This window comes from Cryobacterium sp. 10C3 (genome assembly GCF_034314285.1).
Taxonomy (GTDB): Bacteria; Actinomycetota; Actinomycetes; order Actinomycetales; family Microbacteriaceae; genus Cryobacterium; species Cryobacterium glucosi.
On record NZ_JAVIWF010000002.1, the window covers coordinates 2636722 to 2693753 of the forward strand.

General features: G+C 65.0%; 54 protein-coding genes, 2 tRNA genes and 5 pseudogenes (2 of these 61 only partly in view). 17 read left to right on the top strand and 44 right to left on the bottom strand.

Annotation, left to right across the window (positions count from 1 at the left end; genetic code table 11):
* Together RGU41_RS13430 and RGU41_RS13435 are read left to right on the top strand one after the other, a co-directional pair.
* Positions 1-182, top strand: partial view of a LysR family transcriptional regulator gene (locus RGU41_RS13430; RefSeq protein ID WP_322136499.1) — the 3' end only. 724 nt of this gene lie to the left of the window's left edge; the window shows 182 of its 906 coding nt (coding positions 725-906); the start codon falls outside the window, past its left edge; the stop codon is at positions 180-182.
* A 15-nt stretch (positions 183-197) separates the two neighbouring features.
* The gene (locus RGU41_RS13435) at positions 198-698 is read left to right on the top strand and encodes a 2'-5' RNA ligase family protein (RefSeq protein WP_322136500.1); all 501 of its coding nucleotides are present in this window, start codon (positions 198-200) and stop codon (positions 696-698) included.
* A gap of 120 nt (positions 699-818) precedes the next feature.
* Here RGU41_RS13435 and RGU41_RS13440 read toward each other — a convergent pair whose 3' ends face one another.
* The 4 genes from RGU41_RS13440 to RGU41_RS13455 all read right to left on the bottom strand — a co-directional run bounded on the left by RGU41_RS13440 (position 819) and on the right by RGU41_RS13455 (position 2965).
* Positions 819-1607, bottom strand: coding sequence for an alpha/beta fold hydrolase (locus RGU41_RS13440; protein ID WP_322136501.1), 789 nt, complete (start codon positions 1605-1607; stop codon positions 819-821).
* A gap of 69 nt (positions 1608-1676) precedes the next feature.
* Positions 1677-1898: a hypothetical protein gene (locus RGU41_RS13445; protein ID WP_322136502.1), complete on the bottom strand. Its 222-nt coding sequence runs from the start codon at positions 1896-1898 to the stop codon at positions 1677-1679.
* 71 nt (positions 1899-1969) lie between these two features.
* Positions 1970-2230: a hypothetical protein gene (locus tag RGU41_RS13450; protein WP_134447036.1), complete on the bottom strand. Its 261-nt coding sequence runs from the start codon at positions 2228-2230 to the stop codon at positions 1970-1972.
* 177 nt (positions 2231-2407) lie between these two features.
* Positions 2408-2965: a hypothetical protein gene (locus tag RGU41_RS13455; protein ID WP_322136503.1), complete on the bottom strand. Its 558-nt coding sequence runs from the start codon at positions 2963-2965 to the stop codon at positions 2408-2410.
* Between the two features lie 448 nt (positions 2966-3413).
* Here RGU41_RS13455 and RGU41_RS13460 point away from each other — a divergent pair, with 448 nt between their 5' ends.
* Positions 3414-3986: a hypothetical protein gene (locus RGU41_RS13460; protein WP_322136504.1), complete on the top strand. Its 573-nt coding sequence runs from the start codon at positions 3414-3416 to the stop codon at positions 3984-3986.
* 51 nt (positions 3987-4037) lie between these two features.
* On the opposite strand, the gene RGU41_RS13465 is transcribed toward RGU41_RS13460, so the two are convergent.
* The 6 genes from RGU41_RS13465 to topA form a co-directional block, all read right to left on the bottom strand.
* Positions 4038-4110 (bottom strand) — tRNA-Thr (locus RGU41_RS13465).
* A 52-nt stretch (positions 4111-4162) separates the two neighbouring features.
* Positions 4163-4801, bottom strand: coding sequence for a TetR/AcrR family transcriptional regulator (locus RGU41_RS13470; protein WP_322136505.1), 639 nt, complete (start codon positions 4799-4801; stop codon positions 4163-4165).
* A 75-nt stretch (positions 4802-4876) separates the two neighbouring features.
* Positions 4877-6472 (bottom strand): alpha/beta hydrolase, encoded by a 1596-nt coding sequence (locus RGU41_RS13475; RefSeq protein WP_322136506.1) that lies wholly within the window; start codon positions 6470-6472, stop codon positions 4877-4879.
* A gap of 99 nt (positions 6473-6571) precedes the next feature.
* On the bottom strand, positions 6572-7792 hold the full coding sequence (locus RGU41_RS13480) for a DNA polymerase III subunit delta' (RefSeq protein ID WP_322136507.1): 1221 nt from the start codon (positions 7790-7792) through the stop codon (positions 6572-6574).
* 4 nt (positions 7793-7796) lie between these two features.
* Positions 7797-8504 carry a dTMP kinase gene (tmk, locus tag RGU41_RS13485; RefSeq protein ID WP_322136508.1) on the bottom strand — a complete coding sequence of 236 codons (708 nt, stop codon included), beginning with the start codon at positions 8502-8504 and terminating at the stop codon, positions 7797-7799.
* Positions 8501-11509 (bottom strand): type I DNA topoisomerase, encoded by a 3009-nt coding sequence (gene topA / locus RGU41_RS13490; RefSeq protein WP_322136509.1) that lies wholly within the window; start codon positions 11507-11509, stop codon positions 8501-8503. The genes tmk and topA overlap by 4 nt, the downstream gene beginning before the upstream one ends.
* 141 nt (positions 11510-11650) lie before the next feature.
* Between topA and RGU41_RS13495 the strand changes: the two genes are divergently transcribed.
* Positions 11651-11893, top strand: coding sequence for a hypothetical protein (locus RGU41_RS13495; protein WP_134535327.1), 243 nt, complete (start codon positions 11651-11653; stop codon positions 11891-11893).
* A gap of 126 nt (positions 11894-12019) precedes the next feature.
* Here the strand turns inward: RGU41_RS13495 and RGU41_RS20950 are convergent.
* The 5 genes and pseudogenes from RGU41_RS20950 to RGU41_RS20960 all read right to left on the bottom strand — a co-directional run.
* A pseudogene (locus RGU41_RS20950) lies at positions 12020-12688 on the bottom strand (Rv3654c family TadE-like protein); the annotation flags it as partial.
* The gene (locus tag RGU41_RS13505) at positions 12669-12875 is read right to left on the bottom strand and encodes a DUF4244 domain-containing protein (protein ID WP_322136511.1); all 207 of its coding nucleotides are present in this window, start codon (positions 12873-12875) and stop codon (positions 12669-12671) included. The gene RGU41_RS13505 and the pseudogene RGU41_RS20950, both read right to left, overlap by 20 nt.
* A 567-nt stretch (positions 12876-13442) precedes the next feature.
* A complete protein-coding gene (locus tag RGU41_RS13510; protein WP_322136512.1) occupies positions 13443-14225 on the bottom strand; it encodes a pilus assembly protein TadB in 783 nt (260 codons plus the stop codon).
* A 358-nt stretch (positions 14226-14583) separates the two neighbouring features.
* A complete protein-coding gene (locus RGU41_RS20955) occupies positions 14584-14985 on the bottom strand; it encodes an ATPase, T2SS/T4P/T4SS family (protein WP_416173152.1) in 402 nt (133 codons plus the stop codon).
* A gap of 122 nt (positions 14986-15107) precedes the next feature.
* Positions 15108-15659 (bottom strand): annotated as a pseudogene (locus RGU41_RS20960) (ATPase, T2SS/T4P/T4SS family); the annotation flags it as partial.
* Between the two features lie 464 nt (positions 15660-16123).
* Between RGU41_RS20960 and acs the strand changes: the two are divergent.
* Positions 16124-18078, top strand: a pseudogene (acs, locus tag RGU41_RS13520) (acetate--CoA ligase).
* Between the two features lie 62 nt (positions 18079-18140).
* Positions 18141-19412, top strand: coding sequence for an acyltransferase (locus tag RGU41_RS13525; RefSeq protein ID WP_322136513.1), 1272 nt, complete (start codon positions 18141-18143; stop codon positions 19410-19412).
* Here RGU41_RS13525 and RGU41_RS13530 read toward each other — a convergent pair.
* The gene (locus tag RGU41_RS13530) at positions 19409-19879 is read right to left on the bottom strand and encodes a RidA family protein (RefSeq protein ID WP_322136514.1); all 471 of its coding nucleotides are present in this window, start codon (positions 19877-19879) and stop codon (positions 19409-19411) included. The two genes, RGU41_RS13525 and RGU41_RS13530, sit on opposite strands and share 4 nt — an antisense overlap.
* Positions 19880-19881: 2 nt before the next feature.
* On the bottom strand, positions 19882-20043 hold the full coding sequence (locus tag RGU41_RS13535; RefSeq protein WP_166787392.1) for a DUF4177 domain-containing protein: 162 nt from the start codon (positions 20041-20043) through the stop codon (positions 19882-19884).
* Between the two features lie 110 nt (positions 20044-20153).
* Here RGU41_RS13535 and RGU41_RS13540 point away from each other — a divergent pair, with 110 nt between their 5' ends.
* The 6 genes from RGU41_RS13540 (at position 20154) to RGU41_RS13565 (ending at position 26014) form a co-directional block, all read left to right on the top strand.
* Positions 20154-22667: a transglycosylase domain-containing protein gene (locus RGU41_RS13540; protein WP_322136515.1), complete on the top strand. Its 2514-nt coding sequence runs from the start codon at positions 20154-20156 to the stop codon at positions 22665-22667.
* The gene (locus tag RGU41_RS13545; RefSeq protein WP_322136516.1) at positions 22664-23650 is read left to right on the top strand and encodes a metallophosphoesterase; all 987 of its coding nucleotides are present in this window, start codon (positions 22664-22666) and stop codon (positions 23648-23650) included. Before RGU41_RS13540 ends, RGU41_RS13545 begins: the two co-directional genes overlap by 4 nt.
* 81 nt (positions 23651-23731) lie before the next feature.
* A tRNA-Pro gene (locus RGU41_RS13550) sits at positions 23732-23805 on the top strand.
* Positions 23806-23940: 135 nt separating this feature from the next.
* Positions 23941-24294 carry a PadR family transcriptional regulator gene (locus RGU41_RS13555; RefSeq protein WP_322136517.1) on the top strand — a complete coding sequence of 118 codons (354 nt, stop codon included), beginning with the start codon at positions 23941-23943 and terminating at the stop codon, positions 24292-24294.
* Positions 24294-24503 carry a hypothetical protein gene (locus RGU41_RS13560; protein WP_322136518.1) on the top strand — a complete coding sequence of 70 codons (210 nt, stop codon included), beginning with the start codon at positions 24294-24296 and terminating at the stop codon, positions 24501-24503. The genes RGU41_RS13555 and RGU41_RS13560 overlap by 1 nt, the downstream gene beginning before the upstream one ends.
* Positions 24504-24505: 2 nt before the next feature.
* Entirely contained in the window at positions 24506-26014 is a 1509-nt protein-coding gene (locus RGU41_RS13565; RefSeq protein ID WP_322136519.1) for an MFS transporter, read from the top strand.
* Positions 26015-26287: 273 nt separating this feature from the next.
* Here the strand turns inward: RGU41_RS13565 and RGU41_RS13570 are convergent, their stop codons facing one another.
* The 5 genes from RGU41_RS13570 to RGU41_RS13590 all read right to left on the bottom strand — a co-directional run bounded on the left by RGU41_RS13570 (position 26288) and on the right by RGU41_RS13590 (position 32093).
* Positions 26288-27193, bottom strand: a complete 906-nt coding sequence (locus tag RGU41_RS13570; protein ID WP_322136520.1) for a DUF559 domain-containing protein — start codon at positions 27191-27193, stop codon at positions 26288-26290.
* Positions 27194-27575: 382 nt separating this feature from the next.
* Positions 27576-28583 carry a hypothetical protein gene (locus tag RGU41_RS13575; protein ID WP_322136521.1) on the bottom strand — a complete coding sequence of 336 codons (1008 nt, stop codon included), beginning with the start codon at positions 28581-28583 and terminating at the stop codon, positions 27576-27578.
* Positions 28584-28738: 155 nt separating this feature from the next.
* The gene (locus tag RGU41_RS13580; RefSeq protein ID WP_322136522.1) at positions 28739-30313 is read right to left on the bottom strand and encodes a hypothetical protein; all 1575 of its coding nucleotides are present in this window, start codon (positions 30311-30313) and stop codon (positions 28739-28741) included.
* Positions 30314-30322: 9 nt separating this feature from the next.
* On the bottom strand, positions 30323-30955 hold the full coding sequence (locus RGU41_RS13585; protein ID WP_322137357.1) for an IS607 family transposase: 633 nt from the start codon (positions 30953-30955) through the stop codon (positions 30323-30325).
* 109 nt (positions 30956-31064) lie between these two features.
* Positions 31065-32093, bottom strand: a complete 1029-nt coding sequence (locus RGU41_RS13590) for an LLM class flavin-dependent oxidoreductase (protein WP_322136523.1) — start codon at positions 32091-32093, stop codon at positions 31065-31067.
* Between the two features lie 225 nt (positions 32094-32318).
* Between RGU41_RS13590 and RGU41_RS13595 the strand changes: the two genes are divergently transcribed.
* From RGU41_RS13595 to RGU41_RS13605, 3 genes are all read left to right on the top strand, one after another.
* The gene (locus RGU41_RS13595; protein ID WP_322136524.1) at positions 32319-33338 is read left to right on the top strand and encodes an ATP-binding cassette domain-containing protein; all 1020 of its coding nucleotides are present in this window, start codon (positions 32319-32321) and stop codon (positions 33336-33338) included.
* A 250-nt stretch (positions 33339-33588) separates the two neighbouring features.
* Complete coding sequence (locus RGU41_RS13600) at positions 33589-34095, top strand: VanZ family protein (RefSeq protein ID WP_322136525.1); 507 nt, start codon at positions 33589-33591, stop codon at positions 34093-34095.
* Between the two features lie 158 nt (positions 34096-34253).
* Positions 34254-34616: a hypothetical protein gene (locus RGU41_RS13605; RefSeq protein WP_322136526.1), complete on the top strand. Its 363-nt coding sequence runs from the start codon at positions 34254-34256 to the stop codon at positions 34614-34616.
* A 36-nt stretch (positions 34617-34652) separates the two neighbouring features.
* Here RGU41_RS13605 and RGU41_RS13610 read toward each other — a convergent pair whose 3' ends face one another.
* Both RGU41_RS13610 and RGU41_RS13615 read right to left on the bottom strand, forming a co-directional pair.
* On the bottom strand, positions 34653-35411 hold the full coding sequence (locus tag RGU41_RS13610; protein ID WP_322136527.1) for a GntR family transcriptional regulator: 759 nt from the start codon (positions 35409-35411) through the stop codon (positions 34653-34655).
* 425 nt (positions 35412-35836) lie between these two features.
* Positions 35837-36865, bottom strand: coding sequence for an LCP family protein (locus RGU41_RS13615; protein WP_322136528.1), 1029 nt, complete (start codon positions 36863-36865; stop codon positions 35837-35839).
* A gap of 200 nt (positions 36866-37065) precedes the next feature.
* Between RGU41_RS13615 and galU the strand changes: the two genes are divergently transcribed.
* On the top strand, positions 37066-37959 hold the full coding sequence (gene galU, locus RGU41_RS13620) for a UTP--glucose-1-phosphate uridylyltransferase GalU (RefSeq protein WP_322136529.1): 894 nt from the start codon (positions 37066-37068) through the stop codon (positions 37957-37959).
* A gap of 207 nt (positions 37960-38166) precedes the next feature.
* Positions 38167-38475 carry a hypothetical protein gene (locus RGU41_RS13625; protein ID WP_322136530.1) on the top strand — a complete coding sequence of 103 codons (309 nt, stop codon included), beginning with the start codon at positions 38167-38169 and terminating at the stop codon, positions 38473-38475.
* Positions 38476-38482: 7 nt separating this feature from the next.
* Here the strand turns inward: RGU41_RS13625 and RGU41_RS13630 are convergent, their stop codons facing one another.
* From RGU41_RS13630 to RGU41_RS13715, 20 genes and pseudogenes are all read right to left on the bottom strand, one after another.
* Entirely contained in the window at positions 38483-39253 is a 771-nt protein-coding gene (locus RGU41_RS13630) for an HAD-IIB family hydrolase (RefSeq protein WP_322137358.1), read from the bottom strand.
* 54 nt (positions 39254-39307) lie between these two features.
* Positions 39308-40623: pseudogene (locus RGU41_RS13635) on the bottom strand (UDP-glucose dehydrogenase family protein).
* Between the two features lie 193 nt (positions 40624-40816).
* On the bottom strand, positions 40817-41353 hold the full coding sequence (locus tag RGU41_RS13640; protein WP_322136531.1) for a sortase: 537 nt from the start codon (positions 41351-41353) through the stop codon (positions 40817-40819).
* A 208-nt stretch (positions 41354-41561) separates the two neighbouring features.
* Complete coding sequence (locus RGU41_RS13645) at positions 41562-42545, bottom strand: GDP-L-fucose synthase (RefSeq protein WP_322136532.1); 984 nt, start codon at positions 42543-42545, stop codon at positions 41562-41564.
* Positions 42546-42547: 2 nt separating this feature from the next.
* A complete protein-coding gene (gene gmd, locus RGU41_RS13650) occupies positions 42548-43579 on the bottom strand; it encodes a GDP-mannose 4,6-dehydratase (RefSeq protein WP_322136533.1) in 1032 nt (343 codons plus the stop codon).
* 220 nt (positions 43580-43799) lie between these two features.
* Entirely contained in the window at positions 43800-44867 is a 1068-nt protein-coding gene (locus RGU41_RS13655) for a glycosyltransferase (RefSeq protein WP_322136534.1), read from the bottom strand.
* Between the two features lie 1107 nt (positions 44868-45974).
* Positions 45975-46142 (bottom strand): annotated as a pseudogene (locus tag RGU41_RS20965) (DapH/DapD/GlmU-related protein); the annotation flags it as partial.
* Positions 46143-46489: 347 nt separating this feature from the next.
* The gene (locus tag RGU41_RS13665; protein WP_322136536.1) at positions 46490-47041 is read right to left on the bottom strand and encodes a glycosyltransferase; all 552 of its coding nucleotides are present in this window, start codon (positions 47039-47041) and stop codon (positions 46490-46492) included.
* A gap of 624 nt (positions 47042-47665) precedes the next feature.
* Entirely contained in the window at positions 47666-48520 is an 855-nt protein-coding gene (locus RGU41_RS13670; RefSeq protein WP_322136537.1) for a hypothetical protein, read from the bottom strand.
* A gap of 59 nt (positions 48521-48579) precedes the next feature.
* Positions 48580-49440: an O-antigen ligase family protein gene (locus RGU41_RS13675; protein WP_416173153.1), complete on the bottom strand. Its 861-nt coding sequence runs from the start codon at positions 49438-49440 to the stop codon at positions 48580-48582.
* Positions 49440-49976, bottom strand: a complete 537-nt coding sequence (locus RGU41_RS13680) for a hypothetical protein (protein WP_322136539.1) — start codon at positions 49974-49976, stop codon at positions 49440-49442. The genes RGU41_RS13675 and RGU41_RS13680 overlap by 1 nt, the downstream gene beginning before the upstream one ends.
* 4 nt (positions 49977-49980) lie before the next feature.
* Complete coding sequence (locus RGU41_RS20970; RefSeq protein WP_369125141.1) at positions 49981-50526, bottom strand: serine O-acetyltransferase; 546 nt, start codon at positions 50524-50526, stop codon at positions 49981-49983.
* Positions 50477-51352: a glycosyltransferase gene (locus tag RGU41_RS20975; RefSeq protein ID WP_416173154.1), complete on the bottom strand. Its 876-nt coding sequence runs from the start codon at positions 51350-51352 to the stop codon at positions 50477-50479. Before RGU41_RS20975 ends, RGU41_RS20970 begins: the two co-directional genes overlap by 50 nt.
* The gene (locus RGU41_RS13685; protein WP_322136540.1) at positions 51331-52119 is read right to left on the bottom strand and encodes a hypothetical protein; all 789 of its coding nucleotides are present in this window, start codon (positions 52117-52119) and stop codon (positions 51331-51333) included. The genes RGU41_RS20975 and RGU41_RS13685 overlap by 22 nt, the downstream gene beginning before the upstream one ends.
* Positions 52120-52172: 53 nt before the next feature.
* The gene (locus RGU41_RS13690) at positions 52173-52598 is read right to left on the bottom strand and encodes a hypothetical protein (RefSeq protein WP_322136541.1); all 426 of its coding nucleotides are present in this window, start codon (positions 52596-52598) and stop codon (positions 52173-52175) included.
* A gap of 727 nt (positions 52599-53325) precedes the next feature.
* Positions 53326-53496, bottom strand: coding sequence for a sugar transferase (locus RGU41_RS13695; protein ID WP_322136542.1), 171 nt, complete (start codon positions 53494-53496; stop codon positions 53326-53328).
* 47 nt (positions 53497-53543) lie between these two features.
* Positions 53544-54815, bottom strand: coding sequence for a sugar transferase (locus tag RGU41_RS13700; RefSeq protein WP_322136543.1), 1272 nt, complete (start codon positions 54813-54815; stop codon positions 53544-53546).
* A 131-nt stretch (positions 54816-54946) separates the two neighbouring features.
* Positions 54947-55510, bottom strand: coding sequence for a CpsD/CapB family tyrosine-protein kinase (locus RGU41_RS13705; protein ID WP_322137359.1), 564 nt, complete (start codon positions 55508-55510; stop codon positions 54947-54949).
* Positions 55402-56370, bottom strand: coding sequence for a YveK family protein (locus RGU41_RS13710; RefSeq protein WP_322136544.1), 969 nt, complete (start codon positions 56368-56370; stop codon positions 55402-55404). The genes RGU41_RS13705 and RGU41_RS13710 overlap by 109 nt, the downstream gene beginning before the upstream one ends.
* A 425-nt stretch (positions 56371-56795) precedes the next feature.
* Positions 56796-57032: the final stretch of a DUF4012 domain-containing protein gene (locus RGU41_RS13715; RefSeq protein ID WP_322136545.1), read on the bottom strand. The gene runs 1188 nt beyond the window's last position; only the last 237 of its 1425 coding nucleotides appear in the window; its start codon lies off the right edge, out of view — the gene reads right to left on this strand; it ends in the stop codon at positions 56796-56798.

Below are 57032 nucleotides of genomic sequence, written 5' to 3' on the forward strand. Positions count from 1 at the left end.
GCGTCGCCCTGCTGCCCGAATTCGCCGCCCGGGACGCCCGCAACGTGCGACGCCTCCCCGTCGCGGGCATGCCCGACTTCACCGTCTACCTCGCGGCGTCGCGCACCCGGCGGCTCTCGGCGGCGGTGCGGGCCTTCATCGACCTTGCCCTCGCCGACGACGAGACCGGCGCGATCCGGTGATGCGGTGATGCGCTGATGCCCCGGCTCGTCGTGGTCCTCCCGCTCACGCCGCTCGCTGTCGGCGCCACCTTCCTGGTGCGCGACTGGCCCCTGCACGTGACGGTGCTGGCGCCGTTCCTGACGGATGCCGCGCCCGGCGCGATCAGGGAGGCTCTCGCGGCCTCGGCATCCGCCGCGCCCGCGCTGAGCGTGGTCGCCGGCGGCGCGGAACGCTTCGGGCGCCGCCACGACATTCCCGTGACCGTGCTTGAACCCCACCCCGGGCTGACCGCGCTGCACGACCTCGTGGTCGCGGCCGTGCGGCCGTTCGCGGCTGCGCCAGGGGAGGCGGCGTTCACCGGAACCGAGTTCCGGGCGCACGTCACCGACAAGCACCACGCGCGGGTGAATACCGGCGACATCCTCGAACTCGGCCAGATTGCTCTCGTCGACATGGCGCCCCGGGCCGACCCGGCCGGTCGCGCCGTGCTCGCGACGATCCCGCTGCGCCCGCGCTCGCACTCGGCCCGCCCCTAGCTTCGGCGGCCGGCACGCGTCACGTGTCGCAACGCAGCGCAGGCGCGCCCGTTGCGCCGCTTCGCGCCCGGCATGCCTGGCGCGAAGCGGCGCAGGGGGTGCGCGAGGAGAAAAGCTGCGTCAGGCGGCGAGCGGATGCGCCGCGAAGAACCTGAGGACGGCATCCGTCGCCCACGCGCTCTCGAGGAAGTAGCCGTGCCGGAGCCCGGGCAGCTCCCCGAATGCGGCATTCGGAATATGTTCGGCGAGGCGTTCGCCGTTCCCGGGAGGAGTGACCTCGTCGGCGTCGCCGTGCAGCACGAGCGTCGGCGCGGTGATCCCGGGGAGGTGGTCCCAGGCGTCGTGCGCGGTGCTCGCGCCGAACAGGAGGCGCCGGGTGTGGACCGAGGTCGGTCGTACGAACATGGCCGCGACGAGCTCCGGGTGGGACGCGATGAAGGCATCCGTGAAGAACAGCGGACCCATGGAGAGCGCGTCGCCACGGGCCATGCGCTGGGCGACGTCAGCCGTGCGGGTCAGGCCGCGGTCATCGCCGCCGCTCGTCGCGCCGAGCACGAGGGCGCCCAGGCGATCGAGGCGGTTGATCGCGAACCACTGCGCGACCCGGCCGCCCATCGAGTGCCCGTACACGTGCGCCCTGTCGATCCCCGCGGCGTCCAGAACGGCGACGATGTCCTCGGCGAGCGCCGCCGTCGTGAAGCGCGCGTCGGCGCCGGGCTCGCTGTCGCCGACCCCGCGCGTGTCGAATGTGATCACCCGGTGCCGGGCACCGAGCGTCGGCAGCAGCGGAGACCAGGACCGGCTCGAGACGCCCTGTCCCGCGACCAGGACGACGGGGTCACCTGTCGCGTTACCGCCGGTCGACGACCAGGCGATGCGGGCGCGGTCGGGCGCGAGGGCGTACTCCATGGATGCCTTCCGAGCGGGGCCTGGGACTCCCCCATCGTAACGAGCGCACCGGGGAGGGCGCCGCAGGCCTCAGCCGATGAAGGTGCTCGCCGTCACCTCGAATTCCTCGACGTCGACGATCGTCAGGTGCTGTTCGGCGCTCGAGTCGGCGCGAATCGACTCTGCGGGCTCCCTGCTCCCCGCGAGGGAGTCCTCCGAGTCCCAGAGCGTGATGGCCAGGGCCGTGTCGGTCTCCGTGCCTTTCAGGAAGTACATGCCGCGGCAGCCGGGGTTCGCGAGCACCCGCAGCATGGTCGCATTCTCATTCGCGTGGGGGTCGGTGTCTGGGCCGGTCCTGAAGGTGCTGATTCGGGCATACATCGTCAGCCCTCGACCATCATCACGACGGTTTCCGGGCGGACGCCGTCGAACTGCATCGCCTCAGCCGCGACTTCGGACGCCATCACCCGCTGGAAGACGTCCATGTCGGGCACGTCGGCGATCAGGCCGACCCTGTGGTCGTCGGTCGGGTCGATGAAGGTCTGGATGCTGATGCCGAGCGGCCCGAACACCTCGTCCCGCCGGGGTGAGTTGAGCCAGTGCTCGACGTCATCGACCTCGTGGAATATCAACACCGTTGTCATGATTGCCTCTCTCGGTTCCGACGCTGGGACAGGAGGGTGAGCGGTTCGTTCGCGCGCGAACCGGCCATCGCGCAGACCGTACCGCCGCTTCCCCCGAGCGATAGGGACGGTCGACGAAGCGCCGGGACCTCTGCTCGACGGTCCCTGAGATGTCGGCGGCCAGTGCGTCCGGAGAGATCACGGCAACAGCAACGCTCGGAGCGTCAGATTCTGGCGAAGGCGGCCGCGGAAGCACTGAGGGACACAGCGACGCAGTACGCCGTCGCCGGGCCGAGCAGGATGAAGACCGCAGGGACGGAGATTGTCGAAGCGATGATCGGCGAAGAGGATGACCAGGGGCAGGATCGTGCCGATGACAGCCACCAGGCCGGTCCGGCGCGGGTTGATCAGCGCAGGCACGATCAGGATCACGCAGATCACCCCGAACACGATCAGCGGCAGGCCGGATTCCCGGGGCCAGACCCCGTCGGGCCACACGACCGCCGCGAGCCAGGCAAGCGGAATGCCCCAGACGAACGCGATCGAGCCCCAGATTCGGGCCGCCTGCCACCCGCGGGTTTCGGTCCAGGCGGACATCACAACGACGAAGACGAGCCCGACCACCACGGAGAGACACTGCAGCACGACGGTGACGATGACGCCCGTGCGGCCCATGGGCCCGAGCAAATTCCGGTCTGGCTGGCCCAGCCAGACGATGAACGGCAACCACGGCAGTGCGGCTCCGATCGCGATCACACCGATCCGCGTCGCCTGCACGGATGCCCGCGCCCACCACACCTGTCGTGTTGCGAGCCCCGCATCCACCCGTGAACCCCCTCGTGGGGCGCTCGCCCCCTCTCGCAATCTAGGAAGGCCCGATGGCTGGCCAATGAACCACCGGCGTCCCAGACATGAAGACTCGGGCTCGGTGCCGGCTCCTCCGAGGGCCGGGGTGAAGGTGTTCCATCCCTAAGGATCTGCACACGGGAGTATGGGATGCGCGGAATCGCGGCAACATGCGGGTTGATATCGGTGCTGGTGGCTCTTACGGGCTGCTCGAGCGGCGGGGCCATCGGCACGCCAGCCCCAACGCCGTCTGCATTCGCGGATTCACCGAGCAACACAACCTGGCGTTCCGGGGACGCTCCCGACCGGGACCATCGGAACGGGCACGCTGACGTCCGACAACGGTACTACCGGCAATGTGAGCTTCGATTTCCACGGAACCGAGCTCACGCTCCACATCGATGACCTCGTCATTCCGGCAGCGGCAACGGTCGACGCGGTGACCGCGACCCAGCCCATACCGGCGAACCAAACCTGCTACGACAGCGGCTTCCGCATGGACTTCGGGCCGTTCACGAGCGGAAGCGGCGCCTACGGCTGGGGTGACCTCAGCATCCTCAGCGGAGATCCCAGCGGAATCGACCAGGTCATTCTGGTCACAACCCCCGCCCAACCGGACACGACCGACCCGGACTGCCGTGAGGCCGTCGTCGCGCGCGCCGACATCCGTTGGACCTTCACGCCGCTCCGCGGCTATCTCAACCCCATGGACTCCGGTGCGACGCCCGGCGCCCGGGGCACGGTCGACGTCATCGACGGCAAGCCCGCGGGCTATACCGCCGCAACGAATGAATACCGCGCCGACGTGGCCGCCCGATTCGGCGTCACCGTCGACGACCTCACCTATTTGAACGATGCCCAGCTGATGGGCACGGACAAGCTAACCGCGCCGGCGGGAAGGCGACTCAACCTGCTCCTCGCAGACCGATAGCACGAGCACATCGGCAGCACGACGAGAGTGGGCCGGGCGATGAGGAAAGGGAGCCGCCTGTCAGAATCGAACTGACGACCTTCTCATTACGAGTGAGATGCTCTACCAACTGAGCTAAGGCGGCGTGACGCCCGAATGATTCCTTCCGGAAACGCGCGGTGACACAGCAACAAAGCTTAGCTGGTCCGGAGGGTCAATTCGTACAGCCCCGCGAACGACGCCCGCACCCGATCGGCGAGCGGCTCCGACTCGTCTCCCTCGGCCCAGCAGCGCCAGGCGTGTCGCAGGGCTGCGACCGCGACGAGCGTGAGCAGCAGGGCGCGCTGGTGCAGCGCGATCGGGTCGGCGGCGAGCACGGGATCGTCCGCCGCGAGGCGCCGGCTGATCACGTCGTCGAGGTGTCCCTCGAAGCTGCGGAGAGTGGCCATCCGCATGCCGAACAGGTAGGGGTTCTCCTTCATTACCTGACGCCGCAGCTGGTGAATCTCCCGGTCATCCTGGGAATTCTGCACGCTGGTCGAGAGCAGCACCGCGAGGTCGGCGAGGATGTCACCGGACGGGCTCCTGTGTACGAAGTCCTCGATCTCCGCCTCGGAACCGAGGGTGAGATCGTCACCGGCGAGGGCAGCGTCCTTCGACGGGAAGTAGTTGAAGAAGGTGCGCGCGGACACATCGGCGATCCGGCTGATGTCCTCGACGGTGACCTTGTCGACCCCGCGCTCGGACGCGAGCGTGAGCACAGCGAGTTGGATGGCCCGGTGGGTCGCCAGACGTTTCCGTTCACGCAGGCCGGGTTCTTCCGCAACATCCACCATGGTCACATTCTTACACGACGCGCAAATGTGCAGTCCTCGAGTCGTAACCGGATGCCGCACGGCCGCCCCCGCACATCAGCACTTCGGGTCGGTGGCCGGCACCGTCCCCTGCAGCAGGTAGGAGTCCACCGCGTTGTTCACGCAGGCATTGGACTTGTTGTACGCGGTGTGCCCCTCGCCCGCGTACGTGACGAGCTGCGCACTGTCGAGCTGCCTGGCCAGGCTCTGCGCCCACACGTACGGGGTCGCCGGGTCGTTCGTCGTGCCGACGACGAGGATCGGCGCCGCTCCCGGCGCGTGGATCTCGGCGCGGGTTCCGGTGAACTTGTCCGGCCAGTTCGCACAGCCGGTGTCGCCGTAGGCCATGTACTTGCCGATGACCGGCGCTGCTGCCTCGATGGCCGCGGCGTCGGCGCGCATCACGGCCGGGTCGTCGTTGTAGCTGTAGTCGAGGCAGTTGATCGCCAGGAAGGCCTCGGTCGAATTGTCGAGGTATGTCCCGTCGGAGTTACGGCCGTTGTAGGCATCCGCGAACTGGAAGGCGATCTTGGTGTTGCCCTGCATCACGCTCGACAGCATCTCGCTCAAGTTCGGCCACGCCGACGCCTGGTACAGCGGGTAGATGATGGCGGTCAACAGCGTGTTGGCGCCGAGCATCCGGCCATCGCTCGCGGCGATCGGGCTCCGGTCGACCGAGTCGAGCAGCGCGGAGATGGTGGTCATCGCCTGGTCGACGGTGCCGTTGAACGGGCACTTCGATCCAGCGAGGCAATCGGCGAGGTAGGAGCGTAGCGCGCTCTCGAAGCCGACGGCCTGCACCCGGGTCACCTCGGCGTTGCTCGTGGACGGGTCGAGGGCTCCATCGAGGACGAGGCGGCCGACCTTGTCCGGGAACAGGTTGGCGTAGGTGGCGCCGAGGAAGGTGCCGTAGGAATAGCCGAGGTAGTTGAGCTGGGCATCGCCGAGCACGGCACGCAGCATGTCGAGGTCGTGGGCGGCGCTCACGGTGTCGACGTGGGCGAGGAGGGCGCCGGTGTTGGTGGCGCAGGCGGCTCCGAAGTCGGTCGAGGACTTCTCGACCTCCTGGATCCAGGCATCCGTGCCGCGGGCTGCTGTCGGGATGGCGTACAGGTACTGGTCCATCTCGGCAGCCCCGTAACACTTCACCGCTGACGAGCGCCCGACGCCGCGCGGGTCGAACCCGACGATGTCGAATCCGGCCTGCAGCTTCGCATCCGTGGCGTAGTCGAGGGACCCCTTCACGAAGTCGTACCCGGAGCCGCCGGGACCGCCGGGGTTGACCAGAAGCGAGCCGACCCGGGTGCCGGTCGCGACGTGCCGCACGAGGGCGAGGTCGACGGTGTCGGTTCCGGGCGCGCTCCAGTCGAGCGGGGCCTTCGCGGTGGTGCACTGCAGGCTGTTACCGCAGTCGGTCCAGGTGAGCACCTGGTTGTAGAACGGGTCGAGGGCGCTGCTGACGCTCTCCCCGGTGGGGGACGACGTCGAGGCCGAGGGTTGCGGCAGGAACGCGGGCACGCATCCGCTGAGCCCCATCGTGACGACGACGGCGGCGGCCAGGATCGCGAAGCGGCGGGCGGCCGGGCGGCGCGTCCGGGTGCCATTCGACACCGGGCCGTTCGACACCGGGCGCTGGCGGATGCGTGTGGTCAACGGTTCCTCTTTACTGGTCTGGTCATGCAGGCGGTTCAGGCTCTCACGAGCGCCGCGCGTGGGCGGTGGCATCGTGCGGTCATCGTCGTAGTCATCGCTTCATCGCCGGATGGCGGACACCAGCATTGCCTCGAGGGCCAGGGCCGGTGCCACATTGGATTCAATTCTCTGCCGCGCGATCGCGATGGCGTCCAGTGTCGCGAGCGTCGTGACGGTCGCGCACGCCGCCGCTGCGGCGCGCACTCCGACGAGGAGCTCGCGGTTGATCACTTCATTCTCGCGGCCGAACTGTACCATGATCACATCCCGGTACAGCGAGGTCAGATCCACGAGGATCCGGTCGAGCCCGTCGCGCAGGCTCCGGGTGGCCCGCCGTTTCTGGTCGTCTTCCAGCGCCTTGATCTGGCCGCGGAGCGCGGGCGGCACCGACTTGCCGGGCTCGACGCCGAGGGAGCGGAGCACACCCTCGCGTTCGGCGGCGTCCCGCTCGAGGGTGATCGCCTTCGCGTCGTCACCGGCGATCGCGAGCAGTCGCGCCGCGGCGTTCACTGCGTGCGACACCCCACGGATGCCGAGCGCGGCCTTCAGGGTTTCCTCGCGCCGTTCGCGGGCCTCGGGGTTCGTGGCCAGCCGCCGCGCCATGCCGATGTGGCTCTGTGCTTCGCGGGCGCAGCGCTCGGCGATGACAGGGTCGACCCCCTCGCGCGCGACAAGAAGCGCGGCGACGTCGGCGACGCTCGGGACGCGCAACCTGACCGTGCGCACCCGGGACCGGATGGTCGGCAACAGGTCGGCCTCACTCGGGGCGCAGAGGATCCACACGGTACGTTCCGGCGGCTCTTCGAGGGCCTTGAGCAGCACATTGGAGGTGCGCTCGACCATGCGGTCGGCGTCTTCGACGACGATGACCCGGTATCGGCCGACCGAGGGCGAATACTGGGAGCGTTTGACGGCCTCCTTGACGGATTCCATCTTGATGATGACGCCCTCGGTGGCGAGCACGACGAGGTCGGGGTGGGTGCGGGCCTCCACGAGCCGTTCGGCGGTCGCGTCTTCGGCTGGCGTTCCCGGGCTGAGGAGGGCGGCGGCGAAGGCGAAGGCCAGGTTGGACCGGCCCGAACCGGGCGGGCCCGTGATGAGCCAGGCGTGCGTCATGGACGCGGAGGTGCTCGAAGCCGAGGAGCCGGAGGCGACGGCGCTGCCGGCGGTGCTGCCGGCGGTGCTCGCGGGGGCGTCAACCGCGCTCTGCTGCGGCGCGGCGGCGGCGCGGAAGATCGCGATCGCATCCGCCTGGCCGGTCAGGTTGTCCCACACGCTCATTCCCTCAGGGTACCGGTCGCCGCTGACATCCCGCCCAGACGCCTGCGAGGTCAGAGCAGGGGGCGACGCGGGCGCGGATCGCCGCGGCGATCTCGTCGACCGGGCGCGCGGCATCCACGACCAGGAAACGGTCGGGCTCGGCGCGGGCGAGGTCGAGGAACGCAGCACGCACCCGCCGGTGGAAGTCGCCCTTCTCGGCCTCGAGGCGGTCGAAACGCTTGTTGGCGGCGTCGAGCCGGCCGCGCGCGACGGTCTCATCGAGGTCGAGCAGGATGGTGAGCTCGGGCAGCAGGCCTTCCGCGGCCCAGAGCGACAGCTCGCGGATCTCCGCGGCGCCGAGTACCCGCCCCGCGCCCTGGTAGGCGACGGATGAGTCGAGGTAGCGGTCCTGGACCACCACGTCCCCGCGGGCGAGCGCCGGACGCACGGCAGTGGCGATGTGCTGGGCGCGATCGGCCGCGTAGAGCAGGGCCTCTGCGCGCGGAGACACCTCGCCGGTGTGGTGCAGGACGATCTCACGGATTTCGACGCCGACGACGGTGCCGCCGGGCTCCCGGGTGCGCAGCACCGTGCGGCCCTGCTCACCGAGCCACTCGGCGAGCAGCCGGGCCTGGGTGGACTTGCCCGAACCGTCGCCGCCCTCGAGGGTAATGAAGAGGCCGGTCGGGGCGGCCTCAGTGGAGGCCGCCCCGGTCACGTCTGCTGCGGTCACGACTGGGTGGTCGAACCCGCGGGAGTCTTCGTCGCTGCAGTCCTGGTCGTCGCGGTCTTGGTGGAGGTCCCTGTCTTGGTGACGGCCGGCTTGCGGACTGCGGTCTTGGTGACCGTGGTCTTCGTAGCGGTGGCCTTCTTCACGACGGGCTTCTTCACGGCGGGCTTCTTCACTGCGGGCTTCTTGGCGACCGGCTTCTTGGCGGGGGCCTTCTTCGCGGGCGCCTTCTTGACGGCCGGTCCCTTGGCGCGCTTGTCGGCGAGGAGCTGCACGGCCCGGTCGAAATCGACCTCTTCGACCGTCTCGGCCTTCGGGATCGTCGCATTCGTGACACCGTCGGTGACGTAGGCGCCGAATCGGCCGTCCTTGATCTTGATCGCCTTGCCGCTGTCCGGGTCGGGCGTCTCGAATTCCTTGAGGGCGCTCGACGCACGCCGCGCACCGTACTTGGGCTGGCTGTACAGTTCGACCGCTCCGGGCAGGTCGATCTCGAAGATCTGGTCCTCGCTCGTGAGCGAGCGGGTGTCGACGCCCTTCTTCAGGTACGGGCCGAACTTACCGTTCTGTGCGGTGATCTCGGTCTGCGTTTCCGGGTCGAGGCCGACGACGCGCGGGAGGGCGAGCAGCCGGAGCGCGGTCTCGAGGTCGATCGTCGCGAGGTCCATCGACTTGAACAGCGAGGCGGTGCGCGGCTTGTCGGCGGGGGCGATCTTCTTCGCGGCCGGCTTGCGCTTGGGCTTCGCTGCGGGAGCGCCGGCGTCGACCAGCTGGGTCACTTCACCGGTGAGCGGGTCGATGGTCTCGCCGGCGGACTCGGTCTGGGTCTCGACGAGTTCGACGACGGCGGGCTCGGCGGGTGCCGGGTCGAGCTCGGTCACGTACGGGCCGAAACGACCGTCCTTGGCGACGATGTTCTTGCCGGTCTCCGGGTTGACCCCGATGACGCGGTCGATGACGACGGGCGCGTCGATGAGCTGACGTGCTTTCGCGGGGGTCAGTTCGTCGGGTGCGAGGTCCGGCGGGATGTTCACCCGGCGCGGCGGGGCATCCGCTGCGGCAGCAGGGTCGATGACCTCGAGGTACGGGCCGTACTTGCCGATGCGGAGGGTGATGTCGTCACCGATCGGCATCGAGTTGATCGACCGGGCGTCGATCTCACCGAGGTTGTCGACGACCTGGCGGAGACCGCGGTGCTTCTCGGAGCCGAAGTAGAAGCTGTTGAGCCAGTCGACGCGGTCGGCCTTGCCGTCGGCGATGCGGTCGAGGTCGTCTTCCATCTCGGCGGTGAAGTCGTATTCGACGAGATCGGTGAAGTATTCCTCGAGCAGGCGCACCACGGAGAAGGCGATCCAGTTCGGCACGAGCGACTGGCCGCGCGGGGTGACGTAGCCGCGGTCGGTGATCGTGGAGATGATCGAGGCGTACGTCGACGGGCGGCCGATGCCGAGCTCTTCGAGCTTCTTGACGAGGCTCGCCTCGGTGTACCGGGCGGCCGGGGTGGTCTCGTGGCCCTTGGCCTCGACCTCGAGCAGGGACAGCGACTGGCCCTCTTCGAGCGGCGGCAGCTTGGACTCGGTCGGATCGGTGGGCGCGTTGCGCTCTTCGTCGCGGGATTCCTCGTAGGCGAGCATGAAGCCGCGGAAGGTGATCACCGTGCCGCTCGCGGAGAACTCGGCGAGCACGCCGGACGCCGCGGGGTGGGGCGAGACGCCGGTCGGGCCTGCCGCGATGGTGACGGACGCGGTCGAACCGGTCGCGTCGGCCATCTGCGAGGCGACCGTGCGCTTCCAGATCAGGTCGTAGAGGCGGAAGTCGTTACCGCGGATGGTGTTCGCGAGCGAGGAGGGCGTGCGGAAGGTATCGCCGGACGGGCGGATGGCCTCGTGGGCCTCCTGCGCGTTCTTGCTCTTGCCCTTGTAGAGGCGCGGCTGGGCCGGCACCGTTTCTGGGCCGTAGAGAGAGGATGCCTGGTTACGGGCCGCGGTGATCGCCTGCTGCGAGAGCGACGGCGAGTCGGTACGCATGTAGGTGATGTAGCCGTTTTCGTAGAGCGACTGGGCGACGCTCATGGTCTGCCGGGCGGTGAAGCGCAGCTTGCGGGCGGCTTCCTGCTGCAGGGTCGACGTCGTGAACGGGGCGGCCGGGCTGCGACGGTACGGCTTGGAGGCGACCTTGGTCACGGTGATCGCGACGCTCGGTTCCTTGAGCGCGTCGGCGAGAGCGAGGGCGGATGCCTCGTCGAGCGTCGTCGCCGTGACCTTGGGCTTGAGGCGGCCGAGATCGTCGAAGTCGCCGCCGGAGGCGATGCGTTCGCCGTTGAGGCGCACGAGCTTGGCCTGGAAAGCGGCATCCTCGCGCGCCGTACCGGAGGCGAGCTGGGCCGAGAGGTCCCAGTAGCCGGCGGAGACGAACGCGAGGCGTTCGCGTTCGCGGTCGACGACGAGGCGGGTCGCGGCGGACTGCACGCGGCCGGCGGAGAGGCCGGGGCCGACCTTGCGCCAGAGCACGGGGGAAATCTCGTAGCCGTAGATGCGGTCGAGGATGCGCCGGGTCTCCTGCGCGTCGACGAGGGCCGTGTCGAGGTCGCGGGTGTTGTCCTTGGCCTTGAGGATCGCTTCCTTGGTGATCTCGTGGAACACCATGCGCTTCACGGGGACCTTGGGCTGGAGGACCTGCAGGAGGTGCCAGGCGATGGCCTCGCCTTCGCGGTCCTCATCAGTTGCGAGCAGGAGTTCATCGGCCGTCTTCATCGCCCGCTTGAGTTCGGCGACGGTCTTCTTCTTCGCGTCGGAGACGACGTAATACGGCTCGAAGCCGTTGTCGACGTCGACGGAGAACTTGCCGAGGGGCCCCTTCTTCAGTTCAGGGGGCAGGTTTTTTGGCTCGATCAGGTCCCGAATGTGGCCGACCGAGGACAGGACCTCGTAGCCGTCGCCGAGATACGCGGCGATCGACTTCATTTTTGTCGGCGATTCGACAATGACCAGCTTCTTAGTGCCTGGCACCAGACTCCTCTTTATAGGTATCGGCCCGTTGAAGGGCCAAGGCACACCATACACACAGAAAGATGGTGCCCACCTAATCGGCCACACGTCACACTGGGCTTTGGGGCTTGCCAGCCTCGCCTGGGTGAGGACAATGGAGGCATGGGTACAGCAGCTACGGGCACGTACACCGCGAAGCTTACGGACGGCCCCCTCGAAGGCAAGACGATCACCACGGAGTTCCTCGAGACGGGCGATATCCGGCCTCGTCTGGAGATTCCCGCGGAGTCCGGTGGCAAGCGCTACCTCTATACCCGCGGCGCCGGCCTGGAGTTCGACTCCACGGAGTTTCCCGAGCGACCGACGGCCGTCGACTACCGCTACCTCGAGGCCATTTTCGACTGAGCCGGCCGCTCCGCCCCGATCGTTCCCGGGCGAAGCTCCGCCTCCCGGTGCACCCGCCGAACCCGGCGGACCGGCCCTGGCGCGCGCTCTCAGGTTCCAGCCGAGAAATTCCCGGGTGACCGTGACGCTCGCGATCGGGCCGGCCGTTGTGCAGCGCGCCACGGATGCCCCGTCGAGGGCCGCGATCTCGGCCGCTGCCTGGCAGGGCACCCCGGCCACGAGTCCCGACAGCGTGTCCGCTGCGGCGAGCGCCGCGGCATCCGCCGCCGCCCGCACGGCCTGGCCGACGACGAGCACCGCGACGAACGGGAGCAGGAGCGCGGTCAGCAGCACGACCGCCCCGAGGATGCCCACCGCGAGCACCGACCCGGAGCCACGATCGCGGTTGCGGGTCACGTGGCGCCTCCGAGCGCGCACGAGCCCGCCGTCACCGTGATCCCGAGTGCTGCGGGAGCGCTCAGCCGGGCGCAGACCGCGTCGCCGCGCTGGTCCACTGAGACGGCCGCGCCGCCGACGAGTTGCCGGGCCAGACTGGTCGCGTGGTCTAGCCCGTCGCCCCGGGCGAGGGACCGGGCCGCCTGGGCCGCGGCATCCGCCAGCCGGACCTGCTGACTGACCGCCGACCTGCACCCCGCCGAGGCAGAGCAGCAGCACGAGGAGCACGGCCGGAATGACGGCGGCGAATTCGGCCGTGATGCTGCCGCGCTCGGCCGGGACGCTGCTCCCGTCGGTGCCGGTCGCGTCACCGGCCGCGGCACGGGATGCGGCCCTCCGGCTACCCGACCGTGAGGGCATGGCGCACCAGCTCGGTGAGGATGCCGCTCACTTCGTCTCCCCGGAGGATGAGGATGAGCAATCCCGCGAAGCCGACGGCCGCCATCGTGGCGATCACGTACTCGGCGGTCGCGGCGCCCGAATCCTCCCGCACGCGCCTGACGGCCCGGAGTGGTCGTCGTTTCACCGTGTCTGTTGTGCTCGGCATCTGTTCTTCTCCTCTCGCGTCGATCGACGCGGTTGTCCGGCGGCACGATCGGTTCCAGATTCGCCCGCCAGACACCGAATCCCGCGGCCGATCCGGATTCGGTGGACAACGCCGCCCGACCCGGCCCCGTTGAGGACGCCCGCCCCGCGTGGGATCGCGAGAGTACACTTTTGGCCCCTAAGACCGCGGTTTAAGGGTCAAAACTGCGCTCTCGCGATCGGGCGAGGACGGCACTGAGGAGGCGATTTTTGCTCCACGACGACCAATTTCAGAAAGGGGTTACCTTTGGCGAAAGATGAGCGTAGTGTCTTCCCAACGGCACCCACAAGGGTCCGGGGAACGAGGCGCTGATGGCAGACAAATCCCCAAAGAAGAGCACCGGCAAGACTGCCGCAGCGAAGACTCTGAAGGAAAAACGCGCCGACAAGAAAGCTCGTCCGGAGCGCAAGGACTAGAGCAGCTGGACAGTTTCACCGTGACTTCGAAAGAGCCGGGCCCAAGGGCCCGGCTCTTTTTTCGTGCTCGGGTCTTTTCGTGCCCGGGTCTCTTCGTACACGGCTGCCGCGGCTAGAACTCCGAGAGCGTCGTCGACAGCACCGTCACGAGGAGCGGCACCACGCCGAGCAGCATGAAGGCCGGCAGGACACACACGCCGAGGGGAACCAGCAGGGCGATCCCGAGGGTGACCGCCCGCCGCTGGCCTGCTGTCCGGGCGTCGCGGCGCAGCTGCTCGGCTTCGCTGCGCAAGAGCTCGGCGGCGGGCACGCCGGCGCGCACGGCCAGGTCCAGCACCCGGTCCGCGGCGGAGCGGCCAGGGTCCGCTGAGTAGCCGGGGTCGGTTGAGCGGCCGCGTCTTGCGGTGCGGCCGAGGGCGGCGGAGCGGCCGGGCTTCGCGGGCTCCGACCGCCGGCCTCGTTCCGGATGCGGGTCTGGCGCGGCGGGGAGATAGCGGCCGAGCGCCTCGGTCACCCGGGCCTGGGCGCGGTCGACCGAACCGCCGCCGCTCATCGCGATCGCGGTCAGGTCCAGATCGAGGCCCGGCGTCGGCGCCCGAGCCCGGGCCCGCCGGAGCAGCCGGCGATTCCACCGGTTCCCCGCGAGTATGAGTCCGGTACCGCTGCCGAGGCACAGCCAGCCCGGTACGGTCAGGAACAGCGTCGCGACGGTGTTGAACCCGAGCAGCACGCCGAAGAGGATCCCGACGAGCGGCAGGACGGCGACCAGCCGGGCGGTCGCGGCCGGGCCGGCGAGCGCCGTCTCGAGGTCCGCATGAAGCTGGCCGAGGTCGCGCAGGCTGGCCGCGAGCTGACGCAGGCACGCGGCGAGCGGCGCCCCTGACCGGGTCGCCACCTCCCACGCGGCGGCGACCGCGCACCAGGCCTCGCCGACTGCCCGCCAACGGCCCGCGCCTCCCCCGCAATGGCCTCCGCAACGCTGTCCCCGCGACTCGCGGCGAGACCGGCGGCGCGCACGACACGGATGCCGACGGCCGGCGAATCGCCACCCGCCCGGTTCACCCGCGGTCGCCTCCGATCCGCACCCCTCTGGGCAGCACGAGAGGCGTCAGGGCCGGCGTCCTCGTCCAGGTATCCCCACGCGTTCACGGGCGACACCCCTGCCGAGAGGAGCACGGCCAGCCGCTGCACGATCCGGGCCGCATCCTCGATGTCGGCGTCCCCTCGGGCTTGCTTGACCGCTCCACGGCGCATCACGGGATGCCCACGGCCGGCACGGCCACCGGCAGCCCGCAGCCGTCGAGCTCGAACCGGCCGAGCTGCGCGAGCCTGCGCTCACCGCCGCGGTGCTCGAGGTGCAGCACGAGGCCGATCGCGCTGACGGCCTGCCGGGCGACGGCCGCCTGGCTCATCCCGGCGAGCGCCCCGAGGGCCTCGAGCCGGGCGGGCACGTCGCCCAGGGAGGTCGCGTGCAGGGTGCCCGCCCCGCCGTCATGGCCGGCGTTGAGGGCGGCGAGCAGTTCGCGCAGTTCGCCGCCGCGGCATTCGCCGAGCACCAGCCGGTCCGGGCGCATCCGCAGGGCCTCGCGGAGCAACGCGTCCAGGCCGACCCGCCCGGCGCCTTCGAGGTTCGGCTGCCGCGATTCGAGCGCCACGACGTGGGGGTGGTCAATGCGGAGTTCGGCGACGTCCTCGATGACGACGATGCGCTCCCCGGCGGCGCCTCGCCGAGAAGTGCTGCCAGCAGGGTGGTCTTGCCGCTGCCCGCCGCCCCGGTCACGAGCAGGTTCTCCCGGCCCTGCACCGCTGCACGCAGCCGGTCGCTGAGCGCGAGGCCCGCCGTCCCCGAGCCGAACAGGCCCCCAGCGGCGAGCGCGTCCAGTCGCGGCCGGTCGGGCCGCGGCAGCCGGATCGAGAGCAGGGTGCCCGTGCTCGACACCGGCGGCAGCACGGCGTGCACCCGGATGCCGTCGGCGAGCCGCACGTCGACGCACGGGCTCGCCTCGTCGATGTGCCGGCCGCCGAGCGCGATCAGCCGCACCGCGAGCGCCCGCACCTCGGCCTCGGCACACCGCCAGCCCGACTGCCGCACCGGGCCGAGGCCCGCATCGACCCAGAGGCCGGCCTCGCCGTTGACGAACAGGTCCGTCACACCTGCGGATGCCGCGTACCGCGCGAGCGGGCCCAGTCCGGCCAGGTTCCGCCCGGGCACCAACCCCGTCACCGACCCCCGCACCGGCCCCGTCACCGGCGCGCGCTCCCCCGGGTCGGCGGCCTCGGGCATCCGCTCACGGCTGAGCGACGGGGCGGCGACGAACGGTTGCACCATGACCCGAAAGTATCCGGCGATGACCTCGTGGACGGGGCCACAACACCAGGCTGGGGACGCGTCGCCCTGCACGACGACGGTGGAGGACGAGCCACCGAACCGCCGGAAAACTGCCGGAAACCCGTCGGGTCGTTAAAAAAGGGGGGCGGCACCTATTGGGGGGAACAGGTGCCGCCTCGGCATCACGCTGATTGGGGGAACCAAACGTGATGCAGGTCAAAACTTTCGTTCGGACGAGTCCAAGTGTATAAGGAAAATCAAGATGCGCAAGTCCCCCGTGTCCTCATAAATGAGGACACGGTGACGCGGCCCCCATTCAGGGGTGACCTCGGGCGATCCCGGAGAGTTCTCCGGGGAGAGAGCCGCTCCGCAATTCCCCGCAACGTGAGTTCGCGGATCGTCAGGGTATGGTGCACGAGGGGCTTGTTACGCACCCGGCCGTCATCGCAAAGGAGCGACAAGCTATGAGCGTTCAGATCGACCACCTTCTCAACGAAACCCGCAGGTTCGCACCGACTGCCGAGTTCGCGGACCAAGCCATCGGCACCGCGCAGCTCTACACGGATGCCGCGAACGATCGCCTCGGATTCTGGGCCGATCAGGCCCGCGAGCTGCTGCACTGGCACAAGCCGTTCACCACCGTGCTCGACTGGACCAACCCGCCGTTCGCGAAATGGTTCGAGGACGGGCACCTCAATGTGGCCTGGAACTGCCTCGACCGGCACGTGCTCGCGGGCAATGGCGACCGGGTCGCGCTCTACTTCGAAGGCGAGCCAGGAGACTCCCGCGCGATCACCTACGCCGAGTTGACGGCCGAGGTGAAGCGCGCTGCGAATGTGCTGACAAAGCTCGGCGTGCAGGCCGGGGACCGGGTCGCGATCTACCTGCCAATGATCCCGGAGGCCGTGATCTCGATGCTCGCCGTCGCCCGGATCGGCGCCGTGCACTCGGTCATCTTCGGCGGCTTCAGCGCTGAGAGCCTGCGGTCACGAATCGACGACGCGAACGCGGTGCTCGTGATCACCGCGGACGGCGGCTACCGCAAGGGCCGCGTCACGCCCTCAAGCCCGCGGTCGACATGGCGCTGACCGGTGTGCCGACGACCGTGCGCAACGTGCTCGTCGTCAAGCGCACCGGCAACGACGTGGAGTGGACCGACCGCGACCTGTGGTGGCACGACGAGCTCGCGAGCGTCGACGCCGAGCACGAGGCCGAGGGTTTCCCCGCCGAGAATCCGCTGTTCATTCTCTACACCTCCGGCACGACCGGTAAGCCCAAGGGCATCCTGCACACGAGCGGCGGGTACCTCACCCAGGTCGCCTTCACCCACAAGAACGTCTTCGACCTGCACCCCGAAACGGATGTCTACTGGTGCACCGCGGACGTCGGCTGGATCACGGGTCACAGCTACGTGACCTACGGCCCGCTCGCCAACGGGGCGACGCAGGTGCTCTTCGAGGGCACCCCGGACACCCCGCACCCTGGCCGCTGGTGGGAGATCGTCGAGAAGTACAAGGTCAGCATCCTCTACACGGCGCCCACCGCCATCCGCACGTTCATGAAGCTCGGCCGCCAGATTCCCCAGGGCTTCGACCTGTCGAGCCTGCGGCTGCTCGGCTCGGTCGGCGAACCGATCAACCCCGAGGCGTGGATGTGGTACCGCGAGGTGATCGGCGGCAACGTCGCCCCTGTCATGGACACCTGGTGGCAGACCGAGACCGGCGCGATCATGATTTCGGCGCTTCCCGGGGTCACCGTCGCGAAGCCGGGTGCCGCGCAGGTACCGATCCCCGGGGTGTCGATCGACGTGCTCGACGAGGCCGGCGTGCACGTGGGCCACGGTAACGGCGGGCTGCTCGTCGTCACCGAGCCCTGGCCGTCGATGCTCCGCGGCATCTGGGGCGACCCGGAGCGGTTCATCGAAACGTACTGGGAGAAGTTCGGTGAGGAGAACCCGCGCTACTTCGCCGGCGACGGCGCCCGCCTCGACGAGGACGGCGATATCTGGCTGCTCGGCCGGGTCGACGACGTGATGAATGTCTCCGGGCACCGGCTCTCCACCGCGGAGATCGAGTCCTCGCTCGTGTCGCACCCGATGACGGCCGAGGCGGCCGTGGTCGGCGCGCACGACGAGACGACCGGCCAGGCCGTCGTCGCATTCGTGATCATCAAGTACAGCCACCTCGAGGAGTCCTCGCACGAGGACATCCAGGCGGTGCTGCGTGCGCACGTGACGCAGCAGATCGGCGCGATCGCCCGGCCCCGGCAGATCTTCATCGTGAACGAGCTGCCGAAGACCCGCTCGGGCAAGATCATCCGCCGCCTGTTGCAGGACGTCGCAGAGGGCCGCGAAATCGGCGACACGACGACCCTCGCCGACACCTCCGTGATGCAGGTGATCAAGAGCACCCTGGGGTAGCCGGGCCGGCCGGACGAGGGGGCAGTGAGGGTTTTCACAAGCGGCCCCCTATCGTGGGGACAATGCCTCGTCTTCCCTCGTCCGGACGCCTGGTCGCGCTCGACGCCCTCCGCGGTGTCGCCGCGGGCATTGTGCTCGTGCACCACGTCTCGATGACCGCTCCCGGCATCGCGGCCGCCTACCAGTCGACCGTCGGCGTCGACACGGGTTCGGCGGGCTGGTGGTCGACCCTGACCCCGCTCAAGTTCCTCGTCGCCGGCCCCGAGTTCGTGCTGGTCTTCTTCGTACTCAGCGGTTTCGTGCTCGTGCGCTCCCCGCTCGCGAGCCGGGCCGCGAGCACAGCGAACGGGCTCGCCGCCCGCGGCTACGACTGGGTGGCCTATTACCCGCGCCGCATCATCCGCCTGGCGATCCCCGTCGTCGTGTCCGTCGCCCTCGCCGCCGCGTGGATCCTCCTCGTGCCGCGTGCGGGCATCGACGTCGGCGGCAGTTGGCTCAAGCGGCAGGACAATCCCGACATCGGCCTCCCCAACCTGCTCGGCGAGGCGAGCGTCATCGGCGGCTCCGGCCGGCCGGACGTCAACCCGCCGCTCTGGTCGCTGACCTGGGAGATGTGGTTCTCGCTTCTGCTGCCGATCTGCGTGCTGCTCGCCGTCGCGACCCGCCGGCTGCCCGCGCTCTGGGCCGCGGCGTTCCTCGCCGTGAGTGCGACCGGGTACGTCACCGGCATCGAACCGCTGATGTACCTGCCCGCGTTCGGCCTCGGCGCCCTGCTCGCCGCGAACTACGAGTCACTCCGCGTCTGGGCGGCCCGGGTCGCCGCACGACGCGGCGGCACCGCCATCTGGATCGGGCTCACCGCCCTCGGCCCCGCGCTGCTCGTGTCGCACTGGCTGCTGCGCCCGCAACTCAGCGGACTCTGGGGCGACCTGACCCTCGCGCTGCGGGTGCCCGGCGCCGTGCTCGTCGTCGCCGTCGTCGCGCTCTGGCCCCCGCTGCAGCGCCCGCTCTCCGCCCGGCCGCTGGTCTGGCTCGGCCGGGTGAGCTTCAGCCTGTACCTCGTGCACTTCCCGGTCGTCGTCGCCTTCGGCACGACGTTCGGCCCTGGCCGCTGGTGGCTCGGCGCGCTCGTCTCGGTGCCGCTCAGCCTCGCGCTCGCGCAACTGATGTACCTGTGGGTCGAGCTGCCCTCGCAACGCCTCGCGAACTGGACGGGCCGGTGGGCGAGCGAGACGGCCGGTGCGCTACAGAGGCGCGGCGGCAGGCGAACGGATGCCGCGGCATCCGCCGCCCCCACCTCTCCCGTGCCCGAGAACGAGCGCGCGAGCGCCTAAGCGAACGAGACGATGAGCTCCACCTCGACGGGCGAGTCGAGCGGCAGCACGGCGACGCCGACTGCCGACCGGGCGTGCACGCCGCGGTCGCCGAAGATCTCGCCGAGCACCTGCGACGCCCCGTTGACGACGCCGGGCTGGCCGGTGAACCCGGGGTCGGATGCGACGAACCCGGTGACCTTGACCACCTGCGTGATGCGGTCGAGCGACCCGATCACGGCCTTGATCGCGGCGAGGGCGTTGAGCGCGCACAGGCGGGCGTACTCCTGCGCGTCCGCGGCGGGCACGAGACCGTGGCCGTCGCCGACCTTTCCGGTCTCCGGCAGCACGCCGGACACCATCGGCAGCTGGCCGGAGGTGAAGACGAGGTTGCCAGAGACGACAGCGGGAACGTAGGACGCCATCGGGGGAACCACACTCGGCAGGTCGATCCCCAGTTCGGCGAGACGCGCATCAATGATCGACACGATCAGGCCTCCTTCACGACGGGACGCTTGAGGTATGCGACGAGGCCGCCCTCCGGTCCCGGCACGACCTGGACGAGCTCCCAGCCGTCCGATCCCCAGCTGTTCAGGATGGCGGCGGTGTTGTGGATCATCAGCGGGGTGGTGAGGTACTCCCAGGCAGGCATAAGACTCCGATTCAGGCGGTTTTACAGATTTGTCCCGTACGCTCAATTGTATGTCTGCCAAAAATCGAACGGTCAGCGGCTCCCTGGGCGGTCTCCTGGGTTTCGTTGGAATGAGTGCAATCGTCGGTGTTCTCGTGACGGCCGCGGTCACTCCCGCTCTCGCTTTGTCGGGCATGGCTGCCACGAACACGATCAACGTCTTCGAGAACCTGCCGGACTACCTGAAGATCGACCAGCTCTCGCAGAAGAGCAACATCTACGCGACCACGAGCACCGGCGCCCCCTATCTCCTGGCCTCGTTCTACGACCAGAACCGCGTCGAGGTCGCCTCGGACGCGATCAACCAGTTCGTCAAGGACGCCGCGACCTCCGGTGAAGACCCCCGGTTCTACGACCACGGCGGCGTCGACCTGCAGGGCACCGTCGGCGGCCTCGTCTCGACCCTCGCGGGCGGCGGCACTCGCGGTGGGTCCTCGATCACCCAGCAGTACGTGAAGAACGTGCTCGTGCAGAAGTGCGAAGTGCTCACGGATGCGCAGAAGAAGTCGGACTGTTATGACGCGGCCACCGCAACCACTCCCGACCGCAAGCTCAAGGAGATGCGCCTCGCGATCGGCGTGGAGAAGAAGTACGCGAAGGACGACATCCTCCGCCAGTACCTGAACATCACCGGCTTCGGCGGCACCGTCTACGGCATCGAGTCCGCCGCGGAGTACTACTTCGGCGCGACGGCGGCGACGCTGACGCTGCCGCAGGCCGCGAGCCTGGTCGCGATCGTGAACAACCCGGTCAAGTTCCAGCTCGACCAGCCGGACAGCGCGACCAACGGCGCCGCGAACGGGTACGCCGCGAACAAGGACCGCCGCGACTACATCCTCGACCAGATGCTCAAGTACGGCAAGATCAACCAGGCTGACCACGATGCCGCGATCGCGTCGGCCATCGAGCCCAGCATCCACGAACCCTCGACCGGCTGCCAGACCGCCGGCGGCAGCGCGTACTTCTGCGACCTCGTCGTGAACACCCTGCAGAACAACCCGGTCTTCGGAGCCGACGACACCACCCGGATGGCGAACTTCCGCCGCGGCGGGTTCAACGTCTACACGACCCTCGACTTGGACCTCCAGCAGGCCGCTGAGGCCACGATGAAGGCCAACGTCCCCGACACCTACCCCGGCTGGGACGTCGGTGGCGTGGCCGTGAGCGTCGGCGTCGGTACCGGCAAGGTGCTCGCCATGGCGCAGAACAAGGACTACAGCCAGGACCCGGCCGTCCAGGCCACCGGCGCGAACTACACGGGGATCAATTACAACACCAACGTCGACCAGGGCGGTTCGCACGGCTTCCAGCCTGGATCGATGTATAAGGTGTTCACGCTCGCCGAGTGGCTGACCGAGGGCCACTCGCTCAACGAGCGGGTCGACTCCCGTATCAAGTCGAACTGGGGCACCTTCCGGGACAGCTGCGCCACCGGCGGCACGGTGAGCTTCCCCGGTTACAACCCGAAGAACGACTCGTCGTCCGAGAACGGCGCCAACTACAGCGCCCTCGAGTCCACGATCGGGTCGATCAACAGCGGCTTCATCGGCATGGCGAAGAAACTCGACCTGTGTGCCATCCGCAAGACCGCGGAGGCCTTCGACGTGACGCGCGCCGACGGTGCCCCGCTCGAGCAGGGTGCCTCAGCGGTGCTCGGCACCAACGAAGTCGCGCCCCTGAGCATGGCGGTCGCCTTCGCCGGCATCGCCAACAAGGGCACGACCTGCAGCCCGATCGTGATCGACCACATCACCGGCTCCGACGGAACCGCACTCCCGGCGCCGACAAGCGACTGCCACCAGTCAGTCGACCCCAACGTCGCGGCCGGCATGACGACCGCCATGCAGCAGGTCATGGGATCGGGGGGAACTGCCGCCGCCTCGAACGCGGCCACGAGCCCGAAGGTCCCGATGATCGGTAAGACCGGTACCACCGACGGCAACAAGGACACCTGGATGGGCGGCGCGAGCAGCAAGGTCGCGACCATCGTCGGAGTGATGAGCGTCACCGGCGACAAGGACCAGCGCAACACCACCTTCGCGAGCGGCCAGGCGGCCACCGCCCGGCACCGGATGTGGCCGGTCATCATGAGCGTCGCCAACGCCAAGTACGGCGGAGACGCGTTCCCCGCCGCGACCGGAACGATCGTCAATGCGGTTCAGATCCCCATCCCGGACCTCCGCGGCAAGAGCCTCACCGAGGCCCAGACCACCCTTGAGGCGGCCGGCTTCCTGTTCGTCAACGGCGGCCCGATTGACTCGGAGCTCCCGGGCGGCACGATCGCCAAGACCGACCCGGCAGGAGCAACAAGCACGAGCCGCGGCTCGAGCGTGACCGTGTACACCAGCAACGCCTCGCAGATCGTCGTGCCCGACGTCGTCGGCAAGAGTGAGGGTGAGGCTCGATCGACGCTCGGCAAGTTCGCCGTCGCGAAGACGGACGGCGACACCACCGATCCGACACAGGTGGGCAAGGTCATCTCGATGTCCCCGGCCGCCGGTGGCGGAGCCAAGCCCGGTGACACCATCACGATCGTGATCGGAAGGCTCGCCGCCACCAACGGCAACGGCAAGGCGAGCGGATGAGTACCCTCGGCACCGGGGCCAAGGCCCTCCTCGTCGGCACGGGCGCGCTAGCCGCGGCCGGTGCCGGCGCGTTCGCCTGGGGATCTCTGCTCGAACGTCGGATGTTCACCCTGCGTGAGGCATCTGTGCCCGTGCTCGCCCCAGGCTCGAAACCGATCCGTGTGCTGCACATCTCGGACCTGCACCTCGCCCCCTGGCAGAAGGACAAACAGGAGTGGGTGCGCGGGCTCGCCGCGCTGAAGCCCGACCTCGTCGTCGACACCGGAGACAACCTCGGCCACACGGATGCCTTCGACGCCCTCGCGTACACGCTCGAGCCGTTCGCGGGGATCCCCGGGATCTTCGTCAACGGTTCCAACGATTTCTGGGGACCGCAGCTGAAGAATCCGTTCCGGTACTTCGGCGGACCGTCGCTGCTCAAGGCCGCCCCGCAGAACCGGCTCGACACCGACCGTCTGCACGGGATCTTCGCGAATCTCGGCTGGAACGACATCAACAATGCCGCGGAGGCGCTCGACATCAACGGCACCCACCTCGAGCTCTTCGGCGTGGACGACCCGCACATCGGACGCGATCGCCTCGACCTGATCACCCGGGCCGTCGACGACCTCCGCGGTGACGACCCGCTCGGCGACGAGACCTGGCCGGACTCCGCGGAGCACCGCGAGCCACGGCCGACGGTCACGATCGGCGTCGCCCACGCGCCCTACCGCCGGGTGCTCACCTCGTTCGTGAACCACGGCGCGCAACTGATCCTCGCGGGGCACACCCACGGCGGCCAGGTCTGCGTGCCCGGCTTCGGTGCCCTCGTCACGAACTGCGACATCCCGCGGTCTCAGGTCAAGGGGCTCAGCCTCTGGGGATCCGGACTCCGCAGCGCGTACCTCAACGTCTCGGCCGGCCTCGGCACCTCGATCTACGCCCCGGTGCGCTTCGCCTGCCCGCCAGAGGCGACCCTGCTGACCCTGACCGCCTCGTCGTAGCCCCCGCCCGCGGGATCCGTTCGGGGGCTGCACCGAGCATCCGTGCGCATGGGGTTATACTTGACAAGGCTTACGGGCCATCGGGGTATGGCGCAGCTTGGTAGCGCGCGTCGTTCGGGACGACGAGGTCGCAGGTTCAAATCCTGTTACCCCGACAGCAACACACAGAAACAGAAAACCCCCACTCGCGAGAGTGGGGGTTTTCTGCTGTGCGCGCGGCAGGCATCCGCTCGGGAGCTGCGATCACTCTCGATCTTGACTCGCATGACTACTCGTGCGAGAGTAGGCGCATGTCATCGATTCGCCTGTTCATTCTCGGCTCCCTCGCCGAGCGCGGGCCGATGCACGGTCACCAGCTGCGCCTGCTCGCCGAGGAGGAGCACGTGCACATGTGGACGGACATCTCCGTCGGCGCGGTGTACGGCGCGATCAAGCGGCTCGCGACCGAGGGCCTGATCAGCGTGGCCAGGGTCGAGCGCGAGGGCCACTACCCCGAGCGCCAGGTCTACGAGATTTCGGATGCCGGGCGCCGGGACCTCGCCGCACTCCGGCTCGACGGGCTGCGCACGATCGTGCTCAAGCCCGACCCGTTCGACCTCGCCATGACCCGGCTCGACCCCGATCGCCTCGACGAACTCCCCTGATGATCGAGGCACGCCTTCTCGCTCTGCGCGCCATGCTCACCGATTCCGAAGCCACCACGGCGCACGCCCTCCCCTATCTCACCGCCAGCGAAAGTTTCGTCATGCAGCACAAGGCAGCCCGCCTGCGCGCCGAGATCGCCTGGCACGAACACCTCGTCACCGTCCTCCCCGACATCGTCGCGGACGAACTAGCCCGAAAGGCCGACTGACCATGTCAGACACCAACGCTCCGACCTCCACCGGGGCCGGCTCCGGCACCGGCACCCCCGGTACCCGACCGCCCGTCGTGATCCCCCGCCACGCGTGGCAGGCCCTGATCGTGCTGCTTGCCGGCATGTTCATGGCGCTGCTCGACACCACGATCGTGAACGTCGCCCTGCCGACCATCCGGGAGAGCCTCAATGCCTCCGAGGCGACGCTGTCCTGGATCATCTCCGGGTACGCCCTCGCGTTCGGCCTCGCGCTCATTCCCGCCGGGCGGCTCGGCGACCGGATCGGCCACAAGTGGGTCTTCTTCACCGGGCTCGCGCTCTTCACTCTCGCGAGCCTCGCCTGCGGCCTCGCGCAGAACGACCTGCAGATGATCATCGCCCGCGTCGTGCAGGGCCTCGCCGGCGGTATCTTCGTGCCCGCCGTCACCGCCGTGATCCAGCTCTTGTTCCCGCCGATGGCGCGCGGCAAGGCGTTCGCGATCATGGGCTCGGTCATCGGTGTCTCCACTGCGCTGGGCCCGATCCTCGGTGGCCTGATCATCCAGGCGTTCGGCGACGAGAACGGCTGGCGCCTGGTGTTCTGGGTCAACCTCCCGATCGGCGTCGCGGCGCTCATCGCCGCCGTGTTCATGCTCCCCGCCGGAGCCGAGCGCGACCCGAACAAGACGAGCTCGGGCATCGACTTCATCGGGCTCGTACTGCTCTCCGGCGGCCTCGTCGCCCTGCTCGTGCCGCTCATCGAGGGCCAGGACCAGGGCTGGCCGCTCTGGACCTACCTCACCCTCGTCGCCGGGGCGCTGCTCCTCGCCGCGTTCGGGGCCTGGGAGGTCAACTTCACGCGTCGCGGCATGAGCCCGCTCGTGCCGCCGCACCTGTTCTCGCACCCGGCCTTCTCCGGTGGAGTCGTGCTCGCGCTCGTCTACTTCGCGGCGTTCACGAGCATCTTCTTCACGATCTCGATCCTCTGGCAGGCCGGCCTCGGCCACACCGCCCTCGAGTCCGGGCTCGTCTCGATCCCGTTCGCGATCGGCAACATCGTCGGCGCCTCGCAGAGCAACCGGCTCGCGCAGCGCCTCGGCCGCACGGTACTCGTGATCGGCGTGACCCTCGTCACGACCGGCCTGATCTGGATCTACCTCGCCCTGCTCCTGATCGGCCCGTGGATCACCAACTGGGAGCTGCTGCCGCCGCTGCTCATTGCGGGCCTCGGCAGCGGATTCTTCATCGCCCCGAACGCGCAGTTCATCGTCGCGACCGTCGACCGCGCGGAGGCCGGTGCCGCGAGCGGTGTCGTCGGCGTGATGCAGCGGGTCGGCGCCGCCGTCGGCATCGCCGTGATCGGCAGCGTGCTCTTCGGCAACCTCGTCGTCGCCGGGCCGGGGAAGGACGCCCTCGCGTCCGCATTCACGACCGCCGCGACGGATGCGATGGCCGTCAGCGCCGCGTTCAGCGTGCTGGCGCTGCTGCTCGTCTTCGTGCTGCCAAAGCGGGTCGACGCGCACTTCTAGCCCGCGGCATCCGCTCGCTGCGTAGCGACGAGCGACGAGCGACGAGCGGTCGCGCTGAAGTGTCGCATATCGATGTTCCCAGGCCACGCGAACGTCGATATGCGACACCTCAGCGCAGAAACGCACCCGTCACGCGAAGACCCGTCCGCCCGACCATCGTGAAGTGTCGCATATCGACGTTCCCAGGCCACGCGAACGTCGATATGCGACACCTCAGCGAGTGGATGCGCGCACTTGCGTCTGCGCGCGCGTCAAGGCGGTTCTGCGCCCGGGTTAGCGCGCCGGGTGCAGCGTGAGAGTGTCTCGAATGATCTGCAGCAGCATCCGTCGGTTCTCGAGCTCGTCGCCGGCGATCTCCACGACGGTCCATCCTGCTGCGGCGAGTCGGGCCTTGCGGGTTTGATCTTTGCGCGAGCGATCCGGTTCGGTCCGGTGATAGTCCCCCTGGTACTCGAAGATCACGCGGTGCGCGGGAAAGCAGAGATCCCCTTCGGCGATGACGACGCCGCGGGCATCCGCGATTGGCTGGTTCACGACGAGCCCGTCGATCCCCGCGAGCACGATCGTGGTGCGGATAATCGATTCGGCCCGCGACCTCGACCGGTCGGAGAGCAGCGCCAGCGCCTCGAACAGCCGTGCCCGGCCCCGCCGACCAGGGTGGCGTGCCGCGGCAGCCGCGAGTTCTTTGTATGTGACGAGTCCATTGTCAACGTGGATGACATAGTCGCCGGCCGCCACGAGATCCTCCAGGGCGAGAGCAGTGGCGAGGTCACACCACGTACGCACAGGTACGGTCATCCGCAGACCGTACCAGTCGCAGAGATCACGCGGGTCAATCAGGAATTTGTGCCCCACCGTTCCCACGCACCGGCTCGAACGCATCGGCGACGGCATCCCCACGTGCAGCTCGAGCGCGCGTTCGTGCCGACTCGAGAGCGGCATCCCTTGGATGAGCGCCGCCGTGATCGAGCAGAAGAACCCCGGTTGGGGAAGCCGGAGCTGGAGCGCTCGCGCGCGATGGCCGAGCGCGACCCCGGGCAGCGGCGCGCGCACGCCGTGGAACGGGCGGGCAAGGTCGGGACCTCGGAGTCGCGCCTCGCCCACGCCCAATTCGGCGGCGACGCGGGTCGTGAACGGTCCATCGCCAAGGCCCGGCGGAAGAGGAATGCGACTGGTCATGCAACGAGGATGCGCGCCCGAGACTCTGCCGGAACTGTTGCGCACAGGGCGGAGCGTATTGCGCGGAATTCCCGCCTTGTTGGGGAGCCGCGCACACCCGTCCTGGCGGAACTTCCTGCGCTGAGGTGTCGCAGATCGAGGTTCCCGCAGGCTCTCAACCTCGATCTGCGACACCTCACGGCTGGGCATCGACTCGTCTGGCCATCCGCTCGGCTCGTGCGCCACGAGCATCGTCCCTGCGAGGTGTCTCAAACCGACGTTCGAACGCCACGGGAACCTCGATATGCGACACCTCAGGTATCCCCACGTCACCTCAGAAGATCTCGTGTCGCCCCGCCGGCCGCCCCGCCCAGATTCGCAAGCAGCGAGCGGATGCAGCGGTTCAGCCGACCCGGGTGAGCTCGGTGAACGACATGGTCGCGTTCGAACCGTTGATGCAGGTTTGGTACAGCAGGTCGTAGCCGCGCGGGATGGAGTCGGTGCGTTCGGTGTTCGCGTTGAGGATCGCGACGACCGCGCCGACCCGGTAGGTGCCCGACCGCACCCCGGTCAGCGCGATGAGCGTGCCGTCCGCCGGGAAGTGCGACCCGCCGCACGACCAGTGCTCGGCGATCACCGCGACTCCGTAGTTGCCGCTCAGGTCGACGGCACCCTGGCAGCTGTCGATCTCGGCCTGCCAGCCGCTGGTCCAGACGTATTTTGTGTAGGTGGGCACGCCCTGCGCGGCGGCGGATGCTGCCGCTTCCGCCTCCGCAACGGCCTGCGCGGCCGCGGCGACCCGTGCCGCCTCGGCAGCAACGGCCGCAGCTTCCGCGACCCGCGCCTCCTCCGCAACCCGGGCAACCTCCGCGACCCGTGCGACCTCGGCAACCCGGGCAACTTCCGCGACCCGTGCGACCTCGGCGATGCGCGCCGCTTCTGCGATCCGTTCCGTGTGCGCGGCGGTGGACTGCGTGGCGCCGAACGCGAGCCGGGCCGCCGCCCCGGGGAACCCCGGCCGTGGAGACTGCCACTCGACGAGACCGGGAGAGGCACCTTTCCGGTCGAGAGTGACCGGCACAAAGGTCACTCTCGACCGGAATGGTGTGCGCTGCAGGTTCGCGTACCTGCCGGACCCGACGGCGCCGACCGCCGAGTCGGACGGGTCGGACGTGGATTCTGCGGGCGAGGCGGAGGCGGTCGCGCGGGCCCCGGCGGCCGACGTGGTGCCGGAGCCGGGCGCGACAGCGGCGGACGCGGAGGCAGGGTCGGGCGCGGGGGCATCCGCTGTGATGCGGGCTGCGGCGAACGTGGGCGTCGCCGCAACGAGCACGAGGCTCACGGCCCCGACGACGCGGTCGCACCCGCCGACCGTTCGGCGGAACCACGACCGGTGTTGTGGCGCGTCCATAGCAACCTGCCCGTGCCGCCCCTGTTCGGGTGGGGACGGCCCAGTCAGTAAATCCCGGTCAGCGGGACGTGACTACCGTTCCTTTGTGAGTACGTTTTAGTTTCAAACGTACGTTTACCCGAACGGTCTTGGTTTTGTTGCTGCGTGGTTTCTGCTTAGCCGGTCGGCCTTGGAAGCGGGCGGCGGGGCAGACCTGTCACAGTCCCGGATGGTGCTCGCGTGTTCACGGGCTTCACCATCGCGTCGGCGGGAGGGGTGGGCGCAGTCATCCTCTGTTGGCTGCGGACCCCGTCTTTTCGACGTGTGATGCTGTGCCCGTGAGCTCGTCTACCGATCGCTACCGCGGCCGCCTGATGGCGGGTGACGGTAGGACTGGAAGTTCTTTTTTGGAGCGGTTTCGCCCAGTGTTGCTCTCCCCACCGGGAGGTGTAGGCGGGGTCAACGGCGATGATCCAGATGCCGCGGTTAGCGGCCATCGCAGTGAGTCGGTCCCGGAAGGCGCCGGTCGGGATCCCGGCGACGGTCCGACGGAATTTCTTCCCCCGGTGGCCGCGGCCCATGGTTTCTCGTCCGGTGGTGCGGGCGTCGACGAAGTTGAGGTCCTCGATCGCGATCGCGGCAGCGCCGGCGGCTTCGGCGTGGTCGAGGAGGGTGGTGATCGCTTGGCGGAGGTGCCCGTCCCGGGTGCTCGCGGACAGGCCGGCCACGAGCAGCGGGATGATCGCGGGGGTTCCGACGGGGTTCCCGGACGCGTCAACGATGCCTGCGGTGAGGTGGTCCGCGTTCAAGTCCACCCCGATGATCCGGCCGCCCTGCAACGCTGTGACCGGAGGGATCACGGCTGCGTCTTGGTAGGACCAGGATGCGTTCAGGTACCAGCGTTCCTTGTCCGCGTCGAAGGTGATGTCGTATCGGATGGCCTGGTTCTGAGCGGCCCGGTCCGCCCATTCCGCGCCGCGGAGTTCGAAGCCGACCGGGACGCTCAGACGGAGCTTCGCGCCCATCATGTCCGTGAGCCCGGTGGGGACTTTGATGACCAGGGTGCCGTCGGTTTCCACGCGGATGGTCTGGTTGCCCCACGGCGCCCCGGATTCACCGTCGGCGGTCAGGAACATGCGGGCGGCATCCCACCGGGCCCGCCACTGGCCCCGGGTCAGGCCGGCCGCGGCAAGGTTCTGGCGTGCTCCCCAGAGCTGCCCGCCGCCAACGGCGATGGCGGGGGATCCTAGTGACAGCCTGGCGGACGCGGTCACGAGGGCGGCTTCTTGGTGGCGCAAACGCAGTGTTTTCGCCCGGTGTTCGGCTGGGGTGCGGTAGCCGCGGGTCTTCGCCGCGTCGACGGTGCCCACGGGCACGGCCAGGCGTTTCTCGAGCTGTCGGATGTTGGTGGTGAGGGTGTCGCAGTACGCGGTCAGCCCGCGCATTCCGAGCTGGTACTGGTCTTCGGCGGCGCGGGTGATCGCGCCTGCCCACCGGGAGGACGAGTACTTCGTGAGCTCCCGTTTCCGGTCCGCGCGCCCGTTCTCCCAAACCGGGACTGTGCCTTTGCTAACGCGGATGGCGAGGTCTGTCCGGTAGAGCCGGCCTAGGTAGTTGCCCATGATCCGGAGGTCATCGGCTTCGGCCGAGGTCGGGCGCAGACGAGTGCGAGTACTGGTCCCCGTCGGCGGCAGGCACACGAACGGAGCTGCGATCGTGCGCAGTTTCTTCGTTCGTTTCCGTGCCGCCATGAACCGGGCTTACCTTTCCATTGAGTACATGCGCGGGGGAGTCACGTCGCCGACAGGGTCCGCTGATTCCGCGGCCGCGGCGACAGCGGCGGCCGCCCGGTTAGCCGCGCTCCGCCGCCCGTACAAGCGGGCGCAGAATGAGGTGAGGACTTCGGTCATGTCGCGGACGAGGTCGTCGTCCAGCTCGGTAGAGTCCACGACCACGAGGCGCCGGCCGGACGCGGACAGGGCGGCTTCGACGAGTTCGGTGTTCATCCGGCCGAGCCGGTCCCGGTGCTCGACCACGATGGTGGTGACTTCGGGGTTCGCGAGGAGTTTCCGGAGTTTCGGCCGGGACCCGTTCATCCCTGAACCCACCTCAGACACGGCGCTGACTACCGGTAGTCCGCTGGCGAACGCCCACGCGTTCAGCCGGTCGGCTTGCCGGTTGAGGTCAGCTTTCTGGTCATGGGAGGACACCCTCGAATACAACCCCAGACCACCGACACTGACCGGCGCCACAGTCTCCGTAGCGTCGGGGAAGACCATGACCATCCGGGGTCCCACGCGTTCCGCACGGACCGGGAGGACGCCAGCTTCAAACCACCGATACGCGGTCTGCGGGTGCAGCTTATTGGAAACAGCCCAGTCTTTAAGGTTCATACCAATAAGACATGCGGCGAAAAACGTTGCCAAACGACACTAAGCGGCTTCAAACGCTCTCACACGGCAGCAGCTAGCAACCCCTCAGTTTCTTCCCCGAACAGGGGTATTATGCTGTGGCGGGCTCCGCGGGGTCCGCCCTCAGGCCGGCCGCGATCTCGAGCGAGCGGATGCGCCCCGCAAGTGTCGCGGACTGTGCACTGAGCATGAGCTCGTCGGCCCCGGTGGCATCGAGAAGCGCCGTGAGCCGGGCATCCACCTCGGCCGGGGTGCCCACGGCCTGGCGGCGATTCCGGGACGCCACGAACGAGAGCTCGTACTCGGTGAACCGGTAGGCGAGCGCCTCCTCGAGCGACACCGGAGCGGGCTTCTTGCCCTGCCGCATCCGCAGGAACGTGATCAGCCCGGGCAGCGACTCCCGGCGCACCACTTCGGGGTCGTCGTCGCTGATCAGCCCGACCGCGATCATCGCGTGCGGGGTGGCCAGGAACGCGCTCGGCTCGAAGTGCGCCCGGTACAGGTCGAGGGCTTCCTCGGTGTGCTCGCCCTCGAAGTGGTGCGCGAACGTGAACGGCAGCCCGAGCGCACCGGCGAGCTGAGCGCTGAACCCGCTCGAGCCGAGCAGCCACATCTCCGGGGCGTCGCCGAGCCCCGGGTAGGCCGTGATGCCGCGCAGCGGGTTGTCCGCCGCCATGCCGCCGTGGAAGAACCCGATCAGGTCCACGAGCTGTTGCGGGAAGTCGTCGACACCCAGCCCGGATTCGCTCCGGCGCAGGGCGAGCGCCGTCGCGCCGTCTGTGCCGGGCGCCCGCCCGATGCCGAGGTCGATCCGGTCGCCGTAGAGGGCGCGCAGCGTGCCGAACTGCTCGGCGACGACGAGCGGGGCATGGTTGGGCAGCATCACGCCGCCAGACCCGACCCGGATCCGCGTCGTCCGCGCCGCGATCCCCGCGATCAGCACGGGCGGCGCGCTCGAGGCGATCGCCGGCATGTTGTGGTGCTCGGCCACCCAGAACCGGTCGTAGCCGAGCTCCTCCGCACGCTGCGCCAGACGGATGCTGCCGGCCACGGCCTCCGCGTTCGTGCCGCCCGCGGGGCGGCTGGCCAGGTCGAGCACGCTGATCGGCAAAGTTTTCATCTTCTATTCAAACAACGTTTGAACGTGCGAGATTCCCTGCTTTGCGCACCCCGCCGGTGCATAACTCCTGCAAACTCTCGGATAACCCCGCAAAGTGGGCACTTTGGGCCTGTTTCGAGAGGATGTGCAGGAGTTATGCCGTTCCTGAGAGTCTCTCCGGATCTGACCAAAGGCACATTCGATTGGATACAGTATCACCACCAACAGCACACGATAGGCCCGGCCATGAACCAATTACGTGACCACACCGTCATTGATGCCGGTTCCAAGTCTTCCTTCTCGCAGCGCGAACGCGCCGACCAGGACCCGATGCCCTCACACGCGTTCCGAGCGATGGCATTGCTCGACGTGCGCGGACTCACCGTGGCCGCCACACGTCCGGGCACCCGAGGCCGCGCCGCAACGCCCGGTGAACAAGAGGTGTCCCGGGTCGCGCTCACCCTGATGCAGGGCGAGTCGCTGGCCCTCGTCGGCGAGTCCGGCAGCGGCATGACCGCCACGGCGCTCGCCGTCGCCGGCCTGCTGCCCCCGACCAAGACCGTGACGAACGGGTCGATCCTGTTCAATGGCCAGGAACTCGTCGGTCTGAACCGTCACGCCCAGGCGCGCCTGCTCGGCGCGAACATTGGATACCTTCCGCCCGACCTGCTGGGCTCCCTCGACCCCACCCGCACCATCCTCAGCCAGCTCGCGACCCCGCTCCGGCGACGCCTCGGCCTCGACCGCCCCGCTGCCCGCGCGCGCACCCTCAAGGCCCTCGCCCGCGTCGGCCTGGACAACCCCGAAGTCGTCGCACTCTCCTACCCGGGCGACCTCTCCCCCGTCGTCATCCAGCGTGTGGCCGTCGCCGCGGCCCTGTCCATTGACCCCGAGCTCCTCATCGCCGCGATCCCCGCCGACCCCGCGCACGCACGCCCGCTCACCGACCTGCTCCGCCTCGTGCGCGCCCTGCAGAGCAAGCACCAGTTCGCGCTCATCCTGGTCACCGACGACGTCGGCGTCGCCGCCGAGTGCTGCGAGCACATCGCGGTTCTGCAGGCCGGACGCATCGTCGAACAAAGCTCGGTCCACGAGCTGCTCGAGTCCCCGCAGCATCCGCACACCCAGCGGATGCTCGACGCCCGCCAGCCGTATACCCTCAGTCCCGCAGACCTCGCACCCGGGGCCAGGTCCGGCGTACCGGAGGTCGTCGCGCTGCACTCCGTGGGCGCCTCCGCGTTCTACCACGGCGCCGGCACCGGCTAACCCCCTCCCCCAACACCGCGCGCCGCCCCGCATCCGCCCCTGACCGATTCGACGGACTTTTTCCGTTCGGAACCGGTTCAACCTCCGTCCCGCGTGCAAAAAACCCGAGAACTCCGTCGAATTGGTTCGCGCGGACTCCAGCGGGCGACCAGCCGGAAGGCATACAGTGGACGGATCGATGGTGACGTGGTCCACAACCCGACGCCGTCGGACCGGTCGCTCACCCGCTCTGTTCCGGGGAGGTGCTGTGGTGTTCGACACGATCGCTGAACGGCAGGGACGGTCCGTCCCCGCGGGGACCGGGCACCGGCATCCGCTGCTGCGCCGCTGGGTGATCGCCCTCGCCGTCGTCTATGTGGTCGCCCTCGCCCTGATCGCGTTCTGGCCGGTTCCGGTCGACCGCAACATCGACGGCCCGCTGCTGCACCTGATCAACTGGCTGCACCAGCACGGCGCCCCGGGCTGGTTCCGCTACAGCACGGTCGAGTTCGGTGCGAACATCGTGCTGTTCATCCCGGTCGGGGTGTTCATCGTGGTGCTCGCCGGCGCCCGGCGCTGGTGGTGGGCGATACTCGTCGGGTTCGCCGCGAGCTGCACGATCGAACTCTGCCAGCTGCTCTTCCTCTCGAGCCGCTTCGCAACCCTCAACGACGTCATCGCCAACACGAGCGGGGCCGTCGTCGGCGCCCTCCTCGGCCTCGTGCTGCTGATCCTCGCCGAGATCGCCCGCCCGCGCACCCACGCTGCGGATGTCTAACTCACCGTCCCGAGGAACCTCGGCCGGGGACGCCGGGCAAGTTCAGCACCGGCCGTGATGACGGGAGCCGAATTTTCTTACTGGCCGTCGGCCGGGGAATGGCCTAGCATTTTGCTTATCAGCCGGGCAGCCTCGGCGCTGCGAAGGTCGGGGGAATCATGAAGAGAATGTCGTTCTGCGGCATGACGTTCCTCACCACGGATGCCGTTGCCGACGCGGTGCTGGAGCTGACAGCGCTGCTCACGTACGGCCACAATTCGGAACTGCTTGTGGTTCCCTCCTTCACCCTGGACGGCAGCGAAAGAATCGTCAACCTTCTTGTCGGCCCCGGCAGCGAACTCATCAGCATTCCAGAGGACGACTTCGGGGCCGAACGTGACACGTCCCGCGCAGTGGCGGTCCTGCGCGATCAAATCGACGTCCTCACTTCCGAGCGCGACACCGGAATCACCACCACACGGGCGGTCGCATCGTCGAGTGCCGACTGGGCGTCCGAAGACCACTGGGACGACGTCTACTAGCTCCGTCCGAGCCCGGCGTGCACCGTTCCCCGACCCCTAGTCAGTATCAAAACGCGCACCACGACCCGCATCCGCATTCTCGAACCCCGCACCATCACCAGGTCCGGGCTCAGCACCGTCCCAGCCCAGAATCGCGTTTCGCGCGCCGAGTACATGAGCGCGCATCGTCGCTTCGGCCCACAGCGCATCGTGCGTTCGGAGCGCGGCGAGGAGGTCTCTATGGTGGTGGTTGCTGATAGCCCGAAAATGTCCGCCATCACGGCGGAAGACCTCCGCCATCATCGGCACACGGCCGACGGAGTTGATCAGCCGGACCAGCTTCTGATCCCCCGATGCCGCTATGACAACGTGGTGGAATTCGGCGTTGAGCTCGCCCAGGCGGGCGACACCCTCGTCGTCAGTGGACAGCACAAAATCGTCCATCGCCACGATGAGGTCAGCGAGTCGAGCGAGAGTGACGTCGTCGATGCGGGCCGCAGCCAGGCCGGCGGCGCGACTCTCCAGATCGCCGCGCAGCACGTACGTGTCCCGCACCTGTTCCTTCGTCCAGGAGACGACCGTCGCACCGCGATGGGGCGTGAAGTCCACCAACCCGGCCTCGTGCAGGCGGCGGAGGGCCTCACGAACCGGGGTGCGGCTGAGACCCAGCTCTTCCGCAAGGGACTGCTCCCTGATCACCGCTCGTGCGGGGATCTCGCCCGAAAGGATGCGACGACGGAGGTACTCGAACGCGGCCTCCCCGCCCGTCACGCCCTCCGGAGCACGTGTGGCTTGGGTTGTCTGCACTGACGTCATGGCCTATCCATTTCTTACGAGCATGCGCGCAAAACCGCTGAACGCGCAGAACACTTTCGGGTGAACACGATTATCGTCCAGAAGCGCCATCTGGGCAACGACTTTAACGCTCGGTGTTAGCGCTCCCCCGCCGCTGTGGTGTCGACCTCGCCTCAGATCAGGTCCATCCCCGAGTTTTCCCACCCGCAGCCCTCTCGCGGGCACCGATCCACCCAGGACCGCACGTCAAGCTCCGCCAGCATGGCATAAGGCCCGCGCACGACAGGGCTGTCGCAGTTCGGGCACAACAGAATGAACATGCGATCATCGTAGGCACAATCTGACTTGAGGAGCCAGCCACGCAGTGTCACATCCCCGCGGTAGAGGTCACTTCCTTGCAACCGGCCCGACGACCACGCCACGCTGTACGACTGCCGCCCCAGGACCTACGGCGCCGGGACTATCTGCATGGTCTGGTACTCTGGCTCGAACGTGTCGAGGGTATCCGTCTGGAACGCGTGCTGCACTGTCGCGAGCTTCGCCAGGTCGAGGTTCACGATCGACTGCCCGTCGCTCGACACCGCGATCCCCTTGGTCGGCGCCGTGAAGAACGTGAAATCCGTCGAGCCGATGCTGGCCAGCGACCCCGCAAGCGCCGTCAGGTAGTCCACGTTGAGGCCTTCGTCCACGGCAATGTACGGACGCACCGCAGACAAGAGGGCGGAGACCTTGCCGGGATCGGTCAGCGTCTCCGGCTGCATCGCCTTGGTGAGCGTGGCCCGCATCACCAGCTGCTGGTTGCGCACCCGTTGGAAGTCCCCGTCGGGGAACGCCCGCCACTCGCGCGCGAAGGCGAGGGTCTCGTCGCCGGTGAGGTGCTGCATCCCCGACGGGTAGTAGTGATCGCTCGCGGAGGACTGGAAACCGACCGGGTTCAGGATGTCCACCCCGCCGAGCGCATCGGTGAGCCCCTTGTACCCGGCGTAGTCCACGAGTGCGACGTGGTCGATGCGCGTGCCGATGAGTCCCTCGATCGTCTGCACGGCCAGCGGAACGCCGCCATAGGAGAGCGCCGCGTTGATCTTGTCCGAGCCATGGCCGGGCAGGTCGAGCCAACTGTCCCGCAGGATCGACATCACGTAGACGTGGTGCCTGTCTGCCGGAATGTGTACAACCATGATGGTGTCGGAGCGCTGTTTACTGATGTTCACGAGCGAACCGTTGACTTGATCCCACGTGTCCGAGCCCAGCAGCAGGATGTTCTGCGCCCCCGCGGCGAGCCCGGTCGATGCCGGCGGCCGGGCGGCATCCGCCGGAAACGGGTGAGACAGGGTGGGGAGCTTAAGGTCGAAGAGTCGCCCCACGATGGACCCGATGCTCGCGACACCGGCCGCCGCCGCCAGAACGAGCACGAGCACGATGGAGGTGATTCGCCAGACCCCCGACGGCTGGCGTACAGCGGCCGCCTCCGTCACGATTCTCGATTCGGATTCGACACGGTGGGCCTCCAGCAGTCGCGGTGTAAGAACGGTGCGTTTCAGGTGCAAACAATATAGCTCGTGCCGCAAACCCTGTCCCGGGGGACGAAAGCCCAAAAACACCCGCAAACGGGGGGCGACACGCCGTCTATCACCGCGTAATGACGCCGTAACCTTTCTTCAATAACCTGAGTGGCATGACCACGAAGATAACCAAAGCCGTCATCCCCGCCGCCGGGTTGGGTACGCGCTTCCTGCCCGCCACGAAGGCCATGCCCAAGGAGATGCTCCCGGTCGTGGACAAGCCGGCAATCCAGTACGTCGTGGAGGAAGCCGTCGCCGCCGGCCTCACCGACGTGCTCATGATCACGGGCCGCAACAAGAACGCGCTCGAGAACCACTTCGACCGGATGACCGAGCTCGAGGACCTCCTCGAAAAGAAGGGCGACCAGGACCGCCTCGCCAAGGTGCGTTTCGCCACCGGACTCGCCGACGTGCACTACGTGCGCCAGGGCGACCCGCTCGGCCTGGGCCACGCCGTATTGCGTGCAAGGATGCACATCGGGTTCGAGCCCTTCGCCGTTCTCCTGGGCGACGACATCATCGACGACCGCGATGTGCTGCTGTCCAAGATGCTCACCGAGCAGACCAAACGCAACGCCACGATCATCGCCCTGATGGAGGTCGAGCCGGAGGCCATCCACCTCTACGGTTGCGCTGCCGTCGAGACCACGGACGACCCCGACGTGGTGAAGGTGACCGGCCTGGTCGAGAAGCCTTCCGCAGCGGATGCCCCGTCGAACCTGGCCATCATCGGTCGCTACGTGCTCCGCCCCGAGATCTTCGAGGTATTGCAGAACACCAAGCCCGGCAAGGGCAACGAGATCCAGCTCACCGATGCCCTGCAGGTGATGGCGGTCAACCCGCAGTTCACGGGCGGCGTCTATGGCGTCATCTTCCGCGGTCGCCGCTACGACACCGGCGACCGGCTCGACTACATCAAGGCCATCGTGCAGCTCGCTGTCGACCGCCCCGACCTCGGCCCGGACCTGCGCGTCTGGCTGCAGGAGTTCGCCGCGACCCTCGAATAGCGGGAGCACGCAGCACCCCGAAGGGGCACGGAACCGTCTGGTTCCGTGCCCCTTCTTGTGGGTACACCGGCAGTGCGTGACGAGTTCATTTCCCGGACATTGCGCTTTGTAAAAGTTCAGCACGTTCGTACTTCTTCGGCCGTATTCTGGCCAGAGTGCACTAACGATTCCGCCCCGACCCCGCCAATCGTCACCAGAGGATTCACAATGTCGTCACCGCGCCCCGAAACGCCGCCACCCTCGCCCGACTCCTTTCCTGCCGCCTGGCAGGTCGACCTAAAATCGATCCACCCGCTCGTTCTCGACAAGTTCGACAACCCGAAGGCCGTGCCGAAGATCGTCTCGGTCTACTACCCCCTGCAGGGTTGGAACAATTCGATGAAGCGCGCTGTACTCACGATCGGGCTCGTCCAAGACCTCCGCGCCGACGGGGCCACCCTCGTGCTCGCGAAATGGCGGAAGCTCGAGCGCAAGTTAACGCTGAGCACCCTGGACGTCCCAGTCGACGGAGGCTGACGACTCGTCAGACGGATGCGGCGGCGAGCTTGGGAATCAACGTCTCCAGGAACGCGGCAGTGTCTTCCCAGCCCTCAACAGCGAAGCACTCGACCCCGAGCGCAAGCACCGGGTAATCGTTGCCGTTCTCGTCGAGGCGGTCGCCCACGAAGAGCATGTCGTCGAGAGGCACACCGGTCAGCTGGGCGAGCTTCTTCATGCCGTAGGCCTTGTCGATCCCCTGTCGGGTGATGTCGACCGAGGTCGAGCCTCCGGACCGGACCTCGAGGTCGGGCAGCAGTACCTGCACGGCTTCACGCAGAGCGTTCTTCTTGCTCCCTGTCGGGTCCCACGCGACCTTGGAGGCCACCGGAGCGGCCTGTCCGAGCGCGGAGAACGTGATCTGTGACCCGCGGTCCTCCAAGATCGGTCCCCAGGTATCGCTCTCCCAGTACCCGAGCTCGCGTGCCGTGGTCTCCACGGCCGCGAGCGCTCGCGCCTTCTGGTCGTCGGTGAGGTACTCCGCGTAAATCTGAGTCCAGCCGCCCGCCTGGTGCAGGAAGTACTGCGTACCGCAGGTGGGCATCAGGTGCAAACGGGCGAGCGCCTCATCGTCGACGTCGATGAGGTTGTCAATGAGCTGCATGTGGAACTGGCCGATCTGGCCACCGGAGATCACGCAGACCTCCACAACACCGAGCAGGCGCACCATCAGGTCCGCCATCCGCGGGTCGATCGGGGACTTGGAGGCGGCAAGAGTGTCATCCAGGTCGAAGGCCACCAGGCGGGGAAGAGTCATCATAGGTGTGCTGTGTTCCTAACTGAATGCTGAGAATGCCCGCTGTCGGTGTGGTTACGGACGGCCCAGACCATGGTACGTCCACCCGGCGGCGCGCCAGGCGGCGGCGTCGAAGGAGTTCCGTCCGTCGATGACGATCTTGTTCTTGACCAGATCGCCGACCCAGGCCGGGTCGAGGTGCCGGAATTCCGGCCACTCGGTCACGAGCACCACGGCGTCCGCGTCGCGCAGCGTTTCCTCCAGGTCGGTCGAGTAGGTGAGCTGCGGGTGCCGCGCCCGCGAGTTCTCGATGCCCTGCGGGTCGGTCGCGACCACGTTGGCGCCGAGACCGTGCAGTTGAACGGCGACGTCGAGCGCGGGCGAGTCACGCACATCGTCGGAATGCCGGCCTTGAAGCTGAGGCCGAGCACTGCCACCTTGGCGTTGTACGCGCTGCCGCCGAGTGCCGACACGGTGAGGTCGATCGCACGCTGACGTCGACGCAGGTTGATCGCGTCGACCTCCTTGAGGAATGCGACGGACTCGCCGCGACCGAGTTCTTCGGCCCGGGCTGTGAACGCGCGGATGTCCTTCGGAAGGCAGCCGCCGCCGAAGCCGACGCCGGCACCGAGGAAGCGGCGGCCGATGCGGTTGTCGTAGCCGATCGCGTCGGCCAGCTGGGTCACGTCGGCTCCGGTGACCTCGGCAATTTCGGCCATGGCGTTGATGAAGCTGATCTTCGTGGCGAGGAACGCGTTCGCCGCGACCTTCACGAGTTCGGCTGTGGCGAAGTCGGTAATCACGAGGGGCGTGTCGGCGGCGAGTGCGGTGGCATAGATCTCGTTGAGCAGCGCGGTGGCATGTTCGCCGGGCTCTCCAGCGGCAACGCCGTAGACCAGACGATCGGGGCTGATGGTGTCTTTCACGGCGAAGCCTTCACGCAGGAACTCGGGGTTCCAGGCGAGAGTCGCCCCGGTGCCGGAGGCCTCCACGATGCCCCCGAGACGGCTGGCGGTCCCGACGGGGACGGTGCTCTTGCCCACGACGAGGTCTCCGGCGCTGAGGTGCGGGAGGAGCGCCTGAACGGCGGCGTCGACGTAGGTCAGGTCTGCGGCGTAGCTACCGGGCCTCTGAGGGGTGCCAACCGCGACGAAGTGCACGCGGGAGCCAGCAACTTCGGCAATGTCCGTGCTGAAGCGGAGCCGACCCGTGGCCATGGCCGAGGTCAGGATCTCGGGAAGGCCGGGTTCGAAGAACGGCGGAAGTCCGACGGCAAGCTGCGCGATCTTCTTCGCGTCGACGTCGATACCGACGACCTCGTGCCCGAGTTCGACCATCGCGGCCGCGTGCACGGCCCCGAGATACCCACAACCAATGACAGAAATCTTCATACGTCTAACTCCATACAAAAAGCCTAACGGCGGCGGAACCGAGAATCGAACTCACCTCGGTGTAACGGACGGCAGCGCACCTGCCTCCTGCGTCAAGAAAGGCCCCGGACGATGTCCGGGGCCTTCCTGGGGGTTTCACTTCGTGGCGATCAACTTCACACAGTGTCGGAAGAAGTTGCCTGTTGAGTAAACGCTACGCGGCTACGCGGCGACGGCGAACGAAGCTCAGCACAACCACGAGGGCGATACCGAGGAGGAGCGCGCCAGCGGCCGCCCAGATCAGAAGGACCGGGGTGTTATAGCCGGTGCTGGCGAGGGTCTGACCGGTGGCGCCGTTGTCAGCGGCCACGACGGTGAGTGTCGCGGTACCGACGGTGCCGGATGTGAGGCCGGTGGCCGTGGTTGTGTAGGAACCGGTCGCATCCGTCGGAAGCGTGACGGATACGCTGGCTGCGCCGGTGGTGGTGGCCGACTTGACGAGAGTCGCGGTTCCGGACTTCACGATGGAGAGAGTGGCGAGGCCCGAACCGGTGACAGCGAAGGAGACGCTCTCGCCGGGCGTGAAGGACGCGCCGTCGAACGAGACCGTCACTGCCTGGCCGGGAACCGGGGTGCTGTCGGAGACGGCAACGTTTGCTGCCGGGACGTAGCCGGCAGCGTTAGCTGCGGCCGGTACTGCGAAAACGGCGAGGACTGCGAGTCCAATCACCGCCAGGATCTTTTTTGCCATGGTGTTATCCCTGCTGTGGATCAAATGATTTTTCGCCGACACTGGCTGACCTCGAGTGAGGCTACCCCCTACTTTAGGGGACATTCACAGCCCGCTTCCAGTTCGCGTGTTTCTATCGGGTGAACATTTCGTTGCATTGCATACACCCGAGTAGGCCAAAAGCGAGCGCACGCCTCGCGGGCGTGCGCTCGCTTTTCGCTCAACACCCCTACTGTCGAATGCTAGTGACGTGGTCCCGGTACCACTGAACCGTTGACACAAGCCCGTCTTCCAGCCCGATCTGAGCTGTCCAGCCTGCGTCTGCGAGCTTGGAGACGTCGAGGAGTTTCTGGGGCGTGCCGTCCGGCTTCTCAGTGTCCCAAAGAGTCTCTCCTGTGAATCCCACGACCCGCGCGATTGTCTCCGCAATTTCACGAATAGTCACGTCGGACCCGGTGCCTACGTTTACCTGCTCGGGACCGTCGTAGTGTTCCATCAAGTGCAAACACGCTGCGGCCATGTCGTCGACGTGTAGGAACTCGCGGCGTGGAGTGCCTGTCCCCCAGTTGGTAACCGTCGCGATGCCAGACTGCGCCGCCTCGTCATATCGACGGATGAGGGCCGGAAGAACGTGTGACCCTTTCGGTGAGAAATTGTCTCCAGGACCATAGAGGTTCGTCGGCATCGCTGAGATCCACGGCAAGCCGTACTGGCGCCGAACGGCCTGAATCTGCAGGATTCCTGCGATCTTCGCGATCGCGTAGGCGTCGTTCGTCGGTTCGAGGTGTCCGGTGAGGAGGGTGTCCTCTCGTATTGGTTGCGGGGCGAGACGCGGATAGATGCAGGACGATCCCAGAAACAGGAGGCGTTCGACGCCATACTTTAGGGCTGCGTCGAGCACGTTCACCTGTATCCGCAAGTTGTCGCTCAAGAAGTCGACCGGGAACGTGCTGTTCGCCAGGATCCCGCCCACCTTCGCGGCCGCCAATACTACGTAACGCGGCTTCGCTTCCTCAAAGAACGCGAAAACGGCATCTCGGTCCTTGAGATCCAGGTCAGAAGAGTTCCGACCGACCAGATCGGTGAATCCCTCCGCCTCGAGTCGGCGCCAGATCGCGGATCCGACCAAGCCGCGATGACCTGCGACGTAAAACCGGCTTGAGCGATCCAGGACTCCTGGCACGAATTCGACGTGGTCGCGGTCGTCAGCCATGACTACTTCGTACCCCAGCTCGCGAGCTTGACCTCGTCGATCCAGTGGCCACCCGCATGCTCGAGCGCGACGATGTCGGCGTCCACCATGATGCGGGCGAGTTCAGCGGTGTCGACCGTGGCCTTCCAGCCAAGCTTGGCCTCAGCTTTGGAGGCGTCGCCAACGAGTGCGTCCACCTCCGTGGGGCGCAAGTATCGCTCGTCGAAGCGCACGTGATCTTCCCATTTGAGGCCGGCGTGGCTGAACGAGGTTGCCACGAAGTCCCGCACCGTGAAGTTTCCGCCGGTGGCAAGGACAAAGTCATCGGGCTCGTCAACCTGCAGCATGCGCCACATGCCCTCTACATATTCTGCGGCGTAGCCCCAGTCACGGATCGAATCGAGGTTGCCGAGGTAGACATGATCCTGTTTACCCGCCTTGATGGCTGCGACGGCGCGTGTGATCTTTCGAGTAACAAAAGTCTCGCCACGGCGCGGAGATTCGTGGTTAAAGAGAATTCCATTCACGGCAAACATGTCATATGCCTCGCGGTAATTCTTAGTGATCCAGTAGCTGTAAACCTTGGCTGCGCCGTACGGCGAGCGGGGGTAGAACGGGGTCTCCTCATTCTGAGGTGGCGGAGTAGCCCCAAACATCTCCGAGCTCGACGCCTGGTAGAACCGTGTCTCAATACCAGACATGCGTACGGCCTCGAGCAGGCGGATGGTGCCCATACCCGTCGTGTCACCGGTGTGCTCGGGCTCGTCGAAGGACACACGAACATGCGATTGCGCAGCAAGGTTGTAGACCTCGTGCGGCTGAATCTCGGCGAGCAGAGTTACAAGGCGGCTGCCGTCACTGAGATCGCCATAGTGAAGGAACAACTTGGCCTCGGGGTCGTGCGGGTCAACATACAGGTGATCAATTCGGGCCGTATTGAACGTCGAAGCACGTCGAATTAGCCCGTGCACCTCGTAACCCTTCGAGAGCAAGAGCTCGGCAAGGTACGAACCATCCTGACCAGTAATTCCAGTGATGAGAGCGCGCTTTGTCATGAATTTCCTCCATCTTTGCCTAACGAACGCGAGTGACCATCGACATGGTCCTGCATTGACGTCAAGCCCCTTAGCCATTGAGCAAATCGGTCAATGGCCACTTCTTGCCCTAGGACGTCTGCGCGGTAGCGCATTCCATTCGCGCCGAACAAAGCAGCGCGCGCTGGGTCGTCCCGGAGCCCAATTGCCTCATCGATTATTGCCTGCGGGACTTCGGCGTCTACAACGACTCCTCCCCCGCTGACTCGATTTCGGCCGCAGTCACCCCTCGTCGATCGGTTGCCGCGATCACGGGCCGACCTGCATTGTAATAAGACGTCAGTTTGCTGGGCACGGCCATCTCGGAAACACCGAGCTTCTCGTTGACCAACAAGATATCTGCAGATGCGAGTGCCCTTTGGAAACCAAAGTCGTCGAGAGAATCAATGAACTGCAGTCGAGAGATGCCTCTTCCTTGGGCGATGAGCGCGTCTCGTTGACTTCCGTTTCCCAATAAAACGAAGCGGACCGGGAGGTCCTGTGCTTCCGCAAGTCGTGCGGCTTCGACCACATTCCCGAGAGCCTGCTTAACCCCCATGTTCCCAGCGTGTAGGACAACGGTCTCATCGGGATTCCAGCCGTGAGTCGCACGGACGGCGGTGAAATCGAAGGGTGGCGTCGGTTTGAGGTGGGTCCAGTTTCGAATTACCTCAATTTGCGCAGATCCGATGCCGAACTTTTCACCCAGGTGGGCGGCGAACCGGGGATGAATTACGACCACGCCCGATGCTGCCGCGATCGTGACCCTCTCTACCCAAGTCACTACCCTGGTGATGAAATCTGAACCGGTCCCAGTTTCGGCCATTCCCAAGCTATAGAGGTCCTGTATCCAAATGTTAACAATGCGCTTTCGGTGGCTCATCCGCGCTCTGAGCATCGCGAGGGCGGTCGAAAAAAGCGCTGGCGACACCATCACAATCACGTCTGGGCGACCCCATTTCGCAAACATGACGCGTATTCCAAAGGAAATCTCAGAAGCCAAACGCTTTAGGCCTTCGGGCCTGGATGGAACGTAGTGCGGCAACCGTGTGACGCGAACGCCATCTAGAAATTCGGACGTCTTTCCACCGCCATAGCCGGCATGCACTTTCCACTCCGGGTAGTGAGGATGTGCCGTTATGACATCGACGGCGAAGCCGCGTTCCACAAGCCCCTGAACAAGCCCACTCGTGTATGGCGCTATCCCGGTGACCTCCGGTGAGAAGTTCAGGCCGATGACGAGCACCTTCAGCTGAGTCTGCTTGGTCAATGACGATCTGCTTTCTGGTTCTTGATACTTGCTCAAAGTCAGTTCAACTACTCAAACTGGAGGTGTGCCCGGTCCCGAAACAGGCGCTCCTGAACTCACTAACACCCTAGCGTCGTCCAGTTTCGGGCCTCCCCCTTCGGGTTACAGCATGATTTCATTCTCATGACGTAAGGGCATCATCCGAACGACCTTCCGTACCCGTGTCAGCCGAGCGCGATTCCCACCCCCGTTGCAGGCGAACGTGGGCCCTAGGCTTACGGTGTTGACCGAAACTCCTAGGGCGTGTCCCACGGGAGGACCATCCGCGACACGGCGAGGACAAGATGACGAATAGGCCGTCTGATGAACTGGACCCAAGTGAGATTCCGGTCATCAGCCTTGCTGCAGCCCCTGGCTCGAGAGAAGCATGGGACCGCCCTAAGTTTGTGATCTATCTTTGGGCTGTCGCGGAGCTGTTGTTCGTTACGAATCCATGGCAAGTCAGTTCCGGGCTTCGCGTTCGGGTCCTGAGGGCATTCGGTGCAGACATTGGCCCAGGTGTTATATTCCGGCCCAGAACCCGAGTGAAGTTCCCGTGGAAGCTGCACGTAGGAGCGAACTCTTGGATCGGCGAAGGGGTTTGGTTCCACAATCAAGACGACGTATTTATCGGACATGATGTTTCAATTTCGCAAGAGACATTCCTAACGACAGGCAGCCACGCCCATCGTCGCGACATGGCGCTGATTACCAAGGCGATTCGGATAGGCGACGGGGCTTGGGTGACTTCCCGATGCATTGTCCTCGGCGGCGCTGATATCGGTCGTTCGGCACTCGTGACACCCGGAACAACTGTGAACGGTGCGATTCCTGCAAATCGGGTCTGGGGCCCCCGTAGCCCAGAGGATCTCGGGCCGCGATTCCGCGCATAAAGTGTTGGCTCGATGGCGCTCCGGAAAACGAGTCGCCTGTCCAACTGGATGTTGGCAGCACTTCACACCGGCTCCAGATCTGCCTCGCGCCACCGCGGCAAGACACAAGAGATTGTGGTGATGTGCTCAACTACCCCTTATCGCTCACGTCGGAACTATCGACACGGAGAGCGGTACTGTGCACGTGCCTCTGAGCATCAGAATCGAATCGTTTCCGGATGACTCGAGCGGGATTCCCGACGGCAATTCCGTAAGGCTCAATGTCATGTGTCACCACAGCACCAGCGCCAAGCACGGCCCCCTCGCCGATAGTGACCCCTCCGAGAATAATGACGCCACCGCCAATCCACACATCACTTCCAATCTGTACGGCATCCTGCGGGACTGCGGGTCGGTCTCCAACCCACGTCGAGAACGCCATTGGAATTCCCACCTCGTCGATCGAATGATCCACACGACCGACAATCTGCACCCCGCGCCCAATCAGGCAGTAGTCTCCGATTGCACCGTCGACTTCGATGACTGTGCGCTGGCCAATCGAAACATTGTGACCGACTCTGAGCCCGTGCACCGAACTCAAGGTGCTATCACTACCCATTCGCAAGTTCTTGCCGTACGTCACCAGCCCATGGATCATTAGTCGTCGCTGCAATGTACGAACAATTCCCTCTAGCGGTGCTGGGATACGGCTGCGGTTCTTGGGTACCTTGACTACCGATTCGACGGCCATCCATCATCTCCGAGTTCCTGTTTGGTGTTCTTGAGTGCCGACGCGATCCCCGCCGCCATGGCTTCCGCCGAATAGGTCTTCCGAATTGCGATGCTGATTCGCTGTCGCTCGCATGCATTGCCGGCAGGCGCGAGCGCATCAAGAGCGGCCGCAAGTGCAAGCGGCGAGTCAGTCTCGAAGAACTCGACGCCACCGATTCGAGCGAGCTCGAGTTCGGGAGAATGCGGTTCGTCCCTTGAGATCAGCATAGGAACGCCAAACCCGAGGCTTTGTGTGAGGCTTAGCCCAACGTAACCCGGCGATACGGAGCACAGAGCGTCTTCATAGAGATGGCGAAGGTCATTCACATCGGCGACCTGGCCGAGAAAGGTTACCGAAGCATTGCCGCCAAGCTCCGACACAAGGTCGGCGAGGACCTTTCGTTCGGCGCCCTCTCCGACGATGACAAGCCGCACGCCGCGGGTTGCAAGATCGCTCCTCAAGAATCCTCGGATGAGCAGGTCTACTTTCTTATCGGAAACGAGGCGCCCCACGTATAGGACGCTGGTGTACGGGCCTTCATTGGCCGGTACAGTCAAGGCATCCCTTGCGTACAAAGAGTTCGGCGCCACCCAGACGGGCGACCCTGGGAGTTCTGCGAGCGCAAAGGGAACGCTATCGTACCCGTAGAGCACCGTCCCGTTCGAAAGACGCCGCATCGAGCGGCGTAGCACCGCCGTCCGACTGCCTCTTCCGGAGCGAGGGTGCAAATGGCCCCATAGGAGCGTTCGCCTACCCAGAATGCGTCTGAAACCCAGCAATGTCCACGCCGTGAGGCTGCGCGGATTGAGGTCGAGGATCGTGGTGTTGGCGCTGATCGCTGTGCGCCACCCCCTAGCTGGACAAGTACGCGTCCAGCAAGGACGTAGTTTCTAACTTGCACATATAAGGACCTACTGATTCCGGTTCGAATTGTGGGATCGACGTGCCGATCACCAGCCAACAGGATCACGTCCAAAGACAAATCAGCTTTGAGCTCCTGGATGCAATACTCCCGATAGAAGGGAAGGACGGCGAGATATAACGCATCGAATTTACTGGCCGGCGATTTTCTGTACATTTGAGGACCTCTCAACGTGAACTGGAAAGATATGCGAGGCAATCGACGATTAGCACCTTCAACGTCGAAGCTTTTGTGCGGTGAGGTATGTATCCCAAAGGCCAAAGCGGTCCACAACCGCCTCGAAAGCCACGTCATTCTCGTTCTTGAGGACGTTGCGACGCCAAAGTGCGCTGCCTTGGCTTGCACCATTTGATGGATATTCGCGACCGGTGTCTATCTTTACCGCTTCGATGCCCGCCAAAGATGCCATGACCTTGAACCAGATATCGTCCGCGGACGGACAAATGAGAGAAGCCGTCGCCCAGTCAAGAACCCGCGGATCCAGCGAATGTGGCGGGTAAAGAATGCCACCCCGACCGGTCAGAAAAACGAGTTGGCCGGGTACACCGGCCTCTGCTACCGGCCATTCCGTGTATGGGCGGGCACGATTGCCCTCCATTTTTATCAGAGTTCCTCTGGTTCCGACTACTGTTCCAGGAAAGGTCAGACTGGCCGCGTCGAGCTGTTGAGCCCAGGATCGCCAGTAAAGAACGTCGTCGTCCGCAGTTAAAATAGTCGCCTCCGGGTAGATTTCGATGATCGGAAGAAGCTTCTTGAACGACCGCATATTTTCGGGCGTGAAATGGACATTCACTCTGCCTTTTGTAGCGGCAAGTAGTCGCCGTAGATTGGGAGGGAGGTCCGACTCACCGCCCGGGAACTCAAGGGTCGAGAGGACAAGGTAGATCGCATCAACGGCTATCGATTGTTTAAGCAAGCTTCGAATCGTCAAATGCACAGCGCCAATGCGAGGCGGATAAGTGGTCAGCGCAATGACTCGAGTTGCATCGTCGACGCTTCGTGGATCGCGGGTTGGCCCCATAACGCCAAGCGGTAGTCGTACCCAAAATTGGGCGCAGATGCGGTCCACTCGAGTCTGTATGGCCGATCGTATTCGCGCGACTAGACGCAGATAAGAATTTCGCTTGATCAATTCCCGTGCGCTCCCCTCGGATTCGTGTTGTCTAGACCGGTAAGCACTCGCTCCGTGCCATGTCCTCTTTGTGCGAGTGCTTCCGTCAGCACAGAAGAGGTGTTTGCAGCCGGTTCAGCCGCAGGCTCAAGTGCAAGCAGGGTGGCCGCTGCCATCCACCCAAAGACGTCGAGCAAGCCAAATGCCCACGTGCGCTCGAGTAGACCCGAATAGATTACCGGGATGAACAAGAGCGCGGTCTGGGGGGCGGTCCACTTATCCGCCTGCCGCAGCGCAATCACGATCAAGATGATGAACAGTGCTATACCTAATGCCCCGGTCGTGTATCTAATATCGAGCCATTGATTGTGGACAGAATATGCCTCATCTCTGGAGATTGTGCCCACAGCAACCTGATTTCCCCAGATGAGCGCGCCGAATCCAAAAAGTTGACTGTCCTCTAGTTGAGCAGAAGCAAGCTTCCACAAATAGGCGCGGTTTGTAAAATCAGTTGGATTCAGGGGCAGATAGGGAAGCACAATGCCAAGAGCTAATCCGACCGATGCCGTCCCAATCGTCAAAAACCGTCGCCAAATTCCGCCCATCGACGTGGAACTCATGCCCGTTACCACGACAAGAATCGTTACGATAAGGGCGACTTGCAGCGCCGTTCGACTACCAGAGATGTAGACCACGCTAAGGAGATAAACCGCCAGGATCCAACGTGTCGCGCCGCGCAACACAAGGAATATGCACGGGATTGAGGTGGCGACTATAAGACCGATTGTGTTTTCCCCGGTAGTCACTCCAAAGAAAAGATTACCGAGCGGGCCGCACTTGTCTACACGGCATGTCCTAAACGCGGCGGCATAGTTCACTAGCAGGAAAATGCCACTTGCGACGCAGACAGAGAATCCAAAAACGCCACCCCGAGCCGAGCGCCACCGCCGCGCGGCAGCACTGAAGCACCCAGAAACAGTGCGAATAAGGCGATGATGCGAGGGTTCCCAATGGCAGACGCACCCGCGATGGCAGAAGAGAAATCCGTCATCACCACCAGAAGCCCCATGAGCAGCAGGGGAGTCGATAGGCGGTTCCTTCGGACGATACCGAACACAAAGAAGGTGAGGAATCCAATTCCGATAATGGCATAGCCAGCGAGCTGCATTATTTGCGCCGCTCGAGGATTAGCAAGTATCGTCGTCTGCCCGAAGACGTTAACTATGGATACGTTTCCGCCATCAAACTGTGTGAACACCGATGATGCCAACAGGAGCCAAGCTATGAGGACCACATAGGTGGTCGTGATATTCCACTTGGAAACCACGTCACCACGACGTACGCCGCGAAGCCAGACCCACGCCGCAACTAGAGAGGATCCAGTGACGAGCGTAATAACAAATGGTTCAGTCACTTACTCAAACCCCTGGAGCCCGGTCTAAAAGGATTCGTCCAGGATTTCCAACGACGGAAACGTCTGCAGGTACGTCCGTTACTACGACCGCATTTGCGCCAATTCGCGCTCGAGCTCCAATGGTAACAGCCCCGATAACGCAAGCTCCGGATCCAATCGATACGCCATCTCCGACAGTAGGCGAAGCACCACCGTCACCCTTATTGCCGATGGTGACGCCTTGGCGAATAACGACGTCAGAACCAAGTCGGCTATCCACATTAATTACAAGGCCGAAACCGTGCACGATTTGCAGCGCAGAGCCGACGTGAGTCTTAACCGGCAACTCCATCCCGAGAACCCATTCGGAAATGAACACGTACCACGCAGTTACAAAATATGACAGCAGACTTGGACGGTCGGAAAATGGATGTCGGGCCGCCTGCGCCAACCTAAATGTGGCCAATAGGAGACGAGTGCGGGGCCTGTGGGCGTTCGCAGCAAAATCTTGAAAGACCCAACTAAATCGGAATCCTGGGGTCGTCGAAACCATTCGGCCGTAGTTCTTCATGTCGTTGAGCCGTCGAGATCGGCATGACTATAGACCTCGAGTACATAGTCGCGCCCGAGCATTTGTGGAACCACACCCCCGGTCGCCGAGATAGCTTGTATAGCGCCCGATCAGTGACCGATTGAAGGGGCGCCAGCGACCTACGTATGGAGTTCACTCGTGCGGAGTGGAACCTGGCACGAACGCTTTCGGCTTCCACGCTCGACTGGTTCGCACCCGTGATGCTGCCGGGGTGCAGTCGGAACGACGCGACCTCGGATGAAAGGTAGAGGAGTGGCCCAGTGGTTCGAAGCTTTAGGAACAGATCAAAATCCATCGCATATCGAAGACTGGTATCCAGTCCGCCAACGGCTTCGACTGCTTCACGGCGAAATAGACTACCCGGCTGGGGGACCAAGTCTTTACCCCAGGGCAGATAAGCGCTCGCAAAGCGACCGGGCCGAGCAACGAAGAGAGTCTCATTCGCGGCGTCAATGTATCGCACGCACCCGTACGTGCCGGAAGCCGCCGCGTTTCTGACTAGCGCGTCCTGCGAAATGCGGAGAGATCCCGGTGCAAGTAGGTCATCGTCGCCAAGCCAAGCCAGGAAAGTCGAGTCTAATAGCTCCGCCCATCCTTCATTGACGGCCGCCGATATCCCCGGCGTGTCTGACGCAACCACAACCGCGGGAGTCCCAGCCGCAATCAGTCTCACCTCGTCCGGACGAGGTGTCACGATGACAACCTTAAGATCAACGCCACGCTGTTCGAACATTGATTTCAAGGTACCGCGAAGCCATGCTGGGCGCGTACCTAACGTCGGAATCACCATTCCGATTTGTGCCATTTCAATCTCCTATCAATACTTCGAATTGGCGAACCATGATCTCGACGGTCGTACTCTCCCGGATGCTGAGATCTTCTAGATAATTGGGCAACAGTCTCAAGTTCCGGATTTGCAGTGGTCTCACGTAGCGAACGGCTATTTGCGCGCACACGAAAGACATTAGGAAATACCTGAAACGACAGAACTCCAACACCGGCAGCCAAGAAGGGCGTTATTGCTCCGAGGGCAGGCACGAATAGCCAAGTGGCACCAATCACGGATGCAGCCATCGGGATGCCCCAAAGCGCCTGAAATCGAAGGTCCCGTGGAGAAGTAAGTGAGACGCCGAGAACTAGCTGGACCGATTGAACAATGATCAGGAGACCACATCCCAGGAATATCATTGCGCTTGCTTCCACCGCCGAATGCGAAATCACGCCGGCCAGCCACGGCCCGAACAACATAAGTCCGATAAGGCAAATCAAACCGGCACCTGCAAAGTAGAGAACCATTCGCAAAAGTAGCGCCGAATTACTCTCATTCCGCGACCTATTGCGCGCAAATATGGGCCAGAGCGACGTTCCAGCCGCAATGAAGAAGGACCACAGTGGCGCATAGAACTGCATTGCAATTGAGTATGTGGCAACTTGGTCAAGCGTTCCACGAGAGGCGAGAACGATCCGCCCCCATTGAAAGGCAAAAGCCGAAACAACACTAATCATGAGATACCACATCCCCTGAGATAGGAGCCCGGGGAGATGAAACTTGCGGTATTGGAAGATAGTCAACCATCGGAATCGAATCCGCTTGGTCGCGATCCACAAGGATACAAAGGAGCTAATCAGGCCACCAACGACCGGGGGAAAACTAATAGCTCTGGAGAAAGGCCCATTCCAACGATCACTGCGGTGCCCAGGAGACTCAGTATCGGCCCTAGCGAATTAACTACGATCGCGATCGGATTCATCATGAGCGCCAAAAGCACCCGTTGTCCAATCCCCATCGGAATCGTAGCTGCGAAGATCACGATCACAAGAGCAGTCACAGTATCAAGGCGGCCCAACCCAGAGTTTTCGAGACTCAGGACCTCGGACCATGAGAAGAAGGTCATTCCGAGCAAGCCCAGGCTCGAGACAATGATCATTGACACCAGCATCACGCGGATCGCGCTGGCCACCGCCTTTGTGCGAATCGGATCATCTACCTCCGACATGGAGATCGCGTTAATGACACCGGCCCCTATCCCGAGATCGGCGTAGGGCACCAACTGGGAAAGGGTTATTACTACCGCAATCGCGGCATAGCCAGCCGCTCCAGCATGACCAATGACTAGAGAAGTTGTCAGGAATGTTGCGAGCGCGGTGACGGGAAATGTACCAACGCGGACAAGCGCGCTAAGCCCGACACTGCCGAGACGCCGAGACCGAACGGCATTCAATTTGCGCCATCTTTCGCCCGGACCGAATGGTATCGATGCCTCGGAGTTTCAGCTCGACCTACTCCAACAAGACTTCCTTCGTCGTGGAAGCCAACCCACACTCCATCGTCCCACGAAAAGTCCGGTCTTTCGTTTCGGTATCCGCGCCCGTGAACAGCATGCTTCGCGAACTCGAGGGATTCCGCCTTGGGATTACGGCGCAGCCCCGTGCCCTCTTGCGATAGGTCTCTAGGGGCCCGAGAAATCCGCTCTACAAATCCCTGCCCCGACTGCGACTGCGACTGCGACTGCGACTGCGGTATGGCTATTCGAGCCGGGATTGCGCTCTGCGACCGTACTCCTCTTCTGAAGAAAGAGCGCCACAGTCGCGGTGTACCAAGTGAAAGATGAGTCTGAGCAGCTGGCGGGTTCCAGGGAACTGTAGCGGCGCTTCGAGCGAAGCCACCGCAAAACTGCGGTCGTCCTGAAGTCTTTAAGACAACCCAGCAACGATCGCCCCGCAGATCAGCGATCGAGTGGTATCCGATGCGCACCATTCCGGTTGCTGCATTGCACATTAGTAAGCACCATCGCTTGCTAACACAGCACGGGCCGTCTGCCACAAGATCACGATGTCTCCAGTGATCGACCAGTTCTCGACGTAGTAGAGATCCAAGCGGACCGTGTCCTCCCACGACAAGTTGGACCTACCGCTTACCTGCCAGAGGCCCGTAATACCGGGCTTCACGAGGAATCGACGATGAACGTGATTCTCATATTCAGCAACTTCCCGTTCTAGGGGGGTCTTGGCCCGACCAAGGACATCGAACCACCAAATACGTTGAACAACTGCGGAAGTTCATCGAGGCTATAACGTCGAAGGTACTTTCCGATGGGAGTAACTCGAGGGTCCTCCTTCATCTTGAAGAGTACGGAGTTGCCTTCAGTGCGCGCTTCATCCCGGAGCCCGACTAGCAGTGCTTCTGCATCTGTAACCATAGATCGGAACTTCAGCATGCTGAAGTGTCGACCGTTAATACCCACTCGCTCCTGCCGAAATAGCACATCCCCAGGTGTGCTGAGCCGAATTACGGCTCCGATGATTAGGAGGAACGGCGAAAGTACGACTATAAGCAAACCCGAGCACAATAGATCGAAGGCACGCTTAGCAAAGAAATTCCGGCCTTCGAACCTTGGCGTCTCGACATGGATGAGCGGCAATCCGGCAACCGGTCGGGTGTGGATACGTGGACCACCGATGTCCGTCAAGCTCGGTGCGACGACTAGGTGTTGTCTGCCTGGTTCCAGGCTCCAGCTCAATTCTCGAACTCGTTCTGGTGACAGCTCGTCACTACTGGTAATCACAACCGTGTCGGCGCCCACTGCGGTCATCGCCGCCTGCAATTTGTCGAGATTTCCGAACACAGGTATTGCACTGTCCGGTAGATACCCCGCTACGAGCCCGCTGGGAATACAGGCCCCGACGACGAGATAACCGGCTTTGGGCTGGCGCGCCAATTGACGAGCCAAATGCGTTGCGGACACTTCCGACCCGACTAGGAGCACTCGGGAGGAATAGCGCCCATCGAGACGGTGCACTCCAAGCCATTGTCTCCACATCCAACGCGAAAGAGCGAGAACTGCCAGTCCGAGAGGAAACGCGATGAGAATATAGCCTCGCGCTAAATCGATCTGGAAGAGATAGGCGATTAACGCCACCAGACCGAAAAGACGGACAGTGCTTCCCGCCACTAAGCGGTACTCCTGCCAGCCAGTGCCCAGCACTCGGTAGCCTCGCGAGCCATAGATACCCAAGGAAATCATCCATGTCACAATGAGCACAATGGAGATTACTGAATAGCTGATCGCTGTGTCCGCGAGGCTACCTCGAAATTGCACATCCGAGGCTGCGATGCCGAACCAAGCGATTTGGACCCCGAAAACTACCCAAATCAGGACAAGAAGATCAGAAGCGACAAGGCGAGCGGCATATGAAACCCGCCAATTTCGCCCGCCGGTCTGTTCGATCTCAATAGGTACCCCGGCTATGCCAGTGCGCTTTTTCATATTGCTCCTCATGGCGCTACACTTTCCGCCATGTCTCGATTTGATTGACGCCAACGCCAGGCCACGACGACGTAGGCAAGAAGGTACCCCATTGTGGTTACGGTGGCATTAACCAACGAAATTCAGTCGATCTATACCTTCTTGATGCGCGCGCGGCTCCGGACCTTTTCGTCCGTGACGTCCTGGGTATACCCATAGCCATATCCATAGCCGTAGTGACCGTATCCGTAAGCATCAGGGCCTTTGGTCGGCAGCATGGTCAGCACGAGTCCCGAAACCGGTGCACCGACACTCCCCAATGCTGCGATTGCGCCCCTAAGTTGATTCTTGTGGGTGCGGCCGGCCGCGACCACGATGATGGCCCCACCCACATTCTTCGCGAGGATTGCCGCGTCCGTAACAGGCAGCAATGGCGACGAGTCAAAGATCACTACGTCAAAGGTGAGATTGAATTGCGCAATGAGATCGGCCATTCGGGCTGAACCTAACAGCTCACTGGGGTTAGGCGGTATCTTGCCTGCCGGGAGTACGAAGAGACGACCCTCGCCCCACGGCTGAATAACGTCGGACAATTCCGCTCGACCGATTAGGACGTCGGTGAGTCCAACACGCCCCTCGACACCCATGTAGTCTGCGATCTTTGGGCGCCGCAGATCGGCGTCAATGAGAAGAACACGGCCGCCAGCATCAGCCAGTGCAGAGTCGCGAGGTTTGCACCCGTGGTGCTCTTTCCTTCGCTTTCTATAGACGATGTTATGACGAAGCTGCGTTCTGTCCGACCCACGTCAAGGAACTGGAGATTCGTTCGAAGAGAACGGAACGACTCAGCCCGGGGACTTCGCGGGTCCACATGCACGATGAGCGGGCGTTCCTTGGCTTTCGGGTCGAAGACGATTCCGCCCAAGATCGGCACATCAGTAACCTGCTCGACGTCGCGCTCATTTCGAATGCGAGTCTCCATCGCTTCGCGTAGGACTGCTAAGCCGATTCCTAGAGCAAGTCCTATCAGAGCACCAAGCGCAATATTTAGCGGGACGTTAGGGCTCACTGGTTTGCTGGGCACAGTTGCTTCTTGTGCCCGGGTGAGTTTGACGGGCGATACGGCGTCAATGGCTTCGGGAGTCTCGATGGACTGGACAACGGCAGTAAGGCTCTGAGAAGCGGCATTGGCAATATCGGCGGCCCGCACGGGATCCGGGTCCAGGACGGCGATTTCAATAATCGACGTGTCAAGAGGCGCTGAAGCCGTGACCTGCTTTGCCAAATCAACGGAAGTCATGTTAAACCCGAGGCTTCCAATCACCGGAAGGAGAACGATCGGTGTAGCCACTAGATCGGCATACGTCTTCACTCTGGCCACAGTAAAGGTATTGCCCTGCGCCAGCTCCTGGCTTGTGCCTCCGCCCTGCGTTGAGACGAAGACCTTTGACGACGCATTGTATAGAGGCGTTGTCGTCAAAGAGTAGGTGGCACCCGCTCCCAGACCAACGAGCAACAGAAGTACGATGAGGACCCAGCTCTTACGTAAGACCCGAATATAGTCGCGAAGTTCCACTCAGCGGCCTTCCTATGACGTTCACTTTCGAGGCCGACTTCTGACGCCCCCCATTATGGTGCCACAGTTGCGACCTACGGTGCGTCAAAGAATGCCTGTCGGACGCAGCGTTAACACCCCCGACATATGACGGTCAAGAGATAGTCATCGCTGTGGCCAGAGCAAGGAATCGCAGCGTGACGACGCATTCGTTGCGACAACTCGCGAAGTACCAGGAGTGATCTGAGCAGAGACATCACTCGTTAGAGGTCCAGCCCCTAGCCATCCAAATGTGAGAACCGCACTCTCTCCTGGAGCCAATTCGATGCTAGATGCGCTAACCGGATAGGTCGCATCAGTCGCCGGGTGGTAGCCGATGACGACGTTGTCTCGCATGACGCCCAGGTTCTGCATATCTGGTGCCCCGTAAACCGATACGATCGTCTTCACGTTTCCGGGGGTGACACCAAAATGACCTCCCCCGTCACATATTCGGGCAATGACTTCGCCGCATCGGCGGGTGCCGTGTTCTTCAGATTCACAGTCACGGCATAATACGGCCGCGCGTCCTGTCGACAGACAGCATTGCCGACAGCTACCTGCACGTCGAGATGTGTGTCCATTTTTGCGCCAGTGGCATCGTTGAGGTAGACGCCGAACCGCGTCGTGTCGGCGTCGGTCAC

What these genes read in the sequence shown, in the direction of transcription:
- RGU41_RS13435 (WP_322136500.1), top strand. Translation starts at nt 198, where the DNA reads ATGCCCCGGCTCGTCGTGGTCCTCCCGCTCACGCCGCTCGCTGTCGGC.
- RGU41_RS13440 (WP_322136501.1), bottom strand. Translation starts at nt 1,607, where the DNA reads ATGGAGTACGCCCTCGCGCCCGACCGCGCCCGCATCGCCTGGTCGTCG.
- RGU41_RS13445 (WP_322136502.1), bottom strand. Translation starts at nt 1,898, where the DNA reads ATGCTGCGGGTGCTCGCGAACCCCGGCTGCCGCGGCATGTACTTCCTG.
- RGU41_RS13450 (WP_134447036.1), bottom strand. Translation starts at nt 2,230, where the DNA reads ATGACAACGGTGTTGATATTCCACGAGGTCGATGACGTCGAGCACTGG.
- RGU41_RS13470 (WP_322136505.1), bottom strand. Translation starts at nt 4,801, where the DNA reads ATGGTGGATGTTGCGGAAGAACCCGGCCTGCGTGAACGGAAACGTCTG.
- RGU41_RS13480 (WP_322136507.1), bottom strand. Translation starts at nt 7,792, where the DNA reads ATGAGCGTGTGGGACAACCTGACCGGCCAGGCGGATGCGATCGCGATC.
- RGU41_RS13495 (WP_134535327.1), top strand. Translation starts at nt 11,651, where the DNA reads ATGGGTACAGCAGCTACGGGCACGTACACCGCGAAGCTTACGGACGGC.
- RGU41_RS13505 (WP_322136511.1), bottom strand. Translation starts at nt 12,875, where the DNA reads ATGCCGAGCACAACAGACACGGTGAAACGACGACCACTCCGGGCCGTC.
- RGU41_RS13525 (WP_322136513.1), top strand. Translation starts at nt 18,141, where the DNA reads ATGCCTCGTCTTCCCTCGTCCGGACGCCTGGTCGCGCTCGACGCCCTC.
- RGU41_RS13535 (WP_166787392.1), bottom strand. Translation starts at nt 20,043, where the DNA reads ATGCCTGCCTGGGAGTACCTCACCACCCCGCTGATGATCCACAACACC.
- RGU41_RS13540 (WP_322136515.1), top strand. Translation starts at nt 20,154, where the DNA reads ATGAGTGCAATCGTCGGTGTTCTCGTGACGGCCGCGGTCACTCCCGCT.
- RGU41_RS13545 (WP_322136516.1), top strand. Translation starts at nt 22,664, where the DNA reads ATGAGTACCCTCGGCACCGGGGCCAAGGCCCTCCTCGTCGGCACGGGC.
- RGU41_RS13555 (WP_322136517.1), top strand. Translation starts at nt 23,941, where the DNA reads ATGTCATCGATTCGCCTGTTCATTCTCGGCTCCCTCGCCGAGCGCGGG.
- RGU41_RS13560 (WP_322136518.1), top strand. Translation starts at nt 24,294, where the DNA reads ATGATCGAGGCACGCCTTCTCGCTCTGCGCGCCATGCTCACCGATTCC.
- RGU41_RS13565 (WP_322136519.1), top strand. Translation starts at nt 24,506, where the DNA reads ATGTCAGACACCAACGCTCCGACCTCCACCGGGGCCGGCTCCGGCACC.
- RGU41_RS13570 (WP_322136520.1), bottom strand. Translation starts at nt 27,193, where the DNA reads ATGACCAGTCGCATTCCTCTTCCGCCGGGCCTTGGCGATGGACCGTTC.
- RGU41_RS13575 (WP_322136521.1), bottom strand. Translation starts at nt 28,583, where the DNA reads ATGGACGCGCCACAACACCGGTCGTGGTTCCGCCGAACGGTCGGCGGG.
- RGU41_RS13580 (WP_322136522.1), bottom strand. Translation starts at nt 30,313, where the DNA reads ATGGCGGCACGGAAACGAACGAAGAAACTGCGCACGATCGCAGCTCCG.
- RGU41_RS13585 (WP_322137357.1), bottom strand. Translation starts at nt 30,955, where the DNA reads ATGAACCTTAAAGACTGGGCTGTTTCCAATAAGCTGCACCCGCAGACC.
- RGU41_RS13590 (WP_322136523.1), bottom strand. Translation starts at nt 32,093, where the DNA reads ATGAAAACTTTGCCGATCAGCGTGCTCGACCTGGCCAGCCGCCCCGCG.
- RGU41_RS13595 (WP_322136524.1), top strand. Translation starts at nt 32,319, where the DNA reads ATGAACCAATTACGTGACCACACCGTCATTGATGCCGGTTCCAAGTCT.
- RGU41_RS13605 (WP_322136526.1), top strand. Translation starts at nt 34,254, where the DNA reads ATGAAGAGAATGTCGTTCTGCGGCATGACGTTCCTCACCACGGATGCC.
- RGU41_RS13610 (WP_322136527.1), bottom strand. Translation starts at nt 35,411, where the DNA reads ATGACGTCAGTGCAGACAACCCAAGCCACACGTGCTCCGGAGGGCGTG.
- galU (WP_322136529.1), top strand. Translation starts at nt 37,066, where the DNA reads ATGACCACGAAGATAACCAAAGCCGTCATCCCCGCCGCCGGGTTGGGT.
- RGU41_RS13625 (WP_322136530.1), top strand. Translation starts at nt 38,167, where the DNA reads ATGTCGTCACCGCGCCCCGAAACGCCGCCACCCTCGCCCGACTCCTTT.
- RGU41_RS13630 (WP_322137358.1), bottom strand. Translation starts at nt 39,253, where the DNA reads ATGACTCTTCCCCGCCTGGTGGCCTTCGACCTGGATGACACTCTTGCC.
- RGU41_RS13640 (WP_322136531.1), bottom strand. Translation starts at nt 41,353, where the DNA reads ATGGCAAAAAAGATCCTGGCGGTGATTGGACTCGCAGTCCTCGCCGTT.
- RGU41_RS13645 (WP_322136532.1), bottom strand. Translation starts at nt 42,545, where the DNA reads ATGGCTGACGACCGCGACCACGTCGAATTCGTGCCAGGAGTCCTGGAT.
- gmd (WP_322136533.1), bottom strand. Translation starts at nt 43,579, where the DNA reads ATGACAAAGCGCGCTCTCATCACTGGAATTACTGGTCAGGATGGTTCG.
- RGU41_RS20970 (WP_369125141.1), bottom strand. Translation starts at nt 50,526, where the DNA reads ATGAAGAACTACGGCCGAATGGTTTCGACGACCCCAGGATTCCGATTT.
- RGU41_RS20975 (WP_416173154.1), bottom strand. Translation starts at nt 51,352, where the DNA reads ATGGCACAAATCGGAATGGTGATTCCGACGTTAGGTACGCGCCCAGCA.
- RGU41_RS13700 (WP_322136543.1), bottom strand. Translation starts at nt 54,815, where the DNA reads ATGAAAAAGCGCACTGGCATAGCCGGGGTACCTATTGAGATCGAACAG.